The sequence below is a fragment of the Brevibacterium sp. genome, from assembly GCF_052105255.1.
Lineage (GTDB): Bacteria > Actinomycetota > Actinomycetes > Actinomycetales > Brevibacteriaceae > Brevibacterium > Brevibacterium linens_B.
Map to the genome: position 1 here is coordinate 1 of NZ_JBQDYQ010000016.1, position 57,671 is coordinate 57,671.

The window sequence follows — 57,671 nt, forward strand, 5'->3', positions numbered from 1 at the left end:
CGAGGATGTCCCGACGTCCCTCGTCCTTGTACCCGACGACCATCTTCGAGATCTGAGAGTTGTATTCGCAGACCCCGACGATCGGAATCGAGCCGTAACGAGGTTCCATCGCCCGTGGGATCCCACCGAGCAGCTGCAGGCAACGGGTGCACAGCGAGACGTTCTCCCGCCCGCATCCGGCACACCGGCGGGGCAGGAGCAGTTCGCCGACCTCCCCGAGCAGCCCCATGGGAGCAATCTACTCCATACCCGGCCCCACAAGGCGGCTGCCAGCTGCCCTCCGGACCACCTCCACCACCGCACTGTCCCTCGGGTCAGCCGGGATACGAGGGATCCTTGGCGGTGACGTCGACGAGCTTCTGCCATGCGTTCGAGTTGTAGCTGTACAGCGCACCGTCGGAACCGGTGACGAGGATCGAGCGTCCGTCCGCTCCGCCGGCGATACGGCTACCGCCGGAGACCTCGCCGAGCTGTTCTGCAGGCCCGGTGACTCCAATGCGGAACGGCTGCGCAGCATCACCCTCCTCTGCGGCCAGAGCAACGAGATTCGTCGATCCTGCCCAGGAGATGTCCTTGACCTCGTCGAAGTTCGCGCCCACTTCGATCGATGTCTCGGAGACATGGCCGGATGGATTGCCCGCCTTGTCCCTGGGCACACCGACCACGTCGACACGGTCCGGCTCCCCCTTGTGCCGACTGAGCAGAGCGACACGGGTTCCATCGCGTGAGACCTCGATATCGACGAGCCGTCGTCCGTTGAGGAAATCGGCGGCCACAGTGAATGACTCGCCGTCTCGACCGACGGCTTTCAGCTCGCCCTTGTTCTCCGCCTCGCCCGTCCAGGTCGTATTGAAGCGATCGATGCTGGGGCGCACGAGCTTCTTGCCCTTGAGGATCGGGGTGGCATCGACGGCATCGGATTTCAACCGCATGAGCTGCTTGCCGTCATCGGCCAGATACACATAGAGCGAGTCGTCCAATGACACCGCAGGATCGCTGGCCTTCGCTTTCTTCAGATCCGGACTGTTCTCGACCTTGGCGACGGTCGTTCCCGAGACTCGGGAGAGGTGGTCATCGGCGAGAACCACGGGTGGCCCGTCCACCTGGACCGAAGTGTCGGTCTTCGGCTGCAGGCTGGCCGGAATCGTCTGTCCGCCGATGCTCAGTTCGATGGCCGAGATCGAGGGAATGACCTGCAGAGTGGTGGCGATCTGCTGCCGGATCAGCCCCTTCTCGCGGTCGGACGGAGCCGGATTCTGTGCTCCCAAGGACACATGGGCAACACCGTTCTCGATCGTGACCACATTCGAGTCGCCGAGCTTCGCACCATCGAGGATCGCGGTGACCACCGCTCCCGAGAGGTAGGGCGCAGGTCCGCTGAGCAGCTCGTTCATCAGCACAGTCGGAGTCGAGGAGGACCGAAGGAACCAACGGGAGTCAGGAACGAGATACGAATAGTCGGAGGTGAAGAACTGCAGCGAATAGTTGAGGAAGATCGTCCGGAAGTCGGTCTGGCTGATGAGCAGCCCGTCCGGCGCCGAGGATATCCTCCACTCCCCGTTCTCCTGCCGCAGCGAGAACTCCAGGGTGGAACGAGTGCCCGGTTCGGTCGAGTTGTACACCCCGGAGGAATCAACGAGGCCGACGACCGGAGGCGAGATGCTCATCGACTTCTGATCAGAGGTGGTCCCGACGTTCAAGGAATCGAGATCCGTGCCGTTGGGCAGCACCGACACCGATTCCTGCGGACTCCATTTCTGTGCCTCGCCTTCGGTGAGGAATGATCGGGCCACGGAGAAGTTGTTGCCGGCACCCGCTCCGGCCCGGAGGAAGCCGCGCACGATGTCCGATGGGCTGTCGCCGGGCTCTGGACCGTCGGGGATCCGCGCATTGTTCGCACCCGCATCACCCGAGTCGTCTTCGATATGGCCGACGGGTGATGAGGTCGGGATCGACGAGCAGCCGACGAGAGCCACGGCTGTGAGGACGGAGACCAGCATGGTCTTCATCCGGGAGCTCCTGGGCGTCGACCGGGTCATGAGCGTCCTCCTCTGCTGTCGTTCACGCTGTCGCCGTCCGGGTCCGGTTCGATGATGTCCGGGGACTGGTCGCCCGCCTCGGCGGTGTCCGGCTCGCCGATTCGCTCGGTCTCCTGAGGCGATGCGGACTGCGTGGCAGCGGCGGCGGGGGTGTCGTGATCGACGTCGAGCATCTCCGGCTCGGTTTCGACGACGATGGGGATCGATCCGGTCTGGATGCGGACGGATCCGTCCGAGGACAGAGGTCCCGCCACGAGTGCGGAACCGCGGACCTGCGCATCGCGAGGCGGCAGGGGCAGCGGCGAGGAGGTGATCTCCTGGTCGGGGCGACGCGGAATCGTCAGCCGGAAGCACGACCCCTCGCCCGGTTTGCCCCAGACCTGCAGCCAGCCGTTGTGCAGGTGGGCGTCCTCGAGTGAGATCGCCAGCCCCAGACCCGACCCGCCGAGGGTGCGCTTGCGTGCCGGATCGGCACGCCAGAACCGGTCGAAGACGTGTTCGACCTGTTCTTCGTTCATGCCGACTCCGTGGTCGCGCACGCTCACGGCCACCGCCTCGGCGTTGGAGGCGACATAGACGTCGACGGGGTTGTTCTCACCGTGTTCGATGGCGTTGACGACGAGGTTGCGCACGATCCTGGTGATGCGCACCCGATCGACCTCAGCCATGACCGGCGACGACGGTGCATGGACGACGATGGCCGTCGCCATCTGTTCGGCCACCATCGACACTGTCTCGATCACGGAGGTCACGATCGCGCCGATATCGACGGGTTTGGGCACGAGTGCCGCGGCACCGGCATCGTAGCGGGAGATCTCCAGCAGATCGGAGAGCAGGTTGTCGAAGCGTTCGGCCTGCGAGTTCAGCAGTTCCGCACTGCGTGCGGTGACAGGGTCGAGGTCGTCGCGGGAATCATAGATGAGGTCCGCAGCGGCACGGATCGTCGTCAGCGGTGTCCGCAGCTCATGGGAGACGTCGGAGACGAACTGCCGCTGCAGCACCGACAGCCGCTCCATCTGCTCGATCTGGTGCTGCAGGGTATCGGCCATATCGTTGAAGCTCTCACCGAGGACGGCGATCTCGTCGTTGCCGTGCACGGGCATGCGTTCGTCCAGGTCGCCATCCGCAATGAGCCTGGCCACCTCGGCGCCGGTGCGCACCGGGGTGACGACCAGCCGAGTGACGATCCAGGCGACGGCACCGACGAGGACGACGAGGACGAGGGCAGCGACGAACATCGACCGCTGCACGAAGTTGAGCGTGTCCTGCTGTTCACTGAGATCGCCGAGGTAGTACAGCTGGAACTGGCCGGCCCCCGGAATCTGCAGCTCCTGCGAGATGAGCAGCCCCGGTCCTGAGCCGTCGGGCAGGCTCACCGACTGGTAGAGCTTGTCATCATCCGGAGCTTTGCGGATGGCCTCGCGCAGCTCATCGGAGATGGGCACCTGCGGTGACTCTCCGTCTTCGTTCGCTCCACCGGCCGTGATCGTCGAGAACGAGGAATTCGGATCCTTCGGCTGCAGGGTCAGCGAATACACGGACCCCGCCGAACGGTTGTAGATCGATGACAGCTGCGAGCTCAGCGTGTCCTGAGTGATCGCCTGACCGTCGACCGGTGCCAGTGAGCGCAGCTCGGCCAGGATCGACCGTGTCTGTGAGGACAGGGAATCCAGGCGGGTGTCGAAGAGGCCGCGGGCGATCTGCTGGGACATATAGGTGCCGACACCGAAGATCGCCACCGAAGTGAGCACGATGGTGAGCACGACGATGCGGACCTGCAGGGAGTGGCTGAACGATCGGAGGATGAAATTCCAGAACGTCTTCAGTGCCGAGGCCGCGGTGCGGACGGGGCCGTCCGCGACCGACTCGGAAGTCACGCGGCTCGGCCGGCCTTATAGCCGACGCCGCGGACGGTGACGATGATGTCCGGCTTCTCCGGATCGCGCTCGATCTTCGACCGCAGGCGCTGCACATGGACATTGACCAGCCGGGTGTCGGCGGCGTGGCGGTAGCCCCACACCTCCTCCAGCAGGGTCTCGCGGGAGAACACCTGCCACGGCTTGCGGGCCAGTGCGACGAGGAGGTCGAATTCGAGAGGAGTCAGCGATACCGGCGATCCGCCCTTGGTCACCGTGTGACCGGCGACGTCGACGACGACATCGCCGACGGTCAGCAGCTCGGGAGCCTGCGGCTCTGAGATCCGCAGGCGAGCCCGGACGCGGGCGATGAGCTCCTTGGGCTTGAACGGCTTCGGCACATAGTCATCGGCACCGGATTCGAGGCCGAGTACGACGTCGACGGTGTCGGACTTCGCCGTGAGCATGATGATCGGCACCGATGAGACCTCGCGGATCTCCCGGCAGACTTCGAGTCCGTCCTTGCCGGGCAGCATCAGGTCGAGGAGCACGAGGTCCGGATTGACCTTCTGGAACTCTTCGAAGGCCTGGTCTCCGGTGGCGCAGAAGAAGGGCTCGAAGCCTTCGCTTTTGAGCACAATTCCGATCATCTCGGCCAAAGCCGTGTCATCATCAACTACGAGGATTCGAGCGTTCATGCTCCCATTGTCCCTTATGTTCGCGTGTTCTTCGGTTCTCGACACCCCTAGCCTATCGGGCGTTGTCGACGACCTCATGCACCGCGTCTGATGACAGCGGTCGCCGGTGCTTCGGCCACGGCCCAGAACAGGGCCCGGCAGGGACCCGATCACGGACCCCACAGACTTCCGAGAGTACGGATCTGCGCGGTCGACGCGCACCGATCAGGACAGGGCGACCTCTCGGCGCTCTTCGGTGAATCATGGCAGGATTGGTGTGATGGGACAGACGAATGCATGGACCTCGGAGGTCGACTGGCGCACCGGCCGGTGGCAGCGTCGTTCGCCGTCCCCACCCTCTCGCGGCTGGCAGCCGCCTCCACCGCGCGGGCTCCTGCCCAAACGCCCGCTGACCTTCATCGAGGCCCTGGATTCCGGCTTCCGCCTGCTGCGTTTCATCCCGACTCTGTCCGTCGGCTCCTCCCTCATCGTCTTCACCCTCTGGAGCCTGCTGCTCACCGCCATCGGCGCCGTCATCGCCGTGCAGTTCCTTCCGTTCTTCACCGACCTCAGCGGCAATGACGATGCCGTCTCCGGCTTCATCGCCGTGGCCCAATTGGGTTCGGTGGCGCTGAGTCTGCTCAGCCTCGGATTGGCCCACCTGCTCTCCGGACTCATCGCCACGGGCACCCGTGCCTCCTTCGGCGCCCGCCGAACCACCTTGTCGACGGCGTGGAAGTCCCTCTCCGGTCGCCGGTGGCGCCTTGTCCTGGCCACGCTGCTGATGAGCGGAATCAATCTCGGCCTGCTGCTGGCCCTCACTGCTCCGACTCTGCTGTTCGCAAGCGCCGATTCGGCGATCCTCGCCTTCGTCTGGGCCGCCCTGGCCGCACTGCTGTGGTTCGTCGCGCTCATCTGGATCAACCTGCGGCTGGCGTTCCTCGGTTCGGCGATCGCGGTGGAGGGTCTGAGCGTCCGCGCCGGACTCCGACGCTCGTGGGGGCTGACCGGGCGCGGCTTCTGGAGGATGCTCGGCCAACTGGCGCTCGGGTACTTCCTGTCCAATCAGCTCGTCCAGCTCATCATCACCCCGATCGTCTTCATCATCTCGCTGGCTCTGGGCGTCGGGATGTCGACGACCGCCGAGTCGACGACGGCGCAGGCGGCCATCGCGATCGTCTCCGTCGGTCTGCTGCTCGGACTCACGCTCATCTCCTCGGCCGTCCTCTTCGCCTATTTCGCCTGCCTGGTCACGGTCTGCTTCTTCGACCAGCAGATGCGGTCAGAGGGACTCGACCTCGTCCTCATCCGAGAAGAGGAGGACCGATGATCCTCTCCCCCATCGCCGAGGCGAGCATCGACCGGGACACCGGTCGCGAATGGGTCGAGCACGAACTGTCGAAATCCGAATACGCCGCCAACGATCTCACCCCCTTGGAGCAGATCGGCCGGTGGCTTGCCTCCCTGTGGGATTCGCTCGTCGCTGCCGCCCTCGGCGCGAATTCTCCGTGGCTGCTCATCGGCGTCGTCCTCGCACTCGCCGCGATCATCGCCGGAGTCGTCTGGCGCGTTCGTCGGGCGGGATTCCGTCGTGTCGGCGTCCCGCTGTCAGCATTCGACCCGGTCGTGTCCCAGCCCGAACCCGGCCCGTGGCGCGAGAGCGCGGCCCGGGCCGCCCGCGTCGGGGACTTCGAGACCGCAGTCATCGATCAATCCCGTGCGATCTTCGCGGTCCTGTCTCTCAAGCAGGTCGTCTCGCTCGAGTCCTCTGCCACGGCGAATGAGATCGCCCGTTCCGCCCAGGCGGCCCTGCCCGAACACGGTTCCGCCGTCCACGGCGTGGCCGAGGTCTTCAACGACCTCCGCTACGGGGAGGCGACCGCGAGGCAGGCACGCACGAACCGCCGCCTCGAGGAGGTCTATGCGGAGCTGTGCGCACTCGACCGGAGGCTGAGCGTCCTGCCGGTCCGCCACCGCGACCGTCAGGGCGCAGGCCGGCAGGAGGCACCGGCATGAGCGCACAGTTCGACGTCGCCGCCCGTGGCACCCGCTCGACCGTGGGGATCCCGCTGCGTGCTCGTCTGCGTTCGGCTTCGGTGTGGATCGTCGCGGCCTTCGTCATCCTCATCACCGTAATCGCGCTCGTGCTGCTGACCGGTGATGACGGGTCCGAAGAGCCCCTGCACTATGATTCGACGGCGCGCACCGGCACGAAGGCCCTCGTCGAGACCCTGCGCGATCATGATGTCGATGTCACCACCACAGAGGATCAGGAGCAGGCTCGCACGGCCGCCGCCCGCCCCGACACCACCCTGTTCATTCCCACGAACACCGCTGCCCTGTCGCCCGGAGACATCGACGGCCTCCAATACGCCCTGGCCACCCACGGCAGCCGGCTCGTCCTCGTCGACCCGGGTCCGACGGTCTCGGAGTTCACCGACCGGATCACCGTCAACGACAACCTCAGCCCGCTGGCGAACCCCGATGCTACGTCCCCGGCGGCCTGCGACTCACCGCTGGCCCGCGGCGCCGGTGCCGTGACCACGGGCGAGGTCGAATACGCGGAGGCGAAGAAGGGCACCGACGGGATCACCGCCTGCTACCCGTTCACCGGGCCCGGGGTCGCTGAGGTCGACGGCGCCGAGGTGGCCCCCGGGTCTGCACGCGGACAGTTCGTCACCGATACAGGCGGTTCCGTGCCGCTTGCCGTGCTCGGCAATCCCGACTGGGTGACCAATGAGAACATCGACGAAGAGGGCAATGCTTCCCTTGTGCTCTCGCAGCTGTCCCAGACGCAAAACCTCGTCGTCTACTATCCGACCTTCGACGGTTCGGGACAGCAGCAGCCCCCTCCGTCGACGATCGATTTCGTGCCCGGCTGGTTCCTCGCGGGAGTCCTGTGGCTGGTCCCCTGCCTGGTCGTCCTGCTGCTCGTCATCGGGCGCCGATTCGGACCGCTGGCCCTCGAGCGCCTGCCGGTCGTCGTGCCCGCTGTCGAGACCGTGCACGGCCGGGCCGCGCTGAGCTCTCGCAGTCGCGATCGGGACGGGGCTCTGCACACTCTGCGGACCGGTGCGCTGCTGCGCATCGGCAGACGGCTGAGCCTCGGCTCCGATGCCCGCACCCCCGACGTCATCGCCCGTATCGCAGCCGTCACGGGAGCCGACCCGGGCCGACTCCACCACGTCTTCGTCTCCGCGTCGGCGCACACCGACGCCGAACTCATCGAACTCGTCCATCAGCTCACCCAGATCGAAAGTGAGATCCCATGACCCCGCCGCCCCAGGGCCCCACGACCCCTCAGGAACCGGTTGCCCCACAGCCGCCGGCCGCACCACGGCCCCAGGAGCCGGTCTCGCAACAGACTCCCGCCGCGGACAGCGCAGCGACTCCGCAGGCGGAGCTGGACCCGGTCCGTGACGCGTTCACCGGTGTGCGCACCGAGATCGCCAAGGCCGTCGTCGGACAGGACCAAGCAGTCACGGGGATGCTCATCGCGCTGCTGTGCCGAGGGCATGTGCTGCTCGAGGGAGTTCCCGGAGTGGCGAAGACCCTTCTCGTGCGCAGCTTCGCCGCCGCGGTCAGCCTGGACAGCTCGCGTGTGCAGTTCACGCCCGACCTCATGCCCAGCGATGTCACCGGTTCGTTGGTCTACGATGCATCCGCCTCCGACTTCTCATTCCGGCCCGGCCCGGTGTTCACGAACATCCTCATCGCCGATGAGATCAACCGCACTCCGCCGAAGACCCAATCGGCTCTGCTCGAGGCGATGGAGGAACATCAGGTGTCCGTCGGCGGCCGCTCCCGGAAGCTGCCAGAACCGTTCCTCGTCGCGGCCACACAGAATCCCGTCGAATACGAAGGCACCTATCCGCTCCCGGAGGCCCAGCTCGATCGGTTCCTGTTCAAACTCGTCCTCGACCTGCCCGAGCGGGATCACGAATTCGAGATCCTCGACCGTCATGCCAGAGGCTTCGACGCCGGGTCCCTGACAGCGGCAGGTCTGCGTCCGGTCGCCGATGCCGACCTCATCGCCCGTGCTCGCGACGCGATTGCGAAGATCTACGTCGCCCCGCAGATCATCAGCTATATCGTCGATCTCGCCCGAGCCACCCGCCAGACCCCGTCTCTGGCCCTGGGAGTCTCACCTCGTGGAGCGACGAGGATGCTCGGTGCCGCCCGTGCTCATGCGTGGCTGAGCGGCAGGCACTATGTCACCCCCGATGACGTCAAGGCCCTGGCCCATATGTCGCTGTCGCACCGGGTGATTCTGCGCCCCGAAGCGCAGATGGACGGTCTGGACGTCGGTCAGGTCCTCGATTCGATCATCGCCACCACCGAAGTGCCGCGCTGAATGACCACCCGCCTGTTCCTGCTCGCTCTCCTCGGCCTCGTCCCCGTCATGCTGGTGCCCACGTGGCCGACGGCATCGATCGTGGCCGGGGTAATCGTCCTGGCCGCGGTCCTCGACTTCTTCCTCGTTCCCCGGATCCACGGCTTGGAACTCCAGCGCACCCCGGGACCGATGGTCCGCCTCGGCGATGGCACCCATTGCACTCTGACCCTGATCAACGGAACGAACCGCCGACTGCGTCTCCACGTCCGCGACGCCTGGGCACCGAGCGCCGGTGCCGTCGCGACCCGCTCTCACCATGTGCTCGAACCCGGTGAGCTGGCAGAGGTGACCACCGAGCTGGAGCCGAGGAGGCGAGGAGCGCTGCCGGGCGATCTGGTGACGGTGCGCAGCCGCAGTGTGCTCGGGCTGATCCACCGGCAGAAAAGCATCGATGTTCCCGCCTCGGTGCGGGTCCTGCCGCCGTTCGTGTCTCGGCGGGAGCTGCCGTCGAAAACGCAGAAGCTGCGCGAACTCGAGGGACGCTCGGCGGTGATGATCCGCGGAATGGGCACCGAATTCGATTCGCTGCGCGACTATGTCGACGGTGACGATGTCCGGTCCATCGATTGGCGGGCCAGTGCTCGCGCTCAGGACCTCGTGGTCAAGACCTGGCGACCGGAGAAGGATCGTCGCGTCGTCATCGTCGTCGATTCCTCCCGTTTCGCCGCCCGTCGCTGTGGCGAAGGCACGGTCTTCGACGCCGCTTTAGAGGCATCTCTGCTGCTGACGGCTCTGGCCACCGGTGCCGGCGACCGGGTCGATGTCATCGTCGCCGATGCCCGGGTACGTGCAGCCGCATCGAGCCATCGCGCTCACGACCCGGTCCATGACCTGTCTGTCGCTCTGACGCCGGTGCATCCGGAGCTCTACGAGGCGAACTGGGAGTCGATCGCCGCAGCAGTTCTGCAGACGTCCAGGCAGCAGGCGCTCGTCGTGCTGGTCACGCAGCTCGACGAAGCGACGGTCGCCGAGGACATCCTGCCCGTGCTGCCGACTCTGGAGGCTCACCACCGCGTCGTCGTCGCCGGGGTCGACGATCCGGCATTGTCAGCGTTGGCGTCCCAGCGCGGCGATGTCGACGATGTCTACACGGCTGCGGCCGCCGAGGCCGAGATGCTCGCGACGGCGTCGCTGCAGACTCGACTGCGCGGGATCGGCGTCGCTTGCGTCCATGCTCTGCCTGAGAAGCTTCCCGGAGCATTGGCCGACCTCTACATTCGGCTCAAAGTCACCGGCGGGCTGTGACTGGTGCCCCTGTCAGGGGCGAGCTGTGACCGCGACGCCGGTCAGCGGTCGGTCGAGATGACCGAGTACCCGGCCTGGTGATCATCCAGATCAGCACTGAGTTCGGCGGCGGCAGCCCGCTTGCCGAAGTACCCGGCGTAGACGACGACCGCGGCGGTGTAGGCTACGCCGATCGCGATCTTGAGCGCCGGCGGAATCGGGTTCGGGGTCACGAACCCTTCGATGAGACCCGAACCGAACAGCAGCAGCACGAGACCTCCGGCGACGACGAGCAGCGATCGGGCCTCGCTGGCAAGCTTGTCGCGGCGCAGCCTTGGGCCCGGCACCACCCAGGCGAAGAAGAGACGCAGACCTGCGGCAGCGGCGAGGATGATGCAGCTGATCTCCGGGATCCCGTGGGGCAGGATATAGAGGAAGAAGTCGGAGGCCCGGTCGAACTCGAACATCATCGCCCCGGAGAAGCCGACGTTGACGGCATTCGAGAACAGCCCGACGATGACATAGCCGCCGGTGATGCCGAGCAGGACGAACTGGACGGCGATCCACGCGTTGTTCGTCCACACGCCGACGGCGAAGAAGCCGTTCGGATTCTCCTTGTAGTAGTCGACGAAATCATGTTCGGCGAACTGCCGTCGGAACTCTCGATCACCGAAGGTCTCGAGCACTTCCGGGTGGGTTCCCGCCCAGATGCCCGACAGGACGGCGACGGCGAGGAATCCGGCGGCCACGATGACGAAGTCCCAGCGCAGCCGGTACAGCGACAGCGGCAGACTGATGACGAAGAACCGTGACAGCCCGGACAGTCCTCCGCTGGGCACGGACGAGAGATGATTGCGACAGCGGTGGACGATCGCCGAGAGCCGAGCGGCTTCGAGAGAGTCGGGAGCCACCGTCGTGATGCGTGAGAGATCCTTCGACGCGGTCCGGTAGAGCTCGAGGAAACGGGTCGTCTGCTCAGGTGTCAGCGTGTTCTTCTTCGCCAATGCCGACAGCTCCAGCCAGTCATCGCCGTGCAGCTGGGCCAGCAGGTTCGGATCCATCCCTCCAGCCTATCGGAGACGACGCACAGGCACCGCCGACTCAGCGAGAGGCACCCGGCATGCTCTCGGCGAAACGTCCGCCTCGGAACGCGGCGATATGACACGATGGTCGGGTGAGTACTCTGATCACCGGTGAAGCCGTCGAACTCAATGTCCAGCCGGCCGCTCTGGCGGCTCGGGCATTGAGCGCTCTGATCGACTACATCGTCTATTCGCTGGTGAATATCGGATTGCTCATCGCGATGTTCTGGCTCATGCTCAAGGTGCTCGATCTCAACGGACTGCTTCTCGGCTCGCTCATCACCGTCATGACGATCTTCGTCTTCGTGCTGCTGCCGATGCTCGTCGAGGTGCTCAGCCACGGTCGCTCGCTGGGCAAGCTCATCCTCGGGCTGAGGGTCGTCCGTGACGACGGCGGTGCGGTGCGCCTGCGGCATTCCTTCATCCGCGCCCTGCTGTGGCCGTTCGAGATCGTCTCCTCAGGCGGCGGCATCGCAGCCCTGTCCGGGCTCCTCTCACCGCAGGCCAAACGCCTCGGCGACTATCTGGCCGGAACCATCGCCGTCAGCGAACGCAGCCGACCTCTGCCGCCCATGCACACTCACGTGGCTCCGCATCTGCACGACTGGCTGGGCCGCACCGATGTGACGACGATCCCCGACGGGCTGCATCGGCGCATCGTCCAATTCCTCGCCATGGCGCCCCAGCTCGGAGCGGAGTCGCGGTGGCAACGAGCGATCGAGCTCGCCACCGAGCTCAATGCCTATGTCGCTCCGGCCCCGCCAGAGGGAACGTTTCCCGAACAGTTCCTGTCCGCGGTCATCCATCGCCGTCGCATTGCGGAAGTCGAGAAGCAGCGCCGACGTACGGATCGCGCGAATGCGTTCCGGTCCCGAGTCGACACGCTCCCCTACGGTCTCAGCCTCACCCGCCGCCGGTCCGATCAGTAGCGGTAGTGCTCGGGTTTGAACGGTCCCGCCACGTCCACACCGATGTATTCGGCCTGTTCCTTGCTCAGTTCGGACAGCTTCGCCCCGAGAGCCGGCAGGTGGAGACGCGCCACCTTCTCGTCGAGTTCCTTCGCCAACCGGTGCACCGTGTTGCCGTAGTCGTCGTGGACGTTCCACAGTTCGATCTGGGCGAGCACCTGATTGCTGAACGAGGCACTCATCACGAATGACGGATGGCCGGTGGCGTTGCCCAGGTTGAGCAGCCGTCCTTCGGAGAGGACGAGGAAGTCCGTGCGATCACGGTCGAGTCCCGCCTCGGCGGGCACGGGTACGCTCCACTCGTGGACCTGGGGTTTGATCTCGATCTTCGTCACACCGGGCAGACGGGACAGCCCGGCCAGATCGATCTCCTCATCGAAGTGGCCGACATTGCCGACGATGGCACCGGGTTTGAGCGTCTGCAGCACATCGACATCGAGGACCCGGGTGTTCCCCGTCGTGGTGATGATGATGTCGGCCTGGGGAGCCGCCTCGGCGAGGAGAGCGACCTGATAGCCGTCCATCGTTGCCTGCAGCGCACAGATCGGGTCGATCTCGGTGACGATGACGCGCGCACCCTGCCCGCGCAGAGCCTCGGCGGCGCCCTTGCCGACGTCGCCGTAGCCGATGACGACGGCGATCTTTCCTCCGATGAGGACGTCGGTGGCGCGGTTGAGTCCGTCGGGCAGCGAATGGCGGATGCCGTAGCGGTTGTCGAACTTCGACTTGGTCACCGAGTCGTTGACGTTGATGGCCGGGAACGGCAGTCCGCCCTGTTCGGCGAGGCGGTAGAGGCGGTTGACACCGGTCGTCGTCTCCTCGCTCACCCCCTTGATCCCGGCAGCCAGACGGGCGAACCGGCCGGGAGTCGCCTCGATGGACGTGGCGATCTGCTTGAGCAGGACTGCGAATTCCTCCGAGTCCTCGGCTCCGGCGGTGGGCACTCCCCCGGCGACTTCGAATTCGGTGCCCTTGAGCACGTACATGGTGGCGTCGCCGCCGTCGTCGAGGATGAGGTTGGGACCGTCCGCGAAGTCGAAGATCTTGTCCGCAGCCCACCAGTACTCTTCGAGGGTCTCGCCCTTCCACGCGAAGACCGGGACACCGGCCGGGGCGTCGGGAGTGCCGGAGCCGACGACGACGGCCGCCGCGGCTTCGTCCTGGGTGGAGAAGATATTGCAGCTGGCCCACCTGACGTCTGCGCCGAGGGCGACGAGGGTCTCGATGAGCACCGCGGTCTGCACGGTCATGTGCAGGCTGCCGGCGATGCGCGCCCCGGCCAGCGGCGCCGTCGATGCGTACTCCTCACGCAGCGCCATGAGGCCCGGCATCTCCCTTTCGGCGAGGCGGATCTGGTGCCGGCCGGCCTCGGCCAGGCTGAGATCGGCGACCTTGAAGTCAGTGGAATCGAGCACGGTACCTCCATACGGCGGGCTGTCGGATCGGGTTCGAGTCTATTGCCGGGGCGGCCGGCTTGTCGCGTCGTGCCCGATCTGCGGACAGCGCCGGCTTCAGGCGCGAGCGGTGACGAAGTCCGTGACCTGGCGGGTGAGTGCGTCGACCTGCGCCGGATCGGCGGCCTCGACATTGAGACGGACGAGAGGTTCGGTGTTGGACTTGCGCAGGTTCACCCACCAGTCCGACCCCTGCAGACCGATTCCGTCGAGGTCATCGACGGTGCTGTCGGGGAAATCTCCGGCATGCGCGACGAAGTCGGCGAGCACGGCATCGGGATCGGAGACGGTGAAGTTGATCTCACCGGACTGTACGAACCTGTCATAGTCGGCGACCAGACGAGAGGCGGGAGCCTGTGACCCGGCGAGGGCGGCGATGAGATGGCAGGCGGCGAGCATTCCCGAGTCCGCACCGAAGAATTCGTCGAAATAGAAATGTGCGGAGTGTTCGCAGGCGAAGACGGCTCCGGTTTCGCGCATGAGCGTCTTGATGCCCGAATGACCGACCTTCGACCTCAGTGCATGGCCGCCGGCGGCTGTGATCGTCTCTGCCACACTGCGGGAGGTGATGAGGTTGTGGATGACGGTCGGACGGTCATTCCCGAGCGCTCGGGCCCGGGCGATCTCCCGTTCGGCGACGAGTGCGCCGACGGCGGATGCCGACATCGTCGCCCCGGTCTCGTCGATGAAGAAACAGCGGTCGGCGTCCCCGTCGAAGACGAGGCCCAGGTCGGCTCCGTTGTCGACGACGGCGCGTGCGGCGTCGACGAGGTTCTCGGATTTGAGCGGGTTCGCCTCGTGGTTGGGGAAGGTCCCGTCGAGTTCGGTGAAGAGGCCGATGACGTCGAAGGGCACCGAGGCGGCCCCCGCGTCCATGCCGAAGACCTCCCCGAGGAGGCGCCCGGCCATGCCGTTTCCGGCGTCGAGCACGATCGTCAGTCCCGTGACCTCATCGACGTGGGTGAGTTCGCGGATCCGTGCCGCGTACTGCTCCCGCATCCGGAATGCTGCGTTCTCATCGTCGGCGATGGTCCGGCCGTCGCTCTGCGGTGCGGTGATCGCAAGTTCCCTGACTCGCGAGAGTCCGGAGGCCAGGCTGACTCCGGCGGCGCTGGGTCCGCAGATTTTGATCCCGTTGTAGTCGGCGGGATTGTGGCTGGCGGTGATCATGGCGCCGGGCAGGTCGAAGATGCCGGAGGCGAAGTAGAGCTGATCGGTCGAGCACAATCCCAGCAGGACGGCTCTCGATCCGGCCGCGTCGACTCCGGCCGCGTCGACTCCGGCGGCGAAGGACTGGGCGAATCCGGGAGAGCTCGGTCGCATATCGTGACCGATGACCACCTCGGCGGCGGTGTGGATCTCTGCCATGGCGCGGGCCGTCGCCCAGCCGAGGGCGAACAGGATGTCCTCGTCGAGCTGATCGGGAATGCGACCGCGGATGTCATAGGCACCGACGGCGGCGTCGAGCGCGGCCGTCCGGGCTCGACCGAGTTCGGAGTCCGTCGGGATCTGCCGTGCGGGATCGGTACCGAACGAGCTCGGTTCGGGATGGTTCATGAGTCGCCGATGATGCGCAGGTGACCGTGTCGGCGTCCTGCGGCCGCCGGGTCGTCGGCCGGGGCCGACTCGGGCCCGGGCGGGGTCCGATCGGCACGGTCGGCGGCTTCACGGACGGCGTCGGCGATGGCCAGCAGGTCATCGTGGCTGCGTTCGGGCGGGGCCTGCCCGGAGTCGATGCGGATGAGCTGCCAATCCACGGGTGGGGTCAGCTTCGCCGCATGTTCGGCGCACAGGTCATGAGCGCCCGGCTCGGCTCGCCTGCCCAGAGGTCCGATGACGACGGTCGCATCGGCGTGCACGTACGTCATGGTGGCGGCGGCGGGGCGCGAACAGCTGACTTTTGAACACATTCTCACGGCTGACACAGTCCCACACTCTACACGCCGGGACCCGCCGATTCGCTCAGGCACGGCGGCCCCGCACGTAGAATGAGATGCTATGAGACCACGGCGACATCGCGACCGACATGGGCGGGGTCTGCAGTCTCCGCTGCACCGGGCCAAGGTGCCCGCGCGGCTGAGTCGGGCGGAGAGTTTCGCCGCGGTCGCAGCCGCCGAGTTCGCCCGGATGCGCAGACGCGAACCCGCTCTCCTCGCCGAGGTGGTGCTGGCTGTCGATTCCGTCCCGCCGGCGAGTTCGACCGAACCGAGCTTCGGTCGCGTCTTCCCGCCGGCCGGGGACCGACCCACCCATATCGTCCTCTACCGGCGAGTGATCGAAGACCATGCCGGCAGCGAGGCCCGCGATGCACTCATCGCCGAGGTGGTGGCCGACCAGATCGATATCCTCCGTCGCACCTGAGACTGCTCGGCGGGCTTCCTCGGCGCACAGAGCGGGCTCGCCCACATCAGTTGGCAGGATCTCAGCCGAGACGGATATCCCGGTAGGCCACCCCCGCCGGGGCCGGGGCCGGGACGGCAGTGGAGATACCGTCCTCGGTGGTCACGACGAGAGTCGCATGCACTCCATCAGCCTGCGACCCCGAAGCTTGGGACCCTTTGAGGACGAGCGCGCGCACTGGCTCATCGGAGACGTCGCTCGGGTTGAGCACGGTCGTTCCCGTCGGGTTGAGATCGATCGACTGCGGGTCGGTAAGCGTTCCGTCGTCGAGCATTCCCTGCACCTGCACATGCCCCTGACCGGGCGAGAGATTCAGGGAGGATTCTCCCGTACGCGGAAGCGCCAAGAGCTGGGTCTCGGCGAGAGTGTCGGTTGACGGGATGCTGCCGAAGTCGGCGGCACCCTTCTCACCGTCCTTGCCGATGAAGGCCCCCGCCTGCACGCGCTGAGACGATTCGACGACGAGGCTCGCAGCATCGAGATCGCCGAGCTCGGCCTCGGCGACACCGCGGCTGACGACGGTCATGGACGAACGGGGAATGTCGATCTCACCGTCGGGTCCGTACGCCTTCAGGGACACCTCGGCGAGATCGCTGCTCGGGTTCGCCACCCGCACCCGCACATCCTTGCCGCTGAGTCCGGTGAGCACCTGCTGACGATCGGCCCCGGCACCGGCGGCGGCGAGGTCGATGCCCTGGGGTCTGAGGCCGTCGAGGACGGTCTCCTGGATCGAGCCGGCCAGCACTCCGCCGTCGACGGTGACATCGACGGCCAGGGCTTCGGCTCCTCCGGCCAGACCGCCCAGCGGGACGGCACGCTGCTCGCCGGCCTTGATGCTCAGTTCGGTCGGTTCTGCAGTCTCACCGCCGGGGGTCATGAGGGCGACCTTCGCCTGGACGGGAACGTCTCCCGGATTGCTCAGCAGCAGCTGCGAGTTCGAGCCGGTGGCCCCGGATCCGGCGACGATTTGGAAGCTGCTCGACGCCTGGGCACAGGTGAGTGTGGCGAGGCCGGTGAGGTCGCCGGAACTGCCTTCGACGGTTTCGAGACCAGTCGTCAGGGCAGGCGCGCCGGGACGGGCGAAACCAGTGACGATCTTCGTCGAGTCGACGCTGTCATCGCCGGAGACGAAACCCTGTCCGGAGGGATTGTCGTAGTCGATCGAACCACCCAGATCGGCGACCTGGAGGCGAGCCGATGAGGTCGAACCGTCTGCAGCGCCGATCGGAGCGGAAGCGGCGACGACCCGGGTCGAGACCTTCGAATCATCGACGAACTCGGCGTCGGTGCCTTCGGCGTCAGCGGCGGTGAGCAGAGGGCCCGGACAGACGACGCGGGTATCCGCGGTAGGCATGCGCACCTGTTCGGGGCTGCGGTCCAGCGTGCCGGGGGTCAGCGGAGTGAGGAACGAGGTCGTGGCCACGAGCACTCCGGGCACGGCGATTGCTGCGAAGGTGACGATGCTGCGCTGATGTTTCATGCTCTCTCCCCCGCGCGGCCGGACTTCTTCCCTGCCCGACCGAAGGGAATGGCCACGATGAGGCTGAGCAGTCCGAGGACCCATCCGACGATGACTCCGACCGGGTAGAGCGGTGAGTCCACTGTGATGTCGACCGTCCCTCCGGACGCGGGGAGGTCGAACTCGCTGGCCCAGTCCTCTGCGTCGGGTTTCGGCTGCGGCAGCGGCTCGCCGTCGATGCGCGCGGTGATTCCGTCTGAGGCGTCGGCGATCGTCAGTGTGCGCCCGTCCTGGCCGGCCGGCACCGTCGCGGTGGTGCCCCTCATCGCCGCGGTGGTGCCCGTCATCACCGCGGTGGAGACCCGCCCTTCGGAGTCGCGGATGAGGAACCGTCCGCTGTAGGGCTTGTCGACGCGCCACAGCTGTCCCGACGAGGTGGGGCCGACCGGCAGGAGGCCCTCCGAGACGGACACGGAGTTGGTCAGGCTGCCGGCGTTCGGGCCGATGAGGACGAAATCGACCCCGAGCTCACCGAGGATGCTGCCGACGTCGCCGGTGTCATCGGCAGAGAGCGCGGACGCGGCCTGAGCCACGAGCACCTGGTCGGGGGTGATCGGCAGCGGACGACGCTGCCACGGCCATCCTCCGACGGTCTCGGCCGAGGTCACGGTCGATGTGCCCAGAACCGTGCCGTCGGCAGAGGAGACGAGAGTGGCCAGCACCTCTCCGTCGACATTGTCCAGACGGAGAGTGCGTGCCTGGGTCGCCCCGTCTGCGCGATCCGCGGCCAGAGCGGGGACAGTGCTCTCGGACGTCGCGGTGACCGGATCCGCCGAAGACGTGGCCCGTCCGGCGCCGATGGCGATGAGCCCGATGGCCGCCACGGTCACGAGCCCGACGAGGCCGCGCATGGGCGCACGACCAGCGGTCACGGAGCTCGCTTCGGTGCCGCTCTTCGGGGTCGTCGGACCGGCAGTCCCGCCGCGCCCGGGACGTCGTCCGGCCGCGTGGTCGGATCCCAGGGACAGCAGCAGGATCGAGCCGAGGCTGACCAGAGTCAGTCCCGCTGCAGGGTAGGACCCGATGAGATGGAACGGCCCCGTCTGCGCGGGCAGATGCACTTGGACCGCGGCGAGGATGAGACCGCCGAGGTAGAGCCCGACAGCCCAGGTCAGGCGGGAGAGTTCGAGCCGGGTTTCGATGAGGGCGAAGAAGGCCAGGATGAGCATCGGCAGCATGATGACCGGTGCCCAGAGCTGGAGGACACCGGCAGAGACCCCGCCGAGACCGATGTCGGCGATGAGGTTCGCCAGCCAGGTCATGTCGGTCGGAGCGGGGAAGCCGACGGCCAGAAGGTACGTCGGCGCAGAGTCCGTGGCCATGGTCTGCCCGGGCATGGTCAGCAGCGTTCCGGGTTCTCGGACCACGGCCCACAGCCATGGCCATCCCAGGAACACGGTCGGGGCGAGCAGCCACAGATGACGCAGACCACGACCGGCGACCAGCAGCACCGCTGTGCCGAGGATCGTGACCAGCAGGAGGAGCGGAACTCCGGCGGTGATGACGAACAGCAGCAGCCCGGTGGCGGCCGCTGCCGCTACCGATCCGGTGGCCAGGCTGCGGCGCAGAGTCAGCACCACCAGCGGTGCGCAGATCCAGACGAGGATCACACCGAGGCGACCGTCCGAGAGCGCGGTCGTCAGCAGCGGGGACGCGATCCACAGCAGAGCGGCGAAGCCGCGCACCCAACGCCTCGCGAGCACGCTGCCGGCACCCGCGTAGGCGGTGACGGCGGCCAGGATCGGCGCGGTCAGAAGCAGGGAGCGGACCATGACGTCGACATGGCCGAAGAAGAGCAGGGAGAGAGCACCGATGACGAGATGATAGGGGTCGGCAGGCACTGCTGCACCGGTCGAGACGTCGAGGTGGCGGCCGAGCAGGCGGTCGACGATCTCACCGAGGCCGATATCGGTCGAGCCCAGGGCGCCGCCGTCGAGATGACCAGGGCCGAAGAGTCGAAAGCTGATGACACCGCTCATCACCACGGCGGCAAGGATCACATAGGTCAGGGGTGCGCGGAGCAGGCTCGAACCGCCGGAGATCTCCAGACGGGAGAAGGAGTCGATGGCCTCCTCGGTGTCACCGACCGGGTTGAGTTCGGCATCGGCGTCGGGTCCGCCGGTGGGAACCTCTGCCGGGCGCGGCTCGTCGCTGTCTGTGCTCATCGTCCGGCGTTGGACGGCGAGTTCTTCGTCGTCGGCGTACAGAGCGGCGACGTGGGTGGTGTTCGACCGCTTGGCCGCTCGGTTGCGGCGGGCGTTGGCACGGCGCAGCGGCGCGGTGGTCGACACGTCGGCGGGCAGGCCGAAGAGCGCGGAGAGGTGCCATCCGGCAGGCTTGAAATTGTTCGCCAGCAACCCGCCGACGATCCGACCGAGGTGGCCGAGAGCCAGCAGGCAGAACAGTGCGAACAGCCCCTGTCCGGCGAGGCTGAGGCGGTAGCGCTGCTCGGCCCGGATCTGGGCCTTTGACCTCGGCGGGTGCGGTGAGGAGCCGAGCCGGGCGGCGGAGACCGAGGAGATCTCCATCCGCGCGCGGGGCGCCAGCAGAACTCGAGCGCCGAGGTCGCGGAGACGACGGGAGTATTCGAGACCGGAATAGGCGGGGCCGAGCACGCGGGACGGTGCTCCGATTCGCTCAAGTTCCGTGGTGGCCATGAGCAGGCCGGGCAGGTCGAGACCCAGCGTTTCGATCTGGCTGTCACGCTGGCCCTGGTCGATCTCCCCGGAGCCCACGGGGTTGAACCGCTCCCCTGCCGAGGTGGTGCTCACTCCGGCGGAGACGATGCGACCGGAGCACATGAGCTTCGGCCCGACGGCGGCGATGGATTCGGTCTCCCCGATGGCGTCGAGCAGCTCATCGAGACAGTCGGGTTCGGGACGGGAGTCAGGGGTGAGGAACCACAGGAAATCCGAGTCCGCGACGTCCGGCATCTCGCCGACTTCGCGGACCGTCCGATCCCCGAGATCCACCATGGGGATCTCGGGGAAGTGCGGACGAAGAGTTGTTTCGAGCTCGACTTTGCTGGCATCGTCGCCGGAGACGACGACGATGGTGACGGCTTGACTCACACGACCTTTTTCTTGAGCCGGCGGCGTTCGCGTTCGGACATTCCGCCCCAGATGCCGAAGCGCTCATCGTTGGCGAGAGCATATTCGAGGCATTCGGAACGGACGTCGCAGGAGGCGCAGACCCGCTTGGCTTCACGAGTCGATCCGCCCTTCTCCGGGAAGAACGCCTCGGGGTCGGTCTGAGCGCAGAGGGCCTGGTCCTGCCAGGACAGTTCACCGTCGTCTGCAGCTCCCAGGAGCAGCGACAGCGGAGAGACCGCGGAGTTGTCCGGCTGCAGCGGTGTCAGATCACTCGGATCGACGGCCAGCGGATCAGGCAGTGTCTCGGGTGTACGTGCTCCCGGTTCGATGAACCAGTCTTCGGCGCGGCGGGAGGTGACTCCCGGTGCGGCGGTGAAGTCTTCTCTCTCCCGCCATTCTCTCTGTGCACTTTGCACGGTTTTCCCCTTTCTCACGCTCGAGCAGGTCCAGTACCGTGACTGAGGCGATCAGTCCGATGTACGGTCGAATCCTGAAGGATCCCTGCTCGGCGCGTTCCCCTTAGGTATAAATTACACGCGTGTCATTACCGCCCCGTCAAGCCCTTATGGAGTACTGAGACGCCCCATGAGACGCGATTCGAACACGCGTTCACATGCACACGCACCCAGAACCCCATATATAGGTCATGGTCGCGTCATAGGGCACAACCTGTGGGATCCGCCTGAACAAACCTGGAGAATTTAGAAAGTGGGCACCCGCAATGGGATTATGGAGGAATGAGAGTGGAATCACCGGCGGTCCGGTATGAATGATCGTCTGCTCACCGTCTACGCACCTCCCGTCGAGGAAGAGATCGGGCAGGGTTCCGACCTCTCTGCGATCCTCATCAACGCTCTGCGGCGCAACCGCATCGACCTCAAGGACGGCGATATCCTCGTCGTCGCGTCGAAGGTCGTCTCCAAAGCTGAGGGCCGCCTGCGCACGGTCTCCGATCGAGCCGAATTCGAAGAACTCGTCGCGGAGAGCGGCACCCACCTCGTCGCCGAACGCTCGTATCGCTCCGGCACCACCGTTCAGGTCGTGCGCACTCCGGCGGGCACCGTGCAGGCCGCAGCCGGTCTCGACCAGTCGAACTCCGGCGGTGCCGTCATCCTCCACCCCCTCGACAGCGACCGGTCCGCCGATGGCCTGCGCCGACGGATCGAACAGGCCTTCGGGGTGCGCATCGGTCTGGTCATCTCGGATACGAGTTCGCGGCCGTGGCGGGTCGGGGTCGGCGATATCGCCATCGGACTGTCCGGGTTCTCCGGCCTGGACGACCAGCGCGGGCGCCCCGACGACGACGGACGCGTCCAGACCGTGACTGTGCGCGCTGTCGCCGACGAGATCGCGGCGGCTGCGGACCTGGTCAAAGGCTCCTCCCGCGGACTGCCGATGGCACTGGTCCGCGGCGCCGGCGGATACCTCGACAATGGCAGCGACGGCGCTCGGGCCCTGTCCCGCGATCTCGGCGAGGACTGGTTCCGCCACGGCCATGTCGAAGCCATTCAGCGCGGGCTGGGTGTCACCGACCTGCCCGGCAGCGCCCCTGCCGGCGACAACAGCGACGACATCCTCGAACGCGTCTCTCGAGCGATCCGCGTCGTCCGCGCCGGGCAGTCGCGGACTCCCGGCCATGCGGCGTGGCGGATGCGCATCGAAGGCTCCGGATCGCGGATCACGCTCAGTCCCTCTGATTCACCGGCGACCGCTCAGTCGGGCGGTCCCCCGCTGCTCGAGGCGATGGTCGGGCTCGGGTCCCTGGTCGAGCGTCTCCACACCGCGCTCTTCGCCGAAGATCTCAGCGCCTCCACCCGCTATCACTGGGTCGACGGTGAGCTGGGGGCCTTCCCCCGCGGAGTCACGATCGACATCGGCCTCATCGTGCCCTGATCTGCCCGGCCGACACCACCCGACGTACACCGAAGAAAGCGGATATGGATCTCTCAGTCATTGCGCACACCGGCGGACCCGTCCTGATCTGGCGCGGCCCCGATTTCGATCGCCTCGATCTCACCGGCCCGGTCGTCTCGAACTGGGTGAATAAGGGAGTCGGTCTCTTCGGGGACTATGACCTCGGCCCGGACTTCACACTCTTCGCTCCGCTTCCGGAGGGACTGCACTGGCGCGAACTCGTCGCGATCCTCAGCGTCCTGCTGGCCGGCGGCCGCGTCAACATCGCAGCAGAACCGCCGACGGAGGACTTCATGGCTCTCGTTCCCGTCGGTCACGAGGATGATGACGCGGTGTCCGATGCCGACGAGGTCTTCGTCTTCAATCCCCCGGCCCTGGCGCTGAGCACTCCGGTCGATGCCGATTTCATCGACGTCAATTCCGCGATCCGCGCCTACCCCGATGTCACTGCACGCCGCCTCGACGCTTCGGGAATCCTCGAAGTGGACGGTCAGCTCATCGACTGGACGCGCTCGGAGGCGACCGCCGAGACCCGCCCGCAGGGACTGCTCGTCTCGAACTCGACCCCGCTGCCAGGCGAATGGCCGCGCTTTCTGCAGCACCTCCTCGGTGGTGGTGAAGTCCTGCTCACCAGCAGAGTCGACGATGCTCGCATCACGGACCTGGCGGCCGGGCTGGGAGTGGTCCATGGCACACTGGGCACATGGACAAAGTAGTTGATACCCCCGCAGCAGCGGTGGCCGACATTGCAGATGGATCATCGATCGCCGTGGGCGGCTTCGGTGTCGTGGGCGTGCCCGAATTCCTCATTCGGGCTCTCCAGGACCAGGGAGCCAAGGACCTCGAAGTGATCTCGAACAACGCCGGAGTCGACGGCCGGGGCCTGGGCATCCTGCTCGCCGCCGGGCGACTGCGCCGCATCATCGCCTCCTACGTCGGCGAGAACAAGGAATTCGCCCGTCAGTACCTCTCCGGTGAACTCGAGGTCGAACTCACCCCGCAGGGCACCCTGGCGGAGAAGCTGCGTGCAGGAGGCGCCGGGATCCCGGGCTTCTACACCATCACGGGCGCAGGCACCCAGGTGGCCGAAGGCGGCATGCCCTGGAAGTACGACTCGGACGGCAACGTCGTCACGGAGTCCCCGGCCAAGGAGACGAAGGTCTTCGACACCTTCGGCGAAGAGAAGGAATATGTCCTCGAGAAGTCCCTGGCCCCCGACTACGCACTTGTGCGTGGGGCAATCGGCGACCGGCACGGCAACCTCGTGTTCCACTCCTCGGCCAGGAACTTCAATCCCCCGGCCGCACAGTCGGCTCGCATCACCATCGCCGAGGTCGAAAAGCTCGTCGAACCCGGCGAGATCGATCCGGACATGGTCCACGTGCCGGGCGTCTTCGTCCACCGCGTGGTGCCGCTGACACCTGAGCAGGTGGCGGACAAGCCCATCGAGAAGCGCACCGTGAGAGAAGCCTGAGGAGACACAGAAATGTCATTGACACGCAATCAGATGGCGGCCCGTGCCGCCCAGGAACTCGAAGACGGCAGCTACGTCAACCTCGGCATCGGCATGCCGACCCTGGTTCCGAACTTCCTGCCCGCGGGCGTCCATCTCGTCCTCCAGTCGGAGAACGGGCTGCTCGGTGTCGGCCCCTACCCGACCGAGGACGAGATCGACCCCGACCTCATCAACGCGGGCAAGGAGATCGTGACGATGAACCCGGGCGCCGCGTACTTCGACTCGGCGGCGAGCTTCGGCATGATCCGCGGCGGCAAGATCAACGCCGCGATCCTCGGCGCCATGCAGGTGGCCACGAACGGCGACATCGCGAACTGGATGATCCCGGGCAAGATGGTCAAGGGCATGGGCGGTGCGATGGACCTCGTGCACGGCGCCCAGCGCGTCATCGTCATCATGGACCACGTCGCCAAGGACGGCTCGCACAAGCTGCTGAAGTCCTGCGACCTGCCGCTGACCGGAAAGGGAGTCGTCGAACGCATCATCACCGATATCGCAGTCCTCGATGTCAGCGGTGACGCCTTCACCCTCGTCGAGCTCGCCCCGGACGTGACCGTCGACGAGGTCAAGGAGAAGACCGGCGCCGAGGTGATCGTCCCCGCCGACGTCCCGACCGTCGAGGTCGCCGCCTGAGTCAGAACTGACCGGTCGGCTGCTCTGCTGAGCGCGAGCAGTGTCGGAACGAGCACACCTGCCGATCGAACAGTGGTCACGTCCGGATGCTCTGAACGCTCAGAAGCATCCGGACGTGACCACTGTTCTGTGTTCTGCCGCAGGCGAGGAGTCCGGTCCGTTCGCCGCAGACTCAGCGGCCGGCTGCTCCGGAGTTCAAGCCGGTGGTCGCCACGAACAGGTCGCCGTGGCCGTCTGCCGTCACAATCGGTTCGTTCGCTGCGATGAAGGCGCTCTGCCCACGCTCGAGGGTGAGCGACGAACCGAGCGAACTGAGAGTGACAGTTCCCGCGGTGCACAGCGCGATCGCCGCACCGCGCCGCTGCACGGTCGTCACGCGCGGACACCGCAGCGCCTGCAGAGCGAAATCGTCGGTGGGGCCGAGCAGCATTCCGGAGCGGTCGGGTTCGACCATCCGCGGGGTCCCGGCGCGGAAGTCCGTGATCGTCGCCAGCTGTTCGATGTCGACGTGCTTCGAGGTCAGCCCGCCGCGCACGACGTTGTCGCTCGAAGCCATGATCTCGATGCCCGTGCCGAAGAGGTAGGCGTGCAGAACCCCGGCGTCCATGGTCAGCGCCTCACCCGGCTGCAGGTGGACTCGGTTGAGCATGAGCCCGACCAGAGCACCCGGATCGTGTGGGTAGTCGGTGACGAGCTCGCAGAACGTCTGTGCTGGGTCGACCGCACTGCCGGACCGGCTGATGTGCCCGGATGGCTGTTCGTCGATTCCGTGGGCGGCCACCTCGTCGACGAGCCCTGGTGTCCCCGGGTCGCTGAGGATGATTTCGACGGCACGGGACAGGGCCTTGGACTCACTGAAGGACTTCAGCGCGCCGATGATCGCTCCCAGGACGTCCAGGGACGGCGGAGTCAGCGGCTGAGAGAGCATCCGTTCGAACGTCGCCCGCACAGCCTTGCGCGGGCGGAACCCCGTGAGCGCGTGGAAGTCCGTGAGAGCATAGATGAGCTCCGGTTTCGCCGAGGCATCCTTGAAGTTCCGGTCGGGAGCGTCCAGCGCCGGACCGTTCGCTTCCTCGGCGGCGAATCCTGCCCGCGCCTGCTCGCGATTCGGGTGCACCTGGATCGACAGTGCCTTACTGGCCGAGAGCACTTTGAGCAGGAACGGCAGTCGCGTACCGAAGGACTCGAGGGAATTGTGGCCGAGCAGGCCCTCCGGGTCCCCCGCCAGATATTCGATGAGGTTGGGCCCGAGCCGAGGCTCGGCCTCGGTCGCCACGCCGCCGGCTGCCTCCTGAGCGCCGAGGCGGTTCCGTTGTTCCAGCGGAGATTGGGCGCGGGTGCGGCTGACGTCGAGTCGAGAGGGGCTGACCGGGTGGGCTCCGAGCCAGAGTTCCGCGCAGGGGGTGCCGTCCGGAGCAGTGCCGAGGATTGCGGGAATCGCGTCGATGCTGCCCCATTCGAAGTTCTTGACCGTGTTGTGCAGACGATGCACTGCGGGCCCCCTTCTGACAGTTGAGAGTCGTCAGCACATCCGGTGTGTTCCGGGTGTGCTTCGACAAGCCTAGTCCCACCATCACACGCCGAGGCGGCACTTCACTGACTGTTCAACCGAAGTCACGATCAATTCACCGCTTGTCACCTGGGCTGATGCTTTCACACCGGTCACCATCGCCCGCAGGATCGTGGGGCGAACCAGAGAGTGCCCCGAGGGCAATCCGCAGTGGGATCGTCCTCGGGGCACTGTCTGGCAGACGCTGTCCGCCCTGTCCTCGAAGCCAGGTGTCAGCCGACGACGCGGATGACCTTGGCTCCGCGGTTCAGCATCCAACTGTAGCTGCGCTTCGTGGTGTTCGTCCGCGACGAACCGGCGTCGTACATCTGGCCCTTGGTCTCGGAGATGATTCCGATGTGACCGGGGATCCAGATGAGGTCGCCGGCCTCGGCGTCCTTGAGAGAGATCTCTTTGCCCGCGTAACGCTGCTGGCTGGTTGTGCGCGGCAGTTTGATGCCGTTCTTGCCATAGACGTACTGGGTGTAGCCCGAGCAGTCCCAACCGGTCTTCGGCGACGTGCCGCCCCAGACGTACCTGACGCCGAGGTTGGCCTTCGCGTCCTTGATGATGGACGCACGCTGGGCCGCGATCTTCTCGGCCTTGGACGGCTTGTCGTCCTTCTTGGAGTCATCCTTGGACTTGTCATCCTTCTTGGAGTCATCCTTGGACTTGTCATCCTTCTTGGAATCATCCTTGGACTTGTCATCCTTCTTGGAATCGTCCTTGGACTTGTCATCCTTCTTGGAATCGTCCTTGGACTTGTCATCCTTCGAGTCCTTGTCGTCTGCAGAACCTTCCCCGGAGTCTGCAGGCGACTTGTCATCGGTGGAATCGTCTCCTGGCGGTGTCGTACCGCCCGGAGAGTTATCGTCGCTGACTCCCCCGGCGATCGACCCCTTGGGAGAGAACTCGGTGGTTCCGTAGCCTTCGGCCCAGACCAGACGTGCGCCCTGGAAGAGCTGCTCACCGCGGCCCTTCTTGTAGACCACGTCCGACTTGGGGTAACCGAGGTGACCCTTGACGGTCCCCTTGTCACCCCAGTACTTCATGATGGTGCCGGAGGTGTAGTGAGCACCGGTGTCCTTCGACCAGTAGAACGAGCCCTTTTCGAAGCGCTGCGCGGCGCCCCCGCCCTTGAGGCCGCCCTTCTCCGCGGAGGTGGGCAGCCCCAAGTCGGTGACTGCATTGCCCTTGTACGCCGAGGCGATCGACCCGGACAGGTGGTAGGCGCCGGTCTTCTTGGACCAGTAGACGGTGCCTTTCTCGAACTTCTGCGCCTTGGCGCCCGAGATGCCCTTGACGTCATATTCCTTGCCGAGAGCCTTGCCGAGCTTGTTCTTCTCGGCGTACTTCTCGATCGTGGTCTTCGCCTTCGGCTTCTCAGCCTTCTTGTCGTCGTCCTTCTTGTCGTCGTCCTTCTTGGAATCGTCCTTCTTGGAATCGTCCTTCTTGGAGTCGTCCTTCTTGGAGTCGTCCTTCTTGGAGTCGTCCTTGCTGTCGCTGGGCTGCTCGCCGGTCTTCAGGATCGAGTTGACCGTCGAACGCATCTCGCCCAGCTTGGCGTAGAAGGCATCACCCGGGCACTCGGTCTGTCCCAGGTCGCGGTGTCCGACCAGGTTCGACTTCGTCGCCTTCGAGATTCCGTTGATCGAGAACTTCCACGCGATCGCCGAGGCGACGGCATCGCGGGTCTTCTTCGGCGGAGCCGCGCTGTTGTAGGTACCCAGCACGGAGATGCCGAAGGTTCCGGTGTTGTGCCCGGCGACGTGTGCGCCGATGACGGCCTTCGAGATGTCACCGCCGCGGGCCTGCCAGAGCCGACCGTACTTGTCTGCGACGACGTTGTATCCGATGTCGTTCCAGCCGCGACCCTGCTGGTGGTAGGCCTGGATACCACGGATGATTCCGGGAACGTCGGCCGACGAGTAGCTGTTCGAGCCGGAGGTGTGGTGGACAACGGCCTGTTTGATGCCGCTGGCGTAGTCGGGGCTGCCGCGGTAGGCTTTGGCTCCCCACGAGCTGCGAGAGCCGATCTTCGGCTTAGACACCTTCTTCGCCACGGTCTCGACCGTCGACGATCCGGGCACATAGTTCTGATTGGTCACGGTCGCACCGGCGGACGCGTCGACGTTCTCTGCGGATGCCGCCTCGGCGTCGGTCGAGTTCTCGGTCGACTGCTCGGGCGCGGTCTCGGTGCCGGCGGTATCGCCGCCGACCTGATCGTCGAGTTCGACAGGATCGTTCTCGGCCACGGCCTGAGCATCGCCGGCGTCTCGCTTCGGGTCGACGAGCACGAGCTCGGCCTCACTAGGCGCGGAATCACCGAGGATGCGCATCTGCACAGCAGAGGCGTTCGAGACCGTCATCGGTTCCGATCCCTGGTTCTGTGCCTCTTCCTGCTGCTCTTCGTCCAGGGTGTTCCAATTGCCCCATTCCGAGCCCTGCTTGGTGCGGACCTGGATGCGGATATTGGACTTCGCCTGCGAGAACGTGAAGCCGATGAGGCTCGGGTTGTTCGCGGGAACGTCGAGGACATCGGAGATGAGCGCGATGTTCACTCCGTCTTCGGTCTTCTGACGGACCGAACCGGAGATGTCGTCTTCGTCCTCAGTCTTCGACTCGTCGGACGAATCCTTCGCACCCTCGTCCCCCGCATCGTCGGACTTCTCGTCCTCGGACTTCGGGGATTCGTTCTCTGCGCCTTCGGCGGGAGCCTGCTCGGTCTCGGACGGAGCCGATCCCTCGGACGGCACGGCTTCGTCGGCTCCGGAGGTCAGTCCGGCGGAGACATTGTTGACTGAACCCGCAGACGCCGACGCCGAGGCGTTGACGATATCGGGCACCTTGGCCGATGCCAGGGCAGTCTGCGACTTGAAGATGTTCGGCAGATTGCTCGTGGCGCTCTGGCTGGCGGCAGTGGCCGTGGAATCACTGGAATCGCGGGCACCGGGGACGTTGAGTCCCTCTTTGCTGACGTTCAGCGCCTCTTTGGACACATCAGGCGACGTCGTGGCTGCGGTAGCCGACGGTGCCGTGACCGCTAAGGTGCCGACCAGCGCAACAGAAGCGCAGCCCGCAACAGTGGGCAATAGATATTTCATCGTTACAGCCTTTTCGAGGAAGACAGGGAAGTTCAGGCCTCGAGGTCCCCTTCACCGTTGGCAGAACGGTGGGCAACCCCAACATCTCAAAATTGTTACACATTTTCGGCGTGTCAGACTAGCCACAGAACGGAATATTCTAATTACACGAGTGTGGTTCCCAGTATTGGCACGCGACACACCGAGCGAAAGATTTTCCGGGAATCGTCATGGGATCGGTCGATCCGGTCATCGGACGTATCACGACCAGTCCCACAGCAGCGCCTCAGGGCACGTAGCAGATCGCCTTTGCGTCGGCTTCTTCGCCGTTGTCAGCAGAGGAGTCGCCGGCACCCTGTGCCAGCAGCTGCGGCCCTGAGCCGGGGTTCGGATCGGGTGCCGCATCGACTTCCGCGGCGGCTGACAGGTCGCTTCCGGGAACCGAGAACGCGCCGTTGTCCTCGTCCGAGGATTTCGACGACTCCTCGATCTTATCTGCTACCAGCCGATGTGCCACATCGAAGTCAGGCCGCGACGGAGTGATGCGCGGCGGGGTGAGGTCGACGGACTCGATCTTCTGCGACTTGACCTTGAGCGCGAGATCGACGAACGAATCCACCTGAGACGACGGGATGTCCGTCGACACGGCCCCTGGAGTGGCTTTCGCGATCGACTGATAGCGAGTGAGCACTGTGGCCGGCTCGAGCTGCTTGACCATCGCCGTCTGCACACAGCGCTGGCGCACCATTCGCTCGTAGTCGCTGGAGAATTCGCGGGAGCGCGCGAACCACAGCGCGTGGAATCCGTCGAGTTTCTGCTTGCCTGGTTCGATCCACCCTTTGACCGGCCCATGCTGACCCGTGGTCGGATCGACCTTCGACGAGATCGGCACCCGTTTGCCGGAGACGAGGGTGATTCCGCCGAGGGAGTCGATGAGGTTCTCGAACCCCTTGAGGTTGATCATCGCGTAGTACTGGACCTCGAGACCGGTGACACCCGAGACGGCATCCATCGTCGCCTGCTCGCCGGCTGTCTTCGGATCCTCGAACTCGTCCTTGTGCTGCTCGCCCTGCTGGAAGACGGCGTTGAGCAGACATTCGTCTCCGCAGTTGTACCCCTGCGGGTAGTGCTTGTGCAGCGGAGAGTCGTCGGGGAAGGGCACGTTCTCCATATTGCGGGGCAGACCGATGATGACGGGCTTGCCGGTCTTCGCATCGATCGAGACCAGAGACAGGGAGTCCGGGCGGATTCCCTTCCGGCCCTTTCCGGCATCCGAGCCCAGCAGCAGGATGTTGTACCGGCCGTCGACGGGCTTGAGCGCCTTGCCCGAGGCGAACAGGTCGCTCATCAGACCGCGCTGAGAGTTGAGAATCGTCGTCCCCCAGGCCAGGGGGCCCACAACGATGAGCAGGAGGGCGCAGAAGGCCGCCACGAAGCGTTTGCGTGCCTTCCGGGAGATCGTGACGATCCGAATCCGGCGCAGGGTGTCCAAGAGACACACCACCCAATTGATCGCGATCACGGGCACCCAGATGGTCAGGAAGGTGAGAATGAAGAGGTTCGTGCCGATGGTGAAGAGGAACGTCCGGTTGATGAGGACGATCACACCGGCGATGATGGCCAGGATCCAACTGATGGCGGTGATCGACAAAGAGATCTTCGCCCAGCGGCGGTTGCCGAAGAGGAGCTGCACTCCCCCGGGCACGAGGGCCGTGACGAGCAGCAGAAGCCACGCCCGCACATCACGCGTCGGCTGCGAAGCATACGACGGGTGGCGGATCGGGTCCACATATCTCGTTTCGGCCACTGACTTCCCTTCACTTCGGGCTCTGCTCACGGACTGATTCCGGCGTCGACATCCGCGCGAAGCCACGCACAGGTCCCCTCGCCGCATCGGATGCCCACAGCAGACAACTGTGCCAAAGTCACTTCAGAGTCCACTGTGTTCACCTATTGTGTCGCGTGAGAACCGGCGATTCCGGCACATCCGCGCCGCGCATGTCGCATTCTTCGCGTGTGCGATTCTTCACAGGCAGAAGAGCGGGCGTGGCAGACTCCCACCCGGGGAATCTGCCACGCCCGCTCGTCAGCGACCGGCCGACACCGCGCACGGTCGGCGGCGAAAAGTTGGGAAATCCGACTCAGGCGAGGAGCTTGCGTCCCATCACCATGCGCTGGATCTGGTTGGTGCCTTCGTAGATCTGCGTGATCTTCGCATCCCGCATCATCCGCTCGACCGGGTGGTCGACGACGTAGCCGGCTCCGCCGAGCAGCTGCACGGCATCCGTGGTGATCTCCATCGCGGCATCGGAGGCGAAGGCCTTCGCGGCGGCACCGAAGTAGGTGAGGTCATCGTCGCCGCGCTCGCTCTTGGCGGCGGCGGTGTAGGTGAGCTGACGTGCGGCCTCGAGCTTCATGCCCATATCGGCGAGCATGAACTGGATCGCCTGATTGTCGGCAACGGACTTGCCGAACTGCTGACGGTCCTTGACATAGGCCAGAGCGTAGTCGAGTGCACCCTGGGCGACGCCGACGGCTTGCGCGGCGATCGTGACCCGAGTGTGGTCGAGGGTGCGCAGGGCGATCTTCAGACCCTCCCCGGGCTCGCCGACGATGCGGTCGCCGGGCAGGCGGACATTATCGAAGAGGAGCTCTCGCGTGGGCGAGCCCTTGATGCCGAGCTTGCGCTCCTTGTCACCGAAGGTGAAGCCCTCATCGGACTTCTCGACGACGAAGGCGGAGATGTTGCGTCCGCGTGCTCCGTCGGGGTCGGTCACGGCCATCACCGTGTAGTAGTCGGAGACTCCGGCGTTGGTGATCCAGGTCTTGACCCCGTTGAGGATCCAGTCATCGCCGTCACGTTCGGCACGGGTCTTCATCGATGCGGTGTCCGATCCGGCTTCGCGCTCGGACAGACCGTAGGAGAATCCTGCTTCACCGGCGGCCACGGACGGGAAGTACTTCTTCTTGATCTCTTCGCTGCCTCCGAGCTGGACTGGCATGCTGCCGAGCTTGTTCACAGCTGGAATCAGCGAGGATGAGACGCAGCCGCGTGCGACCTCTTCGATGATGATCGCCACTGCCAGCGCATCGGCGCCCATGCCCCCGTACTCTTCGGGGATGTGCGCGGCGAAGAAGTCCGTCTCGACGAGGGCGTCATGCGCCTCCTGCGGATAGCGGGAGTCTGCGTCGACTTCGGCGGCGAACGGCGCGACCTTCTTCTCGACGACGTTGCGGACTGCGGCGCGGATCTCTTCGTGCTCTTCGCTGGGCTGGTACAGGTCGAACATCATTCTCCTCAGACTTATCAAACGTTCAGCAAGCCCTATTATTCCTGCAGCGCCCGCCCTTTGTCGAGAGCGACCTGCCGCAGCTGGGACCGATAGTCATCGAGACGAGTGCGCAGAGCCTCGGCTTCGGCACCGTGACCTGCCCCGAGGATGCGCGCCGCCAGCAGGCCGGCGTTCTTGGCACCGCCGATCGAAACGGTGGCCACGGGAACTCCGCCGGGCATCTGCACGATGGACAGTAGCGAGTCCATTCCGTCGAGGTGCTTCAGGGGCACGGGAACACCGATGACCGGAAGTGAGGTCATCGACGCGATCATCCCGGGCAGATGAGCCGCTCCCCCGGCACCGGCGATGATCACACGGATGCCGCGGTCGGCCGCGGACTTCGCCCAGTCGACCATGTCCTCGGGCATCCGGTGGGCGGAGACCACTTCGGCGCTCGATTCGATCCCGAGCTCATCGAGGGCATCGGCGGCGGCCTTCATCGTCGGCCAGTCCGAGTCCGAGCCCATGACGATGCCGACGGCAGCCGCCGTCGGAGTGGAGCCTTCGTTCGCTGTGGTCATCATCAGTGCGTCCTTGGTTGCAGGCGGGTGGAATCCGTCGGTGCGGGTGGGTGGCGGGTGGCGTAGGCGTACGGATGAGTCCGGGACTCAGCGTGTGCCGGATTCGCCCTCGGCCCGGAGGTCCTCCGGAGCGGGCATCTGCGGGTGCGGATCGACATCGACGCCGGCGATGAAGTCCGCAGCATGCCGCGCACGGGCGAGCACGAGCTGTCGATCGTCGCCGTAGGCATTGACGTGGCCGACCTTCCGCCCCGGCCGCACGCCCTTGCCGTACAGGTGGACCTTCACTGCCGGGTCATGGGCCATGACGTGGAGGTACGGCTGATAGAGGTCGTCGTGATCGGCGCCGAGGATGTTGACCATCACGGACACGTCCTCCCGTGCCGCGGGGCTGCCGAGGGGAAGGTCGAGGACCGCGCGGAGGTGCTGCTCGAATTGGCTCGTCACCGCTCCGTCCTGGGTCCAGTGCCCCGTGTTGTGCGGGCGCATCGCGAATTCGTTGATGAGGAAGCCCTCGTCGGTCTCGAACATCTCCATCGCCATGACGCCGGTGACCTCGAGGGTGCCGGCGACCGTGAGGATCGCTTCGGTGATGGCCCGCGCCTTCTCCTCGGACAGATCCGGTGCCGGGGCGATGGCCTCCTTGCACACGCCGTTCTGCTGCCAGGTCTCGACGACCGGCCACACGGCGGTCTGCCCCATCGGGGAGCGCCCGACCATGACCGCGAGCTCGCGGGTGAAGTCGACCTTCTCCTCGGCGAGCAGCTGAGGAACCTCGTTCAGCCATTCGACGGCCTCGTCGAGGTTGTCGATGACGCGCACGCCCTTGCCGTCATAGCCGCCGCGGGGCGTCTTGAGGATGAAGGGGTATCCGACGCGATCGGCGAACGCCTCGACATCGGCGGCCGAGGTGATCTCCGCCCAAGCTGGGTTGGGCAGACCGAGTTCGTCCATCCTCCTGCGCATCCGGATCTTGTCCTGGGCGAAGATGAGGGCATCGGGCCCGGGGTGCACAGCGTGTCCGGCCGCGACGAGGGCCTGCAGGTGCTCCGGTGGGACGTGTTCGTGGTCGAAGGTGATGACGTCGACGGTCTCGGCGAAGGCCTTGAGCGTCGGATAGTCCGTATAGTCACCGACGGTCACCTCACTGATGACCTGCGTGGCGGGGGCGTCGGCGGTCTCCGCGAGAACGGAGAAGCGGACGCCGAGGGCTTCTGCGGCGGGGGCGAGCATGCGTGCCAGTTGACCGCCGCCAATGACACCGATTCGAGGAAAAGTCACGTGTGCCATCCTATCTTCCGCGCCTGTCGCGGATCGACTGCGGTCATATCGTGGATCGGCCGAGCGGTCGGCAGCTCATCTCAGTCCCAGTCGCCACAGTGAGGTCACTTCGGCGCTGCGGGCAGCGTGGAGCGCATCGGCGGTATCAGCGGCGCGGGAATGGCGGGGCACCGTGTCGATGCGTTCGAGCACGCGCAGTCCTGCCGCCTCGATGCGTTCGCGGAGCTCACCTGAGGGCCTGAGGCCCAATCGTTCGGCGAGGTCGGAGATGATCAGCCATCCCTCCCCAGCCGGGGTGAGGTGGTCGGTCAGCCTCTCGATGAAGCGATGGAGGACAGCAGAGTCCGGATCGTAGATGCCGATCTCGAGTGCCGAGGTCGGCTGGGCCGGCAGCCACGGCGGATTGCACACGATGAGGTCGGCGCGACCAGGCGGAAACAGGTCGGCCTCGATCACGCTCACATCGGCACCCGGACAGAGACGGTCGAGGTTCTCACTGGCGCAGGCGACGGCGCGCGGGTTGATGTCGGTGGCCACCACTGTCGCAGCGCCGCGCCGCAGCAGGATCGCGGCGAGGACTCCGGTCCCCGTTCCGAGGTCGAATGCGGTGCCAGTCGGCTGCGCGGAATCCGTGCCGGGCGAAACCGAACCGGCCTGCCTTCCCCACGGCAGGGGCGTCTGCGCAACGAGATCGAGGTACTCTCCCCGCACAGGCGAGAAGACGCCGTAGCGCGGATGGACGGAATCGCCCAGAGCCGGGATCTCGACTCCTCGCAGCTGCCATTCATAAGCGCTGAGCACTCCGCCGAGTTCGGTGAGCGACACGCAGACCGGTCCGTCGGACGGGCCGTAGGCGGCGCGGCAGGCCGCGGCGACATCGGGGGCACGGCGCAGGGCGAGGTCGAAGTCCGAGCCGAGCTCGACGACGACTCTGCCGAGCAGCCGGGCCCGCTGCTCGATGGCGTCACGTTCTGCGAAGAATGACAGCGCGGCATCGAGAGCAGGGCCATCACTGTCCCCGGAGCTCACGAATTGGTCTCTGCCCCGCCTGTCGCGGGATCGACCCCGGCCGCCGCGACGGCCGCCGGAGCGTCGACCCCCTGTGGCTTCACGGTTTCCGCCTCGGTCGCCCCTGAGCCGACGGCTCATCGCCTGCACGAGTTGACGGCCATTGTGGAAGTCTCCGCGCCACAGCAGTCCCACTCCGGCGCGTGCCGATCGGCAGGCTTCGTCGGCGGTTGTCTCGTCTCCAATGATCTGCACGGTCGCGGGAGGCGGCGCCCCGTTCTCCGAATGCCAGTCGGCTGCGCGGCCGATGCCGTCCTCGGTCCAGCGGATCGTCGTCAACGGGTGCTCCCAGAAGGTCGGTGGTGAGTCATCTCGGCTGCAGTCGGCACCGCTCACACGACGAGCAGCGGGATCTGCAGCTCCTGCTCCGTGGTGGAACCATGGTGACCGATGAGGGCCAGCGCCGAGGCGGATTCCACTTCCGAATCGACCACGGCGAAGCCATCGGTGCAGATGACGAGGAAATCCCCGATCCGCGGATAGACGTGCGGGGCGACTGGACCGAAATAGCCGCGGTCGATCGCCGAGGCCTTCGGCAGGATGAGCCCCCGGTCGCCGAGCGTCTCCTGCCAGACCGAGAGCACGTCCGCCTCCGCGCCCTCAGCGGCGTAGAGATGCAGTGCGCGCGGCTCACCACCGACGTGGCGCAGGCCGGCCTTGAGCTCAGGGAGTTCAGCGAGGTCGAAACGACGTTCATGGTCGACGTCGACCATGCCGTGGTCGGCGGTGATGAGCATGGTCGCGTCGTGCGGCAGGTCGGAGGCGAGTCGGGACAGGGCGAGATCGACGCGTTCGAGTTCTTCTGTCCAAGCGGCAGAGTCCGCACCGTGCACATGACCGGTCTTGTCGAGATTGCCCCAATAGAGGTAGACGAGGCGGCGGCCCGGAGCCCTCGCCTCGGCGAGAGCCTGGGCACAGCGCTCCTCCAGGCTCTTCGAGTCCCGGAATCTGCCGCCGCGCAGCGAGGCCCGGTTGAGGCCGCGTCCGGCGAACTTCTTCTCTCCGAGGCTGACCACATCGATTCCGGCATCGGTGAGGCGCTCGAAGAGCGTCGCATCGGGGACCCAGGCGACGGGGTCGACGTCGAGGTTCCACGTCAGCTGGTTGAACACCGCGTCCTTCTCCGGGTCGAGAACGCGGTAGCCGACCACGCCGTGGGCGCCGGGCAGGCGGCCCGTGGCCAACGACGACAGAGAGTTCGCCGTCGTCGACGGGAATCCGGCGGACAGGGTACGGCGTGTTCCGGCCTGCGACCGGAAGAAGGGAGTGTATCCGCTGTAGCGTCGCAGCTGCTGCTCCCCGAGACCGTCGACGAGCACGACGATCGTCGCCCGGGACTCCCGGTCGAGTCTGAGCGTCCGTGCACGATCGGACATCGGCGCATCGAGGGCGTCGGCCGCACCGAGGCTCAGCGCCGCGGCGGGAACGACATCGGAGAGCATGGGACCCGCATAGTCCGGGGGCCCCAGGTGCTCAGCACCGGATGGGTCCTGCTGCCGTTGACTCGTCGAGTCCTCGCTCATCAGCGGCGCGACCGCAGCCGGGCGTGGAAGACCGCGGCACGCAGCTTCCCGGCGAAGTCGGCCATCCGGTCGACGGCGACCTGCCCCTCGGCCTCGGCCGAGACCCGGAGCATGACATCCTCGGCGAAGAGCGACCCTCCGTATCCGTGATCGCCCACGCAGTTGGGATCCCCGCAGGTCTCGGGGAACGCCTCGAAGCGCTTCGACGCGCCCCAGGACATCGTCAGCGAGACCTCGACTGGCTTGTCACCGGGTTCGAAGGCGGCCGGATCGGCGAAGGTGCGGCCGACCATCACGGTGCCCAGGCGATCGAGTTCGATGTCCTCGCTGCTCGTGACCGCCCGCGGCTTGGAACCGGGTTCCGCGTTCGGATCGTCATCGACATGGGCCAACAGCAGTCGGGTCTCGGTCAGCACGAAGGCGGTGACATGCCGGTGGATCGATTCGATGTCGACATGGGTGTCGATGTGGACGAAGTGAGCCAACACCGGTTCGTCGTAGAGAGAGTCGGCGAGTATGCCTTGAGTGAGCTGCGGGTAGTAGCCGGCCGCCTGCAGATCGTGAACGAGAACCTCGGGTAATGCCATGCCCACCATTGTGCCCCACTCCTCTGACTTGTCCCAGCGAGGACCGCCATAACCGGGCGTCCGACGCCTATGCTGGAACCATGGAAGACTATCCTGCCGGGTGGGAAGCCGATGTCGTCCTCCGTGACGGCGGCACCGCCCATCTGCGTCCGATCACCCCCGACGATGCCGCTGCCCTGGCCCGCATGCACGAGGCCCAATCGCCGGAATCCGTCTATCTGCGCTTCTTCGCTCCGCTGCCCCGGCTGCCGCAGCGCGATCTCGATCGCTTCGTCAACGTCGACCACCACGACCGAGTGGCGCTGATCATGCTCATCGGCGATGACATCATCGGCGTCGGTCGCTTCGACCGGATCAGCGACACCGAGGCCGAGGTGGCGTTCAACATCGCCGACGCCCACCAGGGCCGCGGGATCGGTTCGATCCTGCTGGAGCACTTGGCCGCGGCCGCGCGCGAATCCGGGATCCAGCGCTTCACCGCCGAGGTGCTTCCCCAGAACCGGTCGATGCTGCAGGTCTTCCAGGCCGCCGGCTACGAGGTCTCCCGCGGGTTCGACGACGGTGTCGTGGCCGTGAAGTTCGACATCGATCCCACGGCGCGGTCCATCGAAGTGCAGGCTTCCAGGGAACACAGGGCCGAGGCCCTGAGCGTACGCACGGTCCTCCACCCGACCTCGGTGGCGGTGATCGGCGCCAGCCGCAAACGCAACTCCACCGGCCATCTGCTCATCCGCAACATCACGGCCGCGAAGTTCACCGGCGACCTGTGGGTCGTCCACCCCGAAGCCGATCAGATCGCCGGCGTCCAGGCCTATCCGAGCCTCGACGCGCTGCCGGGCAGGGCCGACCTCGCGGTCATCGCCGTGCCCGCCGAATCCGTCACCGAGGTGGTCAAGGACTGTGCCGTGCACGGGGTCAAAGCCGTGCTCGTCATCTCCTCCGGATTCGCCGAGACCGGTCCCGAAGGGGCCGAACTCCAGCGCCGCATGGTCGCAACCTCCCGCGCCTACGGAATGCGCGTGGTCGGGCCGAACTCCTTCGGACTGGTCAACGAGGCCGCCGAGATCTCGCTCAACGCCTCTCTGGCCCCGTTCCTCCCGGCCTCCGGAACGCTCGGGCTCTTCAGTCAGTCCGGAGCGCTGGGCACCGCCCTGCTCGCGGCAGCGAAGACCCGCGGACTGGGCATCTCCACCTTCGTCTCCGCAGGCAACCGCGCCGACCTCTCAGGCAACGACCTCCTCCAGTACTGGGAGGAGGATCCGGCCACGCAGACCGTCGGCCTCTACCTCGAATCCATCGGCAACCCGCGCAAGTTCTCGCGCATCGCCCGTCGAGTCTCCCGCGTCAAACCCGTCGTCGTCATCAAGTCCGACCTCACGGGGCGGGAGCTGCCGCCCGGGCATATCGTGCGCACCTCGTCCCTGGCGCCGAACACCCTCGACCAGGTGCTCGAGCAGGCGGGAGTGATCCGCGCGGATACGATCCACCAGCTCTTCGACCTCACCCAGGTGTTCTCGACCCAGAAGCTGCCGGCGGGCCGCCGGGTCGGTGTCATCGGCAACTCCGCGGCGATGAGCACCCTGATCATGCAGCGCGCCCGTTCCGAAGGTCTGCGCGTCGACACCGAGCCCGTGTCCCTGCACCCCGAGGTCGATGCGGAGACCTTCCGGACCGAACTCGATGCGATGTATGCCCGCGATGACGTCGACTCGCTCATAGTCACCTTCACCCCGTCGGCGGGAGCCGAGGAGTCGGAGATCGCCGCGCTGCTGTCCGAGGCCGCCGCACAGTCGGAGAAGACCACTGTGGCCTGCTTCCTCGGCATTCAAGGTGTCCGCGACGAACTGACCAGCTACCTCAAGGACCAGGACGGCAACCGCGTCTCCCGCACGGTGCCCAGCTACATCGGCCCGGAGGATGCCGTGTGGGCGCTGGCCAGGGCGACAGACTACTCGCGTTGGCGCGCCGCCGACCACGGTCGGTACGTCGAACTCGACGACATCGACGACAAAGCGGTGCGTTCGATCATCGATTCGGCTCTCGACGGGGCGCCGCTGGGCACACCGGTTCGCATCGAACGCGATGCCACGAGAGAGCTGCTCCGCGCCTACGGGATCGAGGTCCTGCCTTATATCGCTGCTTCCTCGGTCGACGAGGGGCTCGCCGCCGCCGAGAAGATCGGCTATCCCGTGGCGCTGAAGGCGGTGACGAACGTGCTCCGGCACCGCATGGAGCTCGGCGGGGTGCGCCTGAACATCGATTCGCCCGAAGAACTGGCCGAGGACTTCGCTGCCGTGCAGCGGATCATCACCCAGGTGATCGGCGACGACGAGCCCCTCGTCGACGTTCAGGCCATGGCCCCCCACGGTGTCCCGTGTGTCATCCGCGCCGGCGAGGACCCCCTCCTCGGACCGCTGCTGTCATTCTCTCTGGCCGGGGACACGACCGAGCTGCTCGGCGACGTCTCGCACCGGGTCGCGCCGCTGACGGATCGGGAGGCCGAAGACATGATCCGCACGGTCAAGGCCTCCCCGCGCCTGTTCGGCTACCGCGGTCTCCCGCCGATGAACATCGACCCGCTCATCGACGTCCTCGAAAGGCTCTCCGTGCTCGTCGAGCGTCATCCGCAGATCCTCGAACTCGTCATCCATCCGATGATCGCTACGGAGACCGAGGGGCATGTGCTCAGCGCCCGTGTCGATCTGCTGTCCGACCCCACCCGCATCGACGGCACCCGCCGACTGCTGAGCTGAGACGGTTCGGAGCAGACACCCGCCCAGCTGAAAGGAGAATCCACGCCCGCCGCAGGACGCCTTCGACTTTCGGTGTCTCAGCGCCATATTGGCGCGTCTTATACCAATTCGCAGACTTGACGGGTAGTGTCTGTATCCGTTCACCACGAAATGTTATGAATTCGTGTTTTAATGGATGGCCGCTCCGGCGGCCATTGTCTGTGGCCAGTCACTGGTCATCCACCGTCCCAGGCGTCCGCATTCAGCGGGTGTCCCATGAGAGCGAGGCCTCACAGTCATGATTTCGCGCAGAGACGTCGTCACCGACTCCGCGATCGCCGTAGTCGCCGAACAAGGAGTCCGCGGGCTCACCCATCGGGCAGTCGATGCACTGGCCGAACTGCCGGTGGGGTCGACTTCGAATGTCTACCGCACCCGCGATGCCCTGATCACCGGAATCATGGAGCGCATCGGAGAACTCAACTCCCAGCAGCTCGAGCGCCTGCCGGAGCTGATGCGTGCTCCGGGCGCGGACGCGATCGAGGTCGCCATCGACTTCTGCATGAACTGGCTGACCACGGATCGCAATCGGTTCTACACGATGATGATGCTCAGCCTGGATCCGGCGCTGCCGCCGGAGGCAGTGATCGCCAAGGAGAAGAACCTCCGTGCGATCAGGGAATTCATCATGCGCTTCGCCGGCATCGACGCCGAGTACGCGGAGCGGGTCAACAGCTCGGTCGCGGGCATGATGGTCAGCGAACTCGTCGCCGGCACGGCTGATCGTGCACATGTCGAGGCCTACATGAGGGAGTTCTTCCAGTGGCTGCGCGGCAGCCGCGACAGCGCCTGAACTTCGACACGGACCCTCCGGGAATGCTTGATTGAGCCGGAGAGCGCAAATCGAACGCTAGAATCGACGGGTGCCCTCCCCCACTGAGGTCAGGCCTCGGCGCGGGCGGGTGTTCGAATCGAACAGTTCGTGCGTCAAAGGAGTTCCATGCCCGAAGGCAGAGTCATCGAAGTCGACGTCTCCTCAGAGATGGAGAGTTCGTTCCTCGAATATGCGGTCTCGGTCATCCACTCCCGCGCACTGCCCGATGCCAGGGACGGCCTCAAACCCGTCCAGCGTCGCATCGTCTACCAGATGGGCGATATGGGGCTGCGCCCCGACCGCGGACATGTGAAGTCCTCGCGCATCGTCGGCGATGTCATGGGCAAGCTCCACCCGCACGGCGACTCTGCGATCTACGACGCCCTCGTGCGCCTCAGTCAAGGCTTCATCATGCGTGTGCCCCTGGTCGACGGCCACGGCAACTTCGGCTCCCTCGACGATGGTCCCGCTGCCCCGCGCTACACCGAGGCTCGACTGACGACCGCGTCGATGCACATGATCGCCGGGCTCGACGAAGACGTCGTCGACTTCGTGCCGAACTACGACAACACGCTCACTCAGCCCGAGGTCCTGCCCAGTGCCTTCCCGAATCTGCTCATCAACGGCGCGTCGGGCATCGCCGTCGGCATGGCCACGAACATGGCCCCGCACAATCCCAGCGAAGTCATCGCCGCCTGCGCCCACCTCATCCGCAATCCGGAAGCCGGACTCTCGGAGCTCATGCGCTTCATCCCCGGCCCGGATCTGCCCACCGGCGGGCGGATCATCGGCCTCGACGGAGTGCGCGAGGCCTACGAGATCGGTCGCGGCACGTTCCGCACCCGAGCCACTGTGTCCATCGAGAACATCAGTGCCCGCCGCAAGGGAATCGTCGTCACCGAGCTGCCCTACCTCGTGGGACCGGAGAAGGTCGTGTCGAAGGTCAAGGACGCGGTCGGGGCGAAGAAGCTGTCCGGAATCGCCTCGATCGATGACTATTCGGATCGCAAGAACGGCATGCGTCTGGTCATCGGTGTGAAGAACGGCTTCAACCCCGAGGCCGTGCTGGCCGAGCTCTACCGCCAGACCCCCCTCGAGGAATCGTTCAGCATCAACAACGTCTGCCTCGTCGAGGGGCAGCCGCGGACCTTGGGGCTGCGCGAGCTGCTCATGGTCTACCTCTCCCATCGCATCGACGTGGTGCGCAGGCGCACGGTATTCCAGCTGCGCAAGGCCAAGGACCGGCTCCACCTCGTCGAAGGTCTGCTCATTGCGATCCTCGACATCGATGAGGTCATCCAGCTCATCCGCTCCTCGGACGATGCGGCCACGGCCCGCACCCGCCTCATGGACGTCTTCGAGCTCTCCGAGCTGCAGGCGACCTACATCCTCGATCTGCAGCTGCGTCGGCTCACGAAGTTCTCGCGTCTCGAACTCGAGGCCGAACGCGACGAGCTGAGGAAGACGATCGACTACCTCGAATCACTGCTCGCCGATGAGGCGAAGCTGCGGGAGCTCGTCGCCTCGGAACTGGAGTCCACGGCCGAGGTCATCGGCTCTCCGCGACGCACCGTCCTCATCGAAGGCTCGATGAAGGAGCTGACGGCCAAAGGCAAGAAGGCTCCGGCGAACCTCAAGATCGCCGATTCTCCCTGCCGGGTGCTGCTGTCGACCTCCGGACGCATTGCGCGCACCTCGGATGCCGCTCCGCTGGCACGTGAGGGTCGCCGCTCCAGCCATGATGCGCTGGTCTCGGAGATCGTCACCACTACTCAGGGCAAGGTCGGCGCCATCACCACCACCGGTCGCCTGCACATGGTCGACGTCGTCGATCTGCCCGCCCTGCCGCCGGCCGCGGCACGGCCCAATGTCGCCGGCGGTGTGAAGATCGCCGAATATGCGGCGCTGGAGAAGAACGAGAAGATCATCGGTCTGATCGACCTCGACCGGGAATTCGTCCTCGGCACCGCCGACGGCGTCGTCAAACGCGTGTCGGTGGCCAGTCGGCCGAACAAGAACGAGTGGGAAGCCATCACCCTCAAGGGCAAGGACTCCGTCGTCGGGGTCGCCCAACCCGAGGACATCGACGATTCCCTCTCCGTATTCGTGACCTCGAATGCTCAACTGCTCGCCTTCGACGGCTCCGGTCTGCGTGCACAGGGCTGGAACGCCTCGGGCGTGGCCGGAATCAAGGTGGCCGCCGAGGCGAAGGTGATCTTCTTCGGAATGACTCCGAAGGCGGCGAAGACCGACGAGGACGGTGCCGCGGATGCCGAGCTCGGCAGCTTCGCGGTCGTCACGATCGCCAGCGGTGAGAACTTCTACGGCGCCCCATCGTCGTCGATCAAGGTCAGCGAATTCTCCGAGTTCCCGACCAAAGGGCGAGGCACCTCCGGGGTGCGCGCCCACAAGTTCCTCAAGGGCGAGACCGAACTGTCGCTGGCCTGGGTCGGCGACTCTCCGCAGGCTGCCGCCACCGCCGGCGGTGCACGCACGCTTCCGGCCGAACTCTCCCGTCGCGACGGGACGGGATCGCCGTTGGAGTCGAAGATCGATGTCATCGGCACCCTGCCCCGCCTCGGCGGCGCCGAAGCCCACGACCAGTCCCCGGAGGCCGGCGATGACGAATCGGCTGAGGCTTCAGCCGACACCGAAGCTGACGCGGAGTCCGCGTCCGGCACCGGCGAAAAGAAGCCGAAGTCCGGAGGAAAGCGATCCGCGGGCCAGAAGCAGCGGGGACAGCAGGGACTGGCGACCAGTTTCGATGAGCTCGATCTCGACCTCGACGAGGCCAAGGACGAGATCGCGCGGTCGAAGTTCGACACCGAAGGCGCCGTGATCGTCTCCCATGACGAGGATGACGAGGACGACGACTCCGCCCTGTTCTGAGCTCGGGGCCGACTCACCGGCGGGGCCTGGCACCGCCGGTCGGCACAACTGCTGGGCCCACCACCTCGGTGTCGGGCTCAGCCGTCGGTCACTGGTCCGAGTTCTCGGGATCGTCGTCGAGGTCGAGGTGCATCTTGGCTGCGGTGCCGCGCTTCATCTCACCGATGGCGGTCTCGCCGAGTCCGTGCAGCGAAATCGAATCGCGCGGTTCGAAGACGTAGTCATCCGAGGCCGAGAGCACTCGTGCGGTCTCCTCGTCGGTGAAGATCGTGCCGGGATCTGCCACCGCCGTCAGACGTGCGGCGAGATTGACGCTGGAGCCGAAGATATCGCCGAGGCGGGAGAGCACCCGTCCCCAGACGAAGCCGACGCGGGCCTGCGGCAGATCCTCGGCGGCGGTCACGCGCTCCATCAGCGTCATGGCGATCTCGGCCCCGGCCAGCGGAGTCGAGGCGGCGAAGAACACTTCATCGCCGACGGTCTTGATGACCCGTCCGCCGCCGGTGGCGACGATGTTGTAGGCCATGCCCTGGAACTCCTGGACCATGTCCGCCAGCTGCCGTGGCTCCATCTTCTGTGACAGGCGGGTGAAGGAGACGAGGTCGATGAATCCCACGGCGCGGGCCAACGGCATCGAGGAGTCGTACCAGCCCTGCCGGTTGTCCATGGCCAGCCCGTCGGAGACGTTGACGTTGAGACGGCCCATGACGTCGGCGAGGTTGCGCCGCCAGGAGTAGGTGAGCATCTTCTGCAGCGGGTCGATCATCTCTTCGACGACGGCCAGGACATCCCGGCGCGCTTCCGGGTCGGTCAGTCCCTTCTCCTCGGTGAGGAATTCGACGAGGGTCTCCATCTGCCAGACCACGAGGCGGTCCGTCGTCTGCCCGATCGCCCGGGCCAGGGACAGCGCGGTGGTCTGGTCGATGAGTCCGTCGGCGACGGGCTTGGCCCAGATCCGCAGGGCGTGCGCATCGCTGACGGTGTAGGCCTTATCCGTCGGCTTCGCCTGGGACATGCCGAGAGCCCGCCACATCTTCCGGGCCGAGACCGTGGAGATCCCACCGAGCTTCGCGGCCTCCCGTCGGTCGAGGACGCGCTTGCCGTCGAGCAGGATCTCTTCGAGTCGTTCGGCCGCGGTTCGGGTCTCATAGATCGTGTCGTCGAAGTCGGGACCGTCCGCGTCGAGAGCTCCGTCGGGGTCGTCCTCGTCGATGATCGGCAGCGCTGTGGTGCGCGGATCCTCGCGCAGTCCGCTGAAGAAGTCCTCATCGACGTCGATGTCAGGGTCGGCGTCGGCGGCCCCCACGTCCGTGGTGGCTGTGCCCGGATCAGCGGTCAATTCGTCGGCGAGCTCGTCGCCGACCTCTCCCGCCTGAGGAGCGGATCCGGTCAGGCCGCCGGCAGGTTCGTCGCCGCCACCGACATCGCTGATGACTCCGCCGTCACCGAACTGATCGTGTGCGTTCGCCGCGCCGTCCTCGACGGCGACGGTGTCAGTGGAACGGTCGTCCGGCTCGGCGGGGGATCGCGTCTCGCCCTCCCCTTCCGGGGCTGCTCTCATCGGAGCGTCGGGATCCGTGCGATTCGCCGCATCACTATGCGCTGCACTCTTATGAGAGCCTGGATCGGCCTGGGCCTGGGCAGCCGTCTGCGGATCACGGCCGGTCTGCGGTGTTGCACCGTCCGATTGAGTTCTGTCGTCGGACTGGTGGCCCTTCGTGGAGGAGCCGCCGGCGTCCGCCGCCTCAGGTGTGCCTACACCTTCCGGCTCGACGATGTCGAAACCGGCGGTGAAGTCCGAAACCGCCATCAGTCTTCGCTCCTCTCCGCAGCGGTCGGGGCCGCGGCCGGACGCAGATGGTGGACGTCTCCGGCGCTTAAGCACACCTGATCGTCGATGATGAGGTCGGCTCCTGCGTCCAGGCCCGTGGCGGTGCCGATGATGTCGGAACCGTCGGGCTTCTCCACCCGAACCCGCGACCCGAGCGTCACCATATGACCACGCACTCTCCGCGCTGTGCGGCTGTCGCGGAAATCCTCATCTCCATAGTCGATCAGCTCTCTGTAGCAGGGGATCAGTGTGCCGAGAATCGAGACTAGCAATGCTTCATGATCAATTTCTGAACCGTCGGCTTCGGTTTCAATCGCCAGCGAGCTCGCGTCTTCGCGCGGCAGATCAGCAGGCTCCAACCTGGTGTTCAGCCCCATCCCCAACACGATCTGCGGTCCGCCGGCCAGGGGTTCGACGCGTGCGAGGATCCCGCACAGCTTCCTGCCCTCGGCGGTGAGCACATCGTTGGGCCATTTGATCGCGGCCGGCACCCCCGCCTCGGTGACGGCGGAATGCACGGCCTCACCGGCGATGAGCGGGATCCATCCCCACTGGGAGAACCCGGCCGGGGGTGTGAGCAGAATCGACCACGTCAGCGACCGTCTGGCGGGCACCGTCCAGGTCCGGCCCAGACGACCGTGTCCGGCGTTCTGGAAGTCGGTGCCGCGGATGGTGAATTCGGCCACGGGCGAACCGGCGGCGGCTCCTTCTCGGACCACTCCCGCAAGTTCGTCGTTCGTCGACGTGCAGCTATCGTCCCAGATCAGCGGCGGGAGCGAAAGACCACGGTCGGCAGCGGTGCGGCGCACTGAGTCGACGTCGACGAGGAGGGAATTGTGTTGGCTGTTCACCAGGCCACTCTAGATTCTTTTGGTGAGAGTGCACAACGAAGTCTCACGTCATCGTTATTGTGGAGACATGACGGATACTCCACGGACCACAGCCGAGCGCATCGACGCTTTCACCCAGCGTCGAGAAGCAGCCCACACGGGCAATCAGCGCTCGGTGGACAACCAGCACAAGCGCGGCAAGCAGACCGCCCGTGAACGCATCGACGCTCTCCTCGACGCCGACTCCTTCCAGGAGATCGACGAATTCGCCCGCCATCACAATCACCAGTTCGGGATGCAGGACAACCGCCCCGACGGTGACGGAGTCGTCTGCGGACTGGGCACGATCGAAGGCAAGACCGTCGTGGTCTTCGCCCACGACTTCACAGTCCTCGGCGGATCCCTCGCCGAAGCCAACGGCCGCAAGATCGTCAAGGTGCAGAAGCTCGCTCTCAAGCTCGGCTGCCCGATCATCGGCATCAACGACTCGGGAGGCGCCCGAATCCAGGAAGGCGTCGGATCGATTGCGCTGTTCGCCGAGATCTTCCGCCTCAACGTCGCCTCGTCCGGAGTGATCCCCCAGATCTCGCTCATCATGGGTCCCTCGGCCGGCGGCGCCGTGTACTCCCCCGCACTGACCGACGTCACGATCATGGTCGATCAGATCAGCCATATGTACATCACCGGCCCCGACGTCATCAAGACCGTCACGGGAGAGTCCGTCGGCCATGAGGAGCTCGGCGGCGGACGGACGAACAACACCGTGTCCGGAAACGCGCACTACCTGGCCTCGGATGAGGACGATGCGCTCAACTATGTGCGCGATCTGCTCTCGTTCCTGCCGCAGAACAACCTCGATCCGGCCGATGCCGACGAGTTCGAGTCCGATCTGTCGGTGAATCCCGAGGACGAGGCCCTGGATACGCTCATGCCGGATTCGCCTTCGCAACCCTACGACATCCTCGACGTCGTCACCACGATCCTCGACGACGGCGATTTCCTGCAGGTCTCCGAGCTCTTCGCTCCGAACATCGTCACCGGCTTCGGCCGCGTCGAAGGTGTGAGCGTCGGCGTCATCGCCAACCAGCCAATGCAGCTGGCCGGCACCCTCGACATCGACGCCTCGGAGAAGGCCGCACGCTTCGTGCGCCTCTGCGATGCCTTCAACCTGCCGATCCTCACCTTCGTCGATGTGCCCGGGTTCCTGCCGGGCACCGACCAGGAGTACGGCGGCATCATCCGCCGCGGCGCCAAGCTCATCTACGCCTACGGCGAGGCCACCGTTCCGCTCGTCACCCTCATCACCCGCAAGGCCTACGGCGGCGCGTACTGCGTGATGGGGTCGAAGCAGCTCGGTGCCGATATCAATCTCGCCTGGCCGAGCGCGCAGATCGCGGTCATGGGTGCCCAGGGTGCTGCGAACATCGTCTATCGCCGCAAGCTCAAGGCCGTCGAAGAGGCCGGCGAGGATGTCGAAGCGGCACGTGCCGAACTCATCCAGGACTACGAGGATGCGCTGCTCAACCCGTACCTGGCCGCTGAGGAAGGCTACATCGACGCCGTCATCAAGCCGAGTGAGACCCGCAGCCGGATCGTGCGTTCCCTGCGTGCGCTGAAGAACAAGCACGTCGACGCTCCCGCGCGCAAGCACGGTAACATCCCCCTATGAGCGATGATCTGCAGACCGACGCCGAGACGAACCTGCCCGGCGGAGTCGACGCCGAGGTGACCGTCCCCGGTGAGGATTTCGCCGCCGAGGAGGGCGGGGCCACAGCCTCGGACGGGGCGCTGCGGGTGCCCTCTGCGGAGGGACGCTCACAGGTGCGCGCCGATGACGGCGAACCGATCAGCGACGAGATGGCCAGTGCGGCGGCTGTGGCCGCGGTCGTGGCGATCCGTCAGGTGGCTATCACCTATGCGGCCCAGCAGGCCAGCGCGGAGGCCGAGTCCGAGACCCGCAAGGGCGATCGGGCGGGCTTCCGGGCTCCACGCCGCAATGTGCGCAAGCGTCTCCCACAGACCTGGGACCAGCACCTGGGCCGGTGAGGCTCCGGCCTTCAACGGACTCCCGTACCGGGGTCGGGTCTCCCGTGCCACTGTCGCCTCAAGCGGCAGCGGCGACCGACGGTCCTCAGTTCCAGTCGGCTGCTTCGCTAATCGGCTTCTTCGCGGAAGAGCGCACGCAGTTCGTCGAAGAGTCTGTCGATCACTGGCCCCGGATCTCCGTCGACCCGTCGCATCCGGGTGAATGTCGCCTTGAGCGCCATCATCGCCAAAGCGGCGACGGCTTCGGCTCGCGCGGAGACTTCGATATCGTCGTCGGCATAGTCACCGGGGTGAGCCCCCATGACGTCGACCGGTGCCGAGGGGGTCCCGTCGAGGCGGCGTTGGATGATCTGCCGAAAGAGCCGTTCGTTATTGCCCATCCGCGACATCTGCAGCGGGATCAGCGACGGGTCCTTTTTGAGCATGAGATGGTACTGGTGCATATCGTCGCGCTTCTCCATCCGAGTGGCGACGATGAATGCGAGCAGGTGTTCGAGGTCGGCGACGAGGCGTCCATGGGGTCCCCCGGCCTCGAACTCCTCGATGGCCGGCTGGTCCTCTTCGTCGAAGACGGTGTCCGCGCGACCGAGCAGCGCCTCGTCCTTCGATGAGTAGTAGTTGAAGAAGGTCCGTCGGGAGACTCGGCAGCGCTCACAGATGTCTTCGACGGTGACGTTGTGATAGCCCTTCTCCAGGGCCAGGTCGATGGCGGCACGGCGAAGAGCCTGCCCGCGCTCACGCTTCTTGCGTTCGCGCAGTCCCTCGACCGGCGGTGACGCTTGGACCTCTGAACCAGAACTCATGAGAACAGTATTGCAGTCGCCGCATTTTCACCGGAAATGCGCTGAGCGCCCATCTCGAGCTCAGTACCCGAGTTTCGCGTTCGTGAGCACTGGAACCGTCTCCGCTGCGGCATCGGCGGCGTTGAGGTCGATCTCGACGATCTCGAGTCGTTCGTTACCGTCGAGTGAGTTGAGCACCTCGCCCAGGGGGTCGGAGACCAGACTGTGGCCGACCCCGGTCGGCCCTTTCTTCGGAACCGGGACGCCAGTCACTTCGGGATCGGCTTGGCCGAGGGCGGCGATGAACATATTCGAGTCCAGGGCACGGGCGCGAGCGAGGATCTCCCACTGTTCGGCCTTGCGCGGTCCCGCACCCCAGGAAGCGGCGACGACGGTCAGGCGTGCGCCCCGCCGACTGAGTTCGGCGAAGAGCTTCGGGAACCGGATGTCGTAGCACAGGGCCAGACCGATGTCCTCGCCGTCGACGGTGAAGAGCACCGGCTCATCCCCCGCCGCGACGGTGTCGGATTCCTTGAAGCCGAAGGCATCGTAGAGATGGATCTTCGCATAAACGCTGCGCTGGCCGTCAGGGGAATACACTGCGAGCAGGTTGATGACCTTGTCGTCCGTGGCCGCGAATTCACCGACGACGACGGTGATCCCGGTCTCGTCCGCGAACTCACTCAGCGCCCTTCTCCACGACTCGGAGTGCTCCTCGGCGATGATGCGCAGGCCGGATCCGAATGCCGACATCGTCGCTTCGGGGAAGACGACGAACCGGGCTCCCCTCGCGGCGGCCCGACGGGCATAGGAACGGACCTTCTCGAGGTTGTCGGCCACCTCGGTGGTGGTGTTGATCTGAGCGAGCGCGAACTTCATTCTCATCCTCCAGTCGGTTATGTCCAGCCTATCGCGCCCGCCCCTCCCCAATTACTACCTGACGGCGGCCCAGCAACCCAGTGTGGAAACTCGCGCCAGGTTGCTGAGCCGCCGTCAGGTAGTAATTAGAGGGATCAGGTGAGGTATTCGCGGCCGGGGCGACCGCCTCGGCGACGTCCGTGCACCACGACGTATACGCCGATGGCGAGGACGACGAGTCCGGCGCAGACGAGGAACATTCCGTTTCCGCCGGTGAACGGGTAGAGGAAGCCGAGGATGACCGGGCCGATGCCGGAGCCTGCGTCGAGGAGGAGGAAGAACGACGCGGTGGCGACGGGGACGCGGTTCATGGGCACAGACTTCACTGTGATCGCCTGCATGCACGGCATTAGCGAACCGAAACCGAGGCCGATGAGCACTCCGGCCAGAACGATCCCCGTCATCGTCGGCCACAGCGCCAGCAGAACATTGCCGGCGATATCCGCGACGAAGACAGGGAAGATCACCGCATTGTCACCGAAGGTGTCCTGCAACCTGCCGACGAACAGACGCGCGAACAGGGACGCCACGGCGAAGGCCACGAAGAACAGGGACGCGGCGGAGGCGACGCCGTGTTCGGCCGCATAGCCGGCGAGGAACACCAGCGCCGCAGCGTAGGCGGTGCCGGCCAGAAGCATCACCGAACCGATCCGCAGCCCGTCCCGATCGACGAGGGTGCCGAGTTTGAGATGCCATTTCGTGCGCCGCTGATAGTCGCTGATCTCCTGCACGGGCAGCCGGATGAGGAAACAGCAGATGAGCGCTAGGACGGACATGAACGCCGAGGCGACGAAGAGCATGACGAAGTCGAACTCACGGGGCAGGAGGACCCCCAGATAGGGCCCGAGCGCCGTCGACAGAGTCGTCGCCGTGCCGAAGTACCCGGTGCCCTCTCCCCGGCGAGAGGCGGGGATGATGCTCTGGATAGCCGTCATGATCGCGGTGTTCCCGGCCCCGAAGGCGATTCCGTGGACGATGCGCAGCGTTAGGAGCACAGAGAGGTCGCCAGCGTAGATATAGGCCAGGGAGGCGAGCACGGAGACCGCCATGGTGATGATGAGCAGAGTGCGCCTGCCGATGAAGTCAAGGTACTTGCCCGTCAGCACGCGAGCGACCACGGCACCGACGACGAACGAGGAGGAGGCGAAGCCGGCAGCGGCCTCACCGGCGGAGAACCGTGCCACCGCGTACCCTGCCATCGACGTCATGAGCAGGTAGAAGACCATCGACATCGAGAGGTTGAGCCCGATTCCGACGATGAAGTCCTTCGTCCACAGCTTCGCTCGTGCCACTGGAGATCGGTCTCACTTTCTGCTGCCTGCGGGGAACAGTGACACATTAGCGGGTTCGCGCTGATTGCGCGGTCCGGTCCACCACGGATGTGACCCAGCTCGCGATAGGGTGGTCATCATGACTGTGAAGAGAACCCCCTCCGCCGTCGATGCGGTCGCTGAAGACTACGTCGATGACATGCTCGCCCTCTCCCCTTCCCTCGCCCTCTACCTCGGACTCGACGGTGCACAGGGCTTCGACGACTTCTCACCGGCCGGACTCTCCGCGGTCAACGATGTCACCGTACGGACCCTGGCCCGCCTCGATGAGGCCGCGGACGGCTCCGACCTCGACGACGTCGACCTCGTGACCATCGATGCGATGCGAGATCGCCTCGGCGTCGACCGCGACTACTTTGCCGCCGGGATCAAGCACGCCAGCCTCAACGTCATCGAATCCCCGTTGCAGCAAGTCCGCGACGCCTTCGACCTCATGCCCACGGAGACCACGGCCGATTGGGAGACGATCTCGACCACTTTGGCTGCCGTGCCCGGCTCATTGGCCGGCTACCAGGAGTCCCTGGCGATGGCACGCGACAACGGGCGCGTCGCCGCTCGCATCCAGGTCGAGAAGGTCATCGAACAGGCCCGTGCCCTGGCCGAACCTGGCAGCAACTTCGATCGCCTCGTCGCCGGCGCCGATGTTCCCGACGCCCTGCGTTCGGATCTCGACACCCACGCCGAGGAGGCTCGCGAGTCCGCAGCGAAACTGGCCGAATTCCTCGGCGAACAGGTGCTGCCCGCCGCCGGAGACGACGAGGCGTGCGGTCGCGAAGCATACGCACTGTATTCCCGGGACTTCCTCGGCGCCGAGGTCGACTTCGACGAGACCTACGCCTGGGGTCTCGAAGAACTCGAGCGCATCGACGCCGAGCAACGCCAAGTGGCAGAGAAGATCATGCCCGGCACCGACCTGTTCGAGGTCATGGACGCCCTGAACAACGACCCGCAGCGGACCCTGCACGGCACCGAGGCGCTGCGGGACTGGATGCAGGAGGTAGCCGACGAAGCGATCCGCGAACTCGGCAAGTCCCATTTCGACATCCCCGAACCCGTTCGCACGATCGAGTGCATGATCGCCCCCTCGGCCACCGGCGGCATCTACTACACCGGCCCGACCGACGACTTCTCCCGCCCCGGCCGTATGTGGTGGTCGGTGCCCGAAGGCGTCACGGATTTCGCCACTTGGCAGGAGAAGACCACCGTCTACCACGAGGGTGTGCCCGGCCACCACCTGCAAGTCGGTCAGGCCACCTACGTCTCCGATACCCTCAATCGCTGGCGCCGCCTCATGTGCTGGGTGTCCGGCCACGGTGAAGGGTGGGCTCTGTACGCGGAGAAGCTCATGGCCGATCTCGGGTTCCTCGACGATCCCGGCGACTATCTCGGCATGCTCGATTCGCAGCGGCTGCGTGCCGCCCGTGTCGTCCTCGACATCGGATTCCACCTCGGCCTCGAGGCGCCTGAGAGCCTCGGCGGAGGGATTTGGAACCGCGAGAAGGCATGGCAATTCCTCACCGACAATGTGGCCATGGACCGGTCGTTCCTGGCCTTCGAGCTCGACCGCTACCTCGGCTGGCCCGGGCAGGCACCGAGCTACAAGATCGGTCAGCGACTGTGGGAGCAGTACCGTGACGAGGCGAAGGCTGCGGCGGGTGCCGATTTCGACCTCAAGGACTTCCACACCCGGGCCCTGGGCCTCGGCTCGGTCGGGCTCGATACTCTGGGCCGTGCCATGAAGCGCTCACAGTGAGGTGAGGGACCGGATGAAGTCTGCCGAGAGTCACCAGTCGGAGACCATGCGGGTCACCGAGGCGCTGCGCAATGAGATCATCGAAGGCCACCGTCGACCGGGTTCGCGGCTCGTCGAGCGCAACCTCGCCACTGAGCTCGGTGTCTCCAGAGTGCCCATCCGCGAGGCGCTGAAGAAACTCGCCTCGGAAGGGCTGGTGACGAATCGTCCGAACACCTGGTCGACGGTCAGGGAATTCTCCCCCAGCGACATCGCCGACCTCAACGAGGTGCGCACGGTCTTCGACGTGCTCTCTTTCGAGCTCGCCGCTCAGCGCCATACCCGCGAGGGCCTGGCCCGACTGGAAGCAACGATGCTCAAGGGCCGAGAGCTCGCCGATGCCGGGGACGTCGCCGGTGCCCATCGGTGTGCCGCGGAATTCCATGCCATCGTCACCGAACTCTCGGGCAATGAGCTCCTCGGCGAGATCGGTGCCCTGCTGGACTCACGGATGCGGTGGCAGCTGAGTCAGCATGATGACCTTGCCGTCGTCGCCGCCGAGCACGCCGAGCTCTTCGACGCCATCGCCCGCCGGGACCAGACGCTGGCTGGTTCGCTGGCCGGTCGCCATCTGGGAACGAGTCAGGAGCAGCACGACAAGCATTCGAAGCGGTTGGCCGAGACCGGGCCCGACGAAGCTCAGGCCGAACCTGCCGCAGCCGATCCCGCCGAACCTGCTGCGGCCGAGTCCGTCGCGGTCCCGGCCGCAGAGGATGCAGAGCCCATCGCGGCGGATCCGGCCGACGTCGACTGACCGAGCGGCCAGCCGCTGAGCTTCTTCTCACGGGCAGGCGCATAGGTGCGCACCGTCGACGTGCTCAGCCCCAGACCGACGAGAGATTCGGCCACGCGCACGGCGGCAGCGGGGACGAGTCCGATGACGAACAGTGCCCGCCAGCCCCACAGGGCGATGACGGGAGCCGAGACGATGGCTGCGGCGAACACGCCGAGCTGGAATCCCACTCCCACCCACGATGTGGCCCGCGCTCGCTGGTCGGCACGCACCGCCTCGGCGGCCAGGGCCATGCCGATGCCGAACTCTCCGCCGATTCCGATTCCGGCGATGAACCGGTAGGCCGCGAGGTCCCAATACCCCTGTGCCAGTGCCGATAATCCGGTGAATACCGCGAAGATGAGGACCGTCCAGGTGAGCACCCGTACCCGGCCGTGACGGTCGGCGAGGGCACCGAAGACGATTCCGCCGACCACGGCGCCGAGCAGAGTGATCGTCGACAGGGACCCGGCTGCGACGTCGCTGAGCCCGAATGAGGCGATGATGCCCGACAGGGCGAAGCTGAGAATGAGGAGGTCGAAGCCGTCGAGTCCGTAACCGACGGCCGCGGCGACGAGAGCTCTGCGCCGGTATCCGCGATCGTCCGAATCATCGGTGGTGGTCAGCGGAGTCGATGCACTCATTCGCGGTCTCAGTTCGGTTCGCGGATCGGAAAACGGCCGCAGACCATTATGCCTCACGGCCGTTCCCCGATTCGTCGGACCCCGTGTGATCAGACGCGGGCACCCTCGCCGAGGCGGAACCGGGCACCCGTGTGGTCCTCGGCCAGGCGGGGACCGGCCCCGGTGAGCTGCTCGCGCACCGTGGCACCTGCGGTCGGTTCGGGCAGGAGTCCGCGGCGGCGCAGTTCGGGTGAGACGTACTTCGTGAAGCGTTCGGCATCGGCTGGGCGCACGGCTGCGGCGATGTTGAATCCGTCGATATCAGCTTCGGTCATGCATCGTTCGAACTCGTCGACGATGGTCCCCGGTGATCCGGTGATGACCGGTCCGCGTCCGCCGAGGGCGACGAACTCCGCAAGGTCCCGAATCGTCCAGGGTTTGTGTCCCGCCATGGTGGTGAAGGAGGCGAGCGCCGACTGGTTGGCTTCGGTCGAAACGTATTCGAGGGTGTCATCGGGATCAGCTCCCGAGAGGTCGACTCCGGTCCATCCGCCGAATAGGGACAGCGCGGATTCGGTGTCGACGTAGCGGCGATAGTCGGCCAGGCGAGCCTCGGCGGCTTCGTCAGTGTCGTCGACGATCACGGTGGCCAGAGCGAAGATCTTCACCGCGTCACGGGCGCGTCCGCGCTCTTCGAGTCCGTCACGAACCTTGTCGACCCAGCTGCGAAGGATCTCCGGGGTCGGTCCGGAGAAGAAGATCGCCTCGGCGTGGTCGAGCGCGAATTCCTGCCCGCGTTTGGATGCACCGGCCTGGAAGAGCAGCGGGGTGCCCTGCGGTCCGGGGACGGCGAGCGCCTGACCGGGGACGGTGAAGAACTTGCCGTCGTGGCCGATGTCGTGGACCTCGTTCGGGTCGACGAAGACGTTGGCGTCGGCATCGGCTTTGAGTGCGTCCGGAGTGATCGAGCCCTCGAACAGCTTGTACATGACTTCCATGAACTCATCGGCCCGGTCGTAGCGCTCATCGTGCGGGATCTGGCCCTTGAGCCCGAGGTTGCGGGCAGCGGAGTCGACATAGCTGGTGACGATGTTCCAGGCCACACGTCCGTTCGTGAAGTGATCGAGGGTGGTCAGGGTGCGGGCGAGCAGGTAGGGCTTCTCATAGGTCACCGAGGCAGTCACACCGAATCCCAGCGTCGTCGTGGCTGCGGCCATGGCGGGGACGGCGACGAGGGGGTCGAGCAGTGGGAACTGCACTCCCCCACGGTTCGTGACATCCGCGTTGCCGCCGTACACGTCATAGACGCCGAGGATGTCGGCGAGGAAGAGAGAGGAGAATCCGCCCTCCTCGAGGGTTGTGGCCAGGTCCGTCCAGAAGGACAGCTGGGTGAATTCGTCGACTCTCGATTCCGGGTGGCGCCACAGTCCGGGTGACTGGTGGACCGGGGTCATCATGTCGAAGGCGTTGAGCAGGATCGGTTTCGTCATGGGCGTCTCCTAATCATGGTGGTGCGATGAGTGTGGGCCGACGAATCGGCGGGAGTATTCAGGCCGCGGTGCGGGCGAGCGCTCGGGCAGGATCTTTGGCGCCGATGGCGGCGATGAGTGAGAGGACGCACAGCAGGGTGAGGTAGCCGCAGATGAGCCAGGGCGAATGGCCCCCGGCAACGTAGAGCAGTGCCGCGACCATCGGCATGATTCCGCCGCCGATGACGGTGCCCAGCTGGTAGCCCATGTTCACTCCCGAATAGCGGACCTCGATGGGGAACTGTTCGGCGAACCAGGCCGCCTGGGGGCCGTAGACGGCATCGTGGGCGAGGTTCATGCCGAGGATGACGATGATGGGCAGGAACGCCAAGGGGCCCGAGTCGAGGAAGGCGAAGAAGATCCAGCCGAAGACGGCGACGCCGATGATGCCGCCGATGCTCACGCGTTTGCGACCGACCTTGTCCGAGGCCCACCCCCAGAGAGGCCCGGTGAACAGTCCGATCGCCGAGGCGATCATGACGGCCGTGACACCCGAGGTCGAGTCGCCGCGGTTCTCCGACAGGTAGCTGAGCATGTAGACGGTGATGAGGTAGAAGACGCTGTTCTGCGCCAGGCGGAGTCCGATGGTGACGAGGAGGACCCGTGGGTGTTTGGTCAGCACGTCGCGCAGGGGCGCCTTGGCGACGTTGCCGGAGGCCTTGAGCTCCTGGAATTCCGGAGCATCGGAGACGCCGAGGCGGATCCACAGTCCCAGTGCCACGAGCAGAGCGGAGGCGAGGAAGGGGATGCGCCAGCCGAAGGCTTCGAACTGTTCGTCGGTGAGCAGGCTCTGGACGGTGAAGAAGGCGCCGGTGGCCAAAAGCATTCCCGCGGCGGAGCCGATCTGGGTGAAGGAGCCGAACAGTCCGCGCTTGATCGCCGGTGCGTGTTCGACCGAGAGCAGTGCCGAGCCGCCCCATTCCGCTCCGGCTGAGAGTCCCTGCACGATGCGCAGGACGACGAGGGCAGCAGCTGCCCACCAGCCGATCGCGTTGAAGTTCGGGA

45 protein-coding genes and 1 pseudogene (1 of these 46 running past the window's edge) are annotated in these 57,671 nt (G+C 65.9%); 18 read left to right on the forward strand and 28 right to left on the reverse strand.

Annotated elements, in window-relative coordinates; translation table 11 throughout:
* The 4 genes and pseudogenes from ACTIIH_RS06605 to mtrA form a co-directional block, all read right to left on the reverse strand.
* Window positions 1–229 (reverse strand): annotated as a pseudogene (locus ACTIIH_RS06605) (ComF family protein); the annotation flags it as partial.
* Between the two features lie 85 nt (window positions 230–314).
* Window positions 315–2,009: an LpqB family beta-propeller domain-containing protein gene (locus ACTIIH_RS06610; RefSeq protein WP_441451193.1), complete on the reverse strand. Its 1,695-nt coding sequence runs from the start codon at window positions 2,007–2,009 to the stop codon at window positions 315–317.
* A 26-nt stretch (window positions 2,010–2,035) separates the two neighbouring features.
* Window positions 2,036–3,916: an MtrAB system histidine kinase MtrB gene (gene mtrB, locus ACTIIH_RS06615; protein ID WP_441451194.1), complete on the reverse strand. Its 1,881-nt coding sequence runs from the start codon at window positions 3,914–3,916 to the stop codon at window positions 2,036–2,038.
* Complete coding sequence (mtrA, locus tag ACTIIH_RS06620; RefSeq protein WP_025777175.1) at window positions 3,913–4,593, reverse strand: MtrAB system response regulator MtrA; 681 nt, start codon at window positions 4,591–4,593, stop codon at window positions 3,913–3,915. Before mtrA ends, mtrB begins: the two co-directional genes overlap by 4 nt.
* 259 nt (window positions 4,594–4,852) lie before the next feature.
* Between mtrA and ACTIIH_RS06625 the strand changes: the two genes are divergently transcribed.
* Genes ACTIIH_RS06625 through ACTIIH_RS06645 form a run of 5 tightly spaced genes read left to right on the forward strand, consistent with a single transcriptional unit; the run spans window position 4,853 to window position 10,213 of the window.
* Complete coding sequence (locus tag ACTIIH_RS06625; RefSeq protein WP_441451195.1) at window positions 4,853–5,902, forward strand: hypothetical protein; 1,050 nt, start codon at window positions 4,853–4,855, stop codon at window positions 5,900–5,902.
* Complete coding sequence (locus ACTIIH_RS06630) at window positions 5,899–6,588, forward strand: DUF4129 domain-containing protein (RefSeq protein WP_441451196.1); 690 nt, start codon at window positions 5,899–5,901, stop codon at window positions 6,586–6,588. The genes ACTIIH_RS06625 and ACTIIH_RS06630 overlap by 4 nt, the downstream gene beginning before the upstream one ends.
* Window positions 6,585–7,844, forward strand: coding sequence for a DUF4350 domain-containing protein (locus tag ACTIIH_RS06635; protein ID WP_441451197.1), 1,260 nt, complete (start codon window positions 6,585–6,587; stop codon window positions 7,842–7,844). Before ACTIIH_RS06630 ends, ACTIIH_RS06635 begins: the two co-directional genes overlap by 4 nt.
* Window positions 7,841–8,926, forward strand: coding sequence for an AAA family ATPase (locus ACTIIH_RS06640; protein WP_441451198.1), 1,086 nt, complete (start codon window positions 7,841–7,843; stop codon window positions 8,924–8,926). Before ACTIIH_RS06635 ends, ACTIIH_RS06640 begins: the two co-directional genes overlap by 4 nt.
* Entirely contained in the window at window positions 8,927–10,213 is a 1,287-nt protein-coding gene (locus ACTIIH_RS06645) for a DUF58 domain-containing protein (protein ID WP_441451199.1), read from the forward strand.
* 41 nt (window positions 10,214–10,254) lie between these two features.
* Here ACTIIH_RS06645 and ACTIIH_RS06650 read toward each other — a convergent pair whose 3' ends face one another.
* Window positions 10,255–11,253, reverse strand: coding sequence for a stage II sporulation protein M (locus ACTIIH_RS06650; RefSeq protein WP_441451200.1), 999 nt, complete (start codon window positions 11,251–11,253; stop codon window positions 10,255–10,257).
* A 113-nt stretch (window positions 11,254–11,366) separates the two neighbouring features.
* On the opposite strand from ACTIIH_RS06650, the gene ACTIIH_RS06655 reads away from it, so the two are divergent.
* Window positions 11,367–12,203: an RDD family protein gene (locus ACTIIH_RS06655; RefSeq protein ID WP_441451201.1), complete on the forward strand. Its 837-nt coding sequence runs from the start codon at window positions 11,367–11,369 to the stop codon at window positions 12,201–12,203.
* On the opposite strand, the gene ahcY is transcribed toward ACTIIH_RS06655, so the two are convergent.
* The 3 genes from ahcY to ACTIIH_RS06670 form a co-directional block, all read right to left on the reverse strand.
* Window positions 12,197–13,657, reverse strand: a complete 1,461-nt coding sequence (gene ahcY / locus ACTIIH_RS06660; protein WP_441451202.1) for an adenosylhomocysteinase — start codon at window positions 13,655–13,657, stop codon at window positions 12,197–12,199. The two genes, ACTIIH_RS06655 and ahcY, sit on opposite strands and share 7 nt — an antisense overlap.
* 96 nt (window positions 13,658–13,753) lie before the next feature.
* Window positions 13,754–15,253, reverse strand: a complete 1,500-nt coding sequence (manB, locus tag ACTIIH_RS06665) for a phosphomannomutase/phosphoglucomutase (RefSeq protein ID WP_441451203.1) — start codon at window positions 15,251–15,253, stop codon at window positions 13,754–13,756.
* Entirely contained in the window at window positions 15,250–15,606 is a 357-nt protein-coding gene (locus ACTIIH_RS06670) for a DUF3499 domain-containing protein (protein ID WP_127365287.1), read from the reverse strand. Before ACTIIH_RS06670 ends, manB begins: the two co-directional genes overlap by 4 nt.
* An 88-nt stretch (window positions 15,607–15,694) precedes the next feature.
* Here ACTIIH_RS06670 and ACTIIH_RS06675 point away from each other — a divergent pair, with 88 nt between their 5' ends.
* A complete protein-coding gene (locus ACTIIH_RS06675) occupies window positions 15,695–16,057 on the forward strand; it encodes a metallopeptidase family protein (protein ID WP_441091475.1) in 363 nt (120 codons plus the stop codon).
* A gap of 61 nt (window positions 16,058–16,118) precedes the next feature.
* Here the strand turns inward: ACTIIH_RS06675 and ACTIIH_RS06680 are convergent, their stop codons facing one another.
* Genes ACTIIH_RS06680 through ACTIIH_RS06690 form a run of 3 tightly spaced genes read right to left on the reverse strand, consistent with a single transcriptional unit; the run spans window position 16,119 to window position 21,123 of the window.
* Window positions 16,119–17,576, reverse strand: coding sequence for a DUF5719 family protein (locus ACTIIH_RS06680; RefSeq protein ID WP_441091474.1), 1,458 nt, complete (start codon window positions 17,574–17,576; stop codon window positions 16,119–16,121).
* A complete protein-coding gene (locus tag ACTIIH_RS06685) occupies window positions 17,573–20,686 on the reverse strand; it encodes a glycosyl transferase (protein WP_441091473.1) in 3,114 nt (1,037 codons plus the stop codon). The genes ACTIIH_RS06680 and ACTIIH_RS06685 overlap by 4 nt, the downstream gene beginning before the upstream one ends.
* The gene (locus tag ACTIIH_RS06690) at window positions 20,683–21,123 is read right to left on the reverse strand and encodes a WhiB family transcriptional regulator (protein WP_369864242.1); all 441 of its coding nucleotides are present in this window, start codon (window positions 21,121–21,123) and stop codon (window positions 20,683–20,685) included. Before ACTIIH_RS06690 ends, ACTIIH_RS06685 begins: the two co-directional genes overlap by 4 nt.
* A gap of 349 nt (window positions 21,124–21,472) precedes the next feature.
* Between ACTIIH_RS06690 and ACTIIH_RS06695 the strand changes: the two genes are divergently transcribed.
* Genes ACTIIH_RS06695 through ACTIIH_RS06710 form a run of 4 tightly spaced genes read left to right on the forward strand, consistent with a single transcriptional unit; the run spans window position 21,473 to window position 24,770 of the window.
* Window positions 21,473–22,600, forward strand: a complete 1,128-nt coding sequence (locus tag ACTIIH_RS06695; protein WP_441091472.1) for a coenzyme F420-0:L-glutamate ligase — start codon at window positions 21,473–21,475, stop codon at window positions 22,598–22,600.
* 44 nt (window positions 22,601–22,644) lie between these two features.
* Window positions 22,645–23,337, forward strand: coding sequence for a hypothetical protein (locus ACTIIH_RS06700; protein ID WP_441091471.1), 693 nt, complete (start codon window positions 22,645–22,647; stop codon window positions 23,335–23,337).
* On the forward strand, window positions 23,325–24,095 hold the full coding sequence (locus tag ACTIIH_RS06705; protein ID WP_441091470.1) for a CoA transferase subunit A: 771 nt from the start codon (window positions 23,325–23,327) through the stop codon (window positions 24,093–24,095). Before ACTIIH_RS06700 ends, ACTIIH_RS06705 begins: the two co-directional genes overlap by 13 nt.
* Window positions 24,096–24,107: 12 nt before the next feature.
* The gene (locus ACTIIH_RS06710) at window positions 24,108–24,770 is read left to right on the forward strand and encodes a 3-oxoacid CoA-transferase subunit B (RefSeq protein WP_441091469.1); all 663 of its coding nucleotides are present in this window, start codon (window positions 24,108–24,110) and stop codon (window positions 24,768–24,770) included.
* A gap of 172 nt (window positions 24,771–24,942) precedes the next feature.
* Here the strand turns inward: ACTIIH_RS06710 and manA are convergent, their stop codons facing one another.
* From manA to ACTIIH_RS06755, 9 genes are all read right to left on the reverse strand, one after another.
* Window positions 24,943–26,262 (reverse strand): mannose-6-phosphate isomerase, class I, encoded by a 1,320-nt coding sequence (gene manA, locus ACTIIH_RS06715; protein ID WP_441451204.1) that lies wholly within the window; start codon window positions 26,260–26,262, stop codon window positions 24,943–24,945.
* A 290-nt stretch (window positions 26,263–26,552) separates the two neighbouring features.
* The gene (locus ACTIIH_RS06720) at window positions 26,553–29,423 is read right to left on the reverse strand and encodes an NlpC/P60 family protein (RefSeq protein WP_441451205.1); all 2,871 of its coding nucleotides are present in this window, start codon (window positions 29,421–29,423) and stop codon (window positions 26,553–26,555) included.
* 265 nt (window positions 29,424–29,688) lie between these two features.
* On the reverse strand, window positions 29,689–31,209 hold the full coding sequence (locus tag ACTIIH_RS06725) for an LCP family protein (protein WP_441451206.1): 1,521 nt from the start codon (window positions 31,207–31,209) through the stop codon (window positions 29,689–29,691).
* A 334-nt stretch (window positions 31,210–31,543) separates the two neighbouring features.
* Window positions 31,544–32,695 carry an acyl-CoA dehydrogenase family protein gene (locus tag ACTIIH_RS06730; protein WP_441091465.1) on the reverse strand — a complete coding sequence of 384 codons (1,152 nt, stop codon included), beginning with the start codon at window positions 32,693–32,695 and terminating at the stop codon, window positions 31,544–31,546.
* 35 nt (window positions 32,696–32,730) lie between these two features.
* Entirely contained in the window at window positions 32,731–33,258 is a 528-nt protein-coding gene (gene purE / locus ACTIIH_RS06735; RefSeq protein WP_441091507.1) for a 5-(carboxyamino)imidazole ribonucleotide mutase, read from the reverse strand.
* Between the two features lie 87 nt (window positions 33,259–33,345).
* Window positions 33,346–34,548, reverse strand: a complete 1,203-nt coding sequence (locus tag ACTIIH_RS06740) for a 5-(carboxyamino)imidazole ribonucleotide synthase (protein WP_441091464.1) — start codon at window positions 34,546–34,548, stop codon at window positions 33,346–33,348.
* A 66-nt stretch (window positions 34,549–34,614) separates the two neighbouring features.
* Window positions 34,615–35,886: a methyltransferase gene (locus tag ACTIIH_RS06745; RefSeq protein ID WP_180956969.1), complete on the reverse strand. Its 1,272-nt coding sequence runs from the start codon at window positions 35,884–35,886 to the stop codon at window positions 34,615–34,617.
* A gap of 53 nt (window positions 35,887–35,939) precedes the next feature.
* Window positions 35,940–37,130 (reverse strand): alkaline phosphatase family protein, encoded by a 1,191-nt coding sequence (locus ACTIIH_RS06750; RefSeq protein ID WP_441451207.1) that lies wholly within the window; start codon window positions 37,128–37,130, stop codon window positions 35,940–35,942.
* Complete coding sequence (locus ACTIIH_RS06755) at window positions 37,130–37,717, reverse strand: DUF5998 family protein (RefSeq protein WP_441451208.1); 588 nt, start codon at window positions 37,715–37,717, stop codon at window positions 37,130–37,132. Before ACTIIH_RS06755 ends, ACTIIH_RS06750 begins: the two co-directional genes overlap by 1 nt.
* An 80-nt stretch (window positions 37,718–37,797) precedes the next feature.
* On the opposite strand from ACTIIH_RS06755, the gene ACTIIH_RS06760 reads away from it, so the two are divergent.
* The 3 genes from ACTIIH_RS06760 to ACTIIH_RS06770 all read left to right on the forward strand — a co-directional run bounded on the left by ACTIIH_RS06760 (window position 37,798) and on the right by ACTIIH_RS06770 (window position 44,212).
* The gene (locus tag ACTIIH_RS06760) at window positions 37,798–40,470 is read left to right on the forward strand and encodes a bifunctional acetate--CoA ligase family protein/GNAT family N-acetyltransferase (RefSeq protein WP_441451209.1); all 2,673 of its coding nucleotides are present in this window, start codon (window positions 37,798–37,800) and stop codon (window positions 40,468–40,470) included.
* Between the two features lie 277 nt (window positions 40,471–40,747).
* On the forward strand, window positions 40,748–41,302 hold the full coding sequence (locus ACTIIH_RS06765; RefSeq protein WP_441091459.1) for a TetR/AcrR family transcriptional regulator: 555 nt from the start codon (window positions 40,748–40,750) through the stop codon (window positions 41,300–41,302).
* A 147-nt stretch (window positions 41,303–41,449) separates the two neighbouring features.
* On the forward strand, window positions 41,450–44,212 hold the full coding sequence (locus tag ACTIIH_RS06770) for a DNA gyrase/topoisomerase IV subunit A (RefSeq protein WP_441451210.1): 2,763 nt from the start codon (window positions 41,450–41,452) through the stop codon (window positions 44,210–44,212).
* An 88-nt stretch (window positions 44,213–44,300) separates the two neighbouring features.
* Here the strand turns inward: ACTIIH_RS06770 and ACTIIH_RS06775 are convergent, their stop codons facing one another.
* Both ACTIIH_RS06775 and ACTIIH_RS06780 read right to left on the reverse strand, forming a co-directional pair.
* Window positions 44,301–46,022 carry an adenylate/guanylate cyclase domain-containing protein gene (locus tag ACTIIH_RS06775; RefSeq protein WP_441451211.1) on the reverse strand — a complete coding sequence of 574 codons (1,722 nt, stop codon included), beginning with the start codon at window positions 46,020–46,022 and terminating at the stop codon, window positions 44,301–44,303.
* Window positions 46,022–46,894, reverse strand: coding sequence for a biotin--[acetyl-CoA-carboxylase] ligase (locus tag ACTIIH_RS06780; RefSeq protein WP_441451212.1), 873 nt, complete (start codon window positions 46,892–46,894; stop codon window positions 46,022–46,024). Before ACTIIH_RS06780 ends, ACTIIH_RS06775 begins: the two co-directional genes overlap by 1 nt.
* A gap of 67 nt (window positions 46,895–46,961) precedes the next feature.
* On the opposite strand from ACTIIH_RS06780, the gene ACTIIH_RS06785 reads away from it, so the two are divergent.
* Together ACTIIH_RS06785 and ACTIIH_RS06790 are read left to right on the forward strand one after the other, a co-directional pair.
* Window positions 46,962–48,542 carry an acyl-CoA carboxylase subunit beta gene (locus tag ACTIIH_RS06785; RefSeq protein ID WP_441451213.1) on the forward strand — a complete coding sequence of 527 codons (1,581 nt, stop codon included), beginning with the start codon at window positions 46,962–46,964 and terminating at the stop codon, window positions 48,540–48,542.
* Window positions 48,539–48,919: a hypothetical protein gene (locus ACTIIH_RS06790; protein WP_441091454.1), complete on the forward strand. Its 381-nt coding sequence runs from the start codon at window positions 48,539–48,541 to the stop codon at window positions 48,917–48,919. Before ACTIIH_RS06785 ends, ACTIIH_RS06790 begins: the two co-directional genes overlap by 4 nt.
* 107 nt (window positions 48,920–49,026) lie before the next feature.
* Here the strand turns inward: ACTIIH_RS06790 and ACTIIH_RS06795 are convergent, their stop codons facing one another.
* The 3 genes from ACTIIH_RS06795 to ACTIIH_RS06805 form a co-directional block, all read right to left on the reverse strand.
* On the reverse strand, window positions 49,027–49,722 hold the full coding sequence (locus tag ACTIIH_RS06795; protein WP_441091453.1) for a TetR/AcrR family transcriptional regulator: 696 nt from the start codon (window positions 49,720–49,722) through the stop codon (window positions 49,027–49,029).
* A gap of 60 nt (window positions 49,723–49,782) precedes the next feature.
* Window positions 49,783–50,580, reverse strand: coding sequence for a nitrilase-related carbon-nitrogen hydrolase (locus ACTIIH_RS06800; RefSeq protein ID WP_441451214.1), 798 nt, complete (start codon window positions 50,578–50,580; stop codon window positions 49,783–49,785).
* Between the two features lie 134 nt (window positions 50,581–50,714).
* On the reverse strand, window positions 50,715–51,911 hold the full coding sequence (locus ACTIIH_RS06805; protein WP_441451215.1) for an MFS transporter: 1,197 nt from the start codon (window positions 51,909–51,911) through the stop codon (window positions 50,715–50,717).
* Between the two features lie 118 nt (window positions 51,912–52,029).
* Here ACTIIH_RS06805 and ACTIIH_RS06810 point away from each other — a divergent pair, with 118 nt between their 5' ends.
* Window positions 52,030–53,703 (forward strand): DUF885 domain-containing protein, encoded by a 1,674-nt coding sequence (locus ACTIIH_RS06810; RefSeq protein ID WP_441451216.1) that lies wholly within the window; start codon window positions 52,030–52,032, stop codon window positions 53,701–53,703.
* Window positions 53,704–53,716: 13 nt separating this feature from the next.
* Window positions 53,717–54,496: a GntR family transcriptional regulator gene (locus ACTIIH_RS06815; protein WP_441451217.1), complete on the forward strand. Its 780-nt coding sequence runs from the start codon at window positions 53,717–53,719 to the stop codon at window positions 54,494–54,496.
* Here the strand turns inward: ACTIIH_RS06815 and ACTIIH_RS06820 are convergent.
* The 3 genes from ACTIIH_RS06820 to ACTIIH_RS06830 all read right to left on the reverse strand — a co-directional run.
* On the reverse strand, window positions 54,382–55,158 hold the full coding sequence (locus ACTIIH_RS06820; protein WP_441451218.1) for an MFS transporter: 777 nt from the start codon (window positions 55,156–55,158) through the stop codon (window positions 54,382–54,384). The two genes, ACTIIH_RS06815 and ACTIIH_RS06820, sit on opposite strands and share 115 nt — an antisense overlap.
* 89 nt (window positions 55,159–55,247) lie before the next feature.
* Window positions 55,248–56,627 (reverse strand): LLM class flavin-dependent oxidoreductase, encoded by a 1,380-nt coding sequence (locus ACTIIH_RS06825; protein ID WP_441451219.1) that lies wholly within the window; start codon window positions 56,625–56,627, stop codon window positions 55,248–55,250.
* 58 nt (window positions 56,628–56,685) lie between these two features.
* Window positions 56,686–57,671, reverse strand: the 3' portion of a protein-coding gene (locus tag ACTIIH_RS06830; RefSeq protein WP_441451220.1) for an MFS transporter. 346 nt of this gene lie beyond the right edge of the window; the window shows 986 of its 1,332 coding nt (coding positions 347–1,332); its start codon lies off the right edge, out of view — the gene reads right to left on this strand; it ends in the stop codon at window positions 56,686–56,688.

Coding starts and splice junctions, on each gene's coding strand:
- ACTIIH_RS06825 (WP_441451219.1), bottom strand. CDS start 56,627: ATGACGAAACCGATCCTGCTCAACGCCTTCGACATGATGACCCCGGTC.
- ACTIIH_RS06645 (WP_441451199.1), top strand. CDS start 8,927: ATGACCACCCGCCTGTTCCTGCTCGCTCTCCTCGGCCTCGTCCCCGTC.
- ACTIIH_RS06700 (WP_441091471.1), top strand. CDS start 22,645: ATGGATCTCTCAGTCATTGCGCACACCGGCGGACCCGTCCTGATCTGG.
- ACTIIH_RS06635 (WP_441451197.1), top strand. CDS start 6,585: ATGAGCGCACAGTTCGACGTCGCCGCCCGTGGCACCCGCTCGACCGTG.
- ACTIIH_RS06680 (WP_441091474.1), bottom strand. CDS start 17,576: ATGAAACATCAGCGCAGCATCGTCACCTTCGCAGCAATCGCCGTGCCC.
- ACTIIH_RS06790 (WP_441091454.1), top strand. CDS start 48,539: ATGAGCGATGATCTGCAGACCGACGCCGAGACGAACCTGCCCGGCGGA.
- ACTIIH_RS06820 (WP_441451218.1), bottom strand. CDS start 55,158: ATGAGTGCATCGACTCCGCTGACCACCACCGATGATTCGGACGATCGC.
- ACTIIH_RS06630 (WP_441451196.1), top strand. CDS start 5,899: ATGATCCTCTCCCCCATCGCCGAGGCGAGCATCGACCGGGACACCGGT.
- ACTIIH_RS06610 (WP_441451193.1), bottom strand. CDS start 2,009: ATGAAGACCATGCTGGTCTCCGTCCTCACAGCCGTGGCTCTCGTCGGC.
- ACTIIH_RS06750 (WP_441451207.1), bottom strand. CDS start 37,130: ATGAGCGAGGACTCGACGAGTCAACGGCAGCAGGACCCATCCGGTGCT.
- ACTIIH_RS06670 (WP_127365287.1), bottom strand. CDS start 15,606: ATGTGTTCAAAAGTCAGCTGTTCGCGCCCCGCCGCCGCCACCATGACG.
- ACTIIH_RS06815 (WP_441451217.1), top strand. CDS start 53,717: ATGAAGTCTGCCGAGAGTCACCAGTCGGAGACCATGCGGGTCACCGAG.
- ACTIIH_RS06760 (WP_441451209.1), top strand. CDS start 37,798: ATGGAAGACTATCCTGCCGGGTGGGAAGCCGATGTCGTCCTCCGTGAC.
- ACTIIH_RS06770 (WP_441451210.1), top strand. CDS start 41,450: ATGCCCGAAGGCAGAGTCATCGAAGTCGACGTCTCCTCAGAGATGGAG.
- ACTIIH_RS06625 (WP_441451195.1), top strand. CDS start 4,853: ATGGGACAGACGAATGCATGGACCTCGGAGGTCGACTGGCGCACCGGC.
- ACTIIH_RS06795 (WP_441091453.1), bottom strand. CDS start 49,722: ATGAGTTCTGGTTCAGAGGTCCAAGCGTCACCGCCGGTCGAGGGACTG.
- ACTIIH_RS06765 (WP_441091459.1), top strand. CDS start 40,748: ATGATTTCGCGCAGAGACGTCGTCACCGACTCCGCGATCGCCGTAGTC.
- mtrA (WP_025777175.1), bottom strand. CDS start 4,593: ATGAACGCTCGAATCCTCGTAGTTGATGATGACACGGCTTTGGCCGAG.
- ACTIIH_RS06740 (WP_441091464.1), bottom strand. CDS start 34,548: ATGGCACACGTGACTTTTCCTCGAATCGGTGTCATTGGCGGCGGTCAA.
- manB (WP_441451203.1), bottom strand. CDS start 15,253: ATGAACCATCCCGAACCGAGCTCGTTCGGTACCGATCCCGCACGGCAG.
- ACTIIH_RS06720 (WP_441451205.1), bottom strand. CDS start 29,423: ATGAAATATCTATTGCCCACTGTTGCGGGCTGCGCTTCTGTTGCGCTG.
- ACTIIH_RS06640 (WP_441451198.1), top strand. CDS start 7,841: ATGACCCCGCCGCCCCAGGGCCCCACGACCCCTCAGGAACCGGTTGCC.
- ACTIIH_RS06650 (WP_441451200.1), bottom strand. CDS start 11,253: ATGGATCCGAACCTGCTGGCCCAGCTGCACGGCGATGACTGGCTGGAG.
- ACTIIH_RS06785 (WP_441451213.1), top strand. CDS start 46,962: ATGACGGATACTCCACGGACCACAGCCGAGCGCATCGACGCTTTCACC.
- ACTIIH_RS06705 (WP_441091470.1), top strand. CDS start 23,325: ATGGACAAAGTAGTTGATACCCCCGCAGCAGCGGTGGCCGACATTGCA.
- ACTIIH_RS06675 (WP_441091475.1), top strand. CDS start 15,695: ATGAGACCACGGCGACATCGCGACCGACATGGGCGGGGTCTGCAGTCT.
- ACTIIH_RS06710 (WP_441091469.1), top strand. CDS start 24,108: ATGTCATTGACACGCAATCAGATGGCGGCCCGTGCCGCCCAGGAACTC.
- ACTIIH_RS06730 (WP_441091465.1), bottom strand. CDS start 32,695: ATGATGTTCGACCTGTACCAGCCCAGCGAAGAGCACGAAGAGATCCGC.
- ACTIIH_RS06800 (WP_441451214.1), bottom strand. CDS start 50,580: ATGAAGTTCGCGCTCGCTCAGATCAACACCACCACCGAGGTGGCCGAC.
- ACTIIH_RS06695 (WP_441091472.1), top strand. CDS start 21,473: ATGAATGATCGTCTGCTCACCGTCTACGCACCTCCCGTCGAGGAAGAG.
- ACTIIH_RS06775 (WP_441451211.1), bottom strand. CDS start 46,022: ATGGCGGTTTCGGACTTCACCGCCGGTTTCGACATCGTCGAGCCGGAA.
- purE (WP_441091507.1), bottom strand. CDS start 33,258: ATGACCACAGCGAACGAAGGCTCCACTCCGACGGCGGCTGCCGTCGGC.
- ACTIIH_RS06810 (WP_441451216.1), top strand. CDS start 52,030: ATGACTGTGAAGAGAACCCCCTCCGCCGTCGATGCGGTCGCTGAAGAC.
- ACTIIH_RS06755 (WP_441451208.1), bottom strand. CDS start 37,717: ATGGCATTACCCGAGGTTCTCGTTCACGATCTGCAGGCGGCCGGCTAC.